Origin of the sequence: Cellulophaga geojensis KL-A (genome assembly GCF_000568425.1) — a bacterium.
Taxonomy (GTDB): domain Bacteria; phylum Bacteroidota; class Bacteroidia; order Flavobacteriales; family Flavobacteriaceae; genus Cellulophaga; species Cellulophaga lytica.
In genome coordinates, this window is sequence record NZ_ARZX01000019.1 from 1 (window position 1) to 57,671 (window position 57,671).

At 31.7% G+C, this 57,671-nt stretch carries 56 protein-coding genes and 1 tRNA gene (1 of these 57 running past the window's edge); 22 read left to right on the forward strand and 35 right to left on the reverse strand.

Translation table 11 applies throughout. The features are described from left to right. The first annotated feature begins 253 nt into the window (after positions 1 to 253). The 17 genes from KLA_RS13325 (at position 254) to KLA_RS17645 (ending at position 19,259) form a co-directional block, all read left to right on the forward strand. Positions 254 to 577: a hypothetical protein gene (locus tag KLA_RS13325; RefSeq protein WP_034646367.1), complete on the forward strand. Its 324-nt coding sequence runs from the start codon at positions 254 to 256 to the stop codon at positions 575 to 577. Between the two features lie 173 nt (positions 578 to 750). Further along, positions 751 to 3,108, forward strand: a complete 2,358-nt coding sequence (locus tag KLA_RS13330; protein ID WP_084470732.1) for a TonB-dependent receptor — start codon at positions 751 to 753, stop codon at positions 3,106 to 3,108. Between the two features lie 28 nt (positions 3,109 to 3,136). Then, on the forward strand, positions 3,137 to 3,925 hold the full coding sequence (locus tag KLA_RS13335) for a DUF4625 domain-containing protein (RefSeq protein WP_084470729.1): 789 nt from the start codon (positions 3,137 to 3,139) through the stop codon (positions 3,923 to 3,925). A gap of 53 nt (positions 3,926 to 3,978) precedes the next feature. Next, positions 3,979 to 4,458: a DUF4625 domain-containing protein gene (locus KLA_RS13340; protein ID WP_013622604.1), complete on the forward strand. Its 480-nt coding sequence runs from the start codon at positions 3,979 to 3,981 to the stop codon at positions 4,456 to 4,458. A gap of 92 nt (positions 4,459 to 4,550) precedes the next feature. Further along, positions 4,551 to 4,931, forward strand: a complete 381-nt coding sequence (locus KLA_RS13345) for a Fur family transcriptional regulator (protein WP_013622605.1) — start codon at positions 4,551 to 4,553, stop codon at positions 4,929 to 4,931. A gap of 600 nt (positions 4,932 to 5,531) precedes the next feature. Then, positions 5,532 to 6,029: a hypothetical protein gene (locus tag KLA_RS13350; protein ID WP_034646369.1), complete on the forward strand. Its 498-nt coding sequence runs from the start codon at positions 5,532 to 5,534 to the stop codon at positions 6,027 to 6,029. A 95-nt stretch (positions 6,030 to 6,124) separates the two neighbouring features. Beyond that, positions 6,125 to 6,889: an RDD family protein gene (locus KLA_RS13355; RefSeq protein WP_034646370.1), complete on the forward strand. Its 765-nt coding sequence runs from the start codon at positions 6,125 to 6,127 to the stop codon at positions 6,887 to 6,889. 605 nt (positions 6,890 to 7,494) lie between these two features. Next, a complete protein-coding gene (locus KLA_RS13360; RefSeq protein ID WP_235183576.1) occupies positions 7,495 to 7,908 on the forward strand; it encodes an HYC_CC_PP family protein in 414 nt (137 codons plus the stop codon). Positions 7,909 to 8,017: 109 nt separating this feature from the next. After that, on the forward strand, positions 8,018 to 11,725 hold the full coding sequence (locus KLA_RS13365) for an efflux RND transporter permease subunit (protein WP_034646371.1): 3,708 nt from the start codon (positions 8,018 to 8,020) through the stop codon (positions 11,723 to 11,725). Beyond that, positions 11,722 to 12,942: a TolC family protein gene (locus tag KLA_RS13370; protein ID WP_034646372.1), complete on the forward strand. Its 1,221-nt coding sequence runs from the start codon at positions 11,722 to 11,724 to the stop codon at positions 12,940 to 12,942. Before KLA_RS13365 ends, KLA_RS13370 begins: the two co-directional genes overlap by 4 nt. Continuing rightward, positions 12,942 to 13,673 carry a heavy-metal-associated domain-containing protein gene (locus tag KLA_RS13375; protein ID WP_034646373.1) on the forward strand — a complete coding sequence of 244 codons (732 nt, stop codon included), beginning with the start codon at positions 12,942 to 12,944 and terminating at the stop codon, positions 13,671 to 13,673. Before KLA_RS13370 ends, KLA_RS13375 begins: the two co-directional genes overlap by 1 nt. Position 13,674: 1 nt before the next feature. Further along, positions 13,675 to 14,466, forward strand: coding sequence for a cation transporter (locus tag KLA_RS13380; RefSeq protein WP_034646374.1), 792 nt, complete (start codon positions 13,675 to 13,677; stop codon positions 14,464 to 14,466). 25 nt (positions 14,467 to 14,491) lie between these two features. Next, on the forward strand, positions 14,492 to 14,974 hold the full coding sequence (locus KLA_RS13385) for a DUF305 domain-containing protein (protein ID WP_034646375.1): 483 nt from the start codon (positions 14,492 to 14,494) through the stop codon (positions 14,972 to 14,974). After that, on the forward strand, positions 14,964 to 16,742 hold the full coding sequence (locus KLA_RS13390; RefSeq protein WP_034646376.1) for an efflux RND transporter periplasmic adaptor subunit: 1,779 nt from the start codon (positions 14,964 to 14,966) through the stop codon (positions 16,740 to 16,742). The genes KLA_RS13385 and KLA_RS13390 overlap by 11 nt, the downstream gene beginning before the upstream one ends. Positions 16,743 to 16,774: 32 nt before the next feature. Then, complete coding sequence (locus KLA_RS13395; protein WP_034646377.1) at positions 16,775 to 17,209, forward strand: heavy-metal-associated domain-containing protein; 435 nt, start codon at positions 16,775 to 16,777, stop codon at positions 17,207 to 17,209. A 983-nt stretch (positions 17,210 to 18,192) separates the two neighbouring features. Then, positions 18,193 to 18,609: a BfmA/BtgA family mobilization protein gene (locus KLA_RS13400; protein WP_034646378.1), complete on the forward strand. Its 417-nt coding sequence runs from the start codon at positions 18,193 to 18,195 to the stop codon at positions 18,607 to 18,609. Then, positions 18,609 to 19,259, forward strand: a complete 651-nt coding sequence (locus tag KLA_RS17645; protein WP_051456109.1) for a hypothetical protein — start codon at positions 18,609 to 18,611, stop codon at positions 19,257 to 19,259. The genes KLA_RS13400 and KLA_RS17645 overlap by 1 nt, the downstream gene beginning before the upstream one ends. Before the next feature lie 25 nt (positions 19,260 to 19,284). On the opposite strand, the gene KLA_RS13410 is transcribed toward KLA_RS17645, so the two are convergent. The 3 genes from KLA_RS13410 to KLA_RS13420 all read right to left on the reverse strand — a co-directional run bounded on the left by KLA_RS13410 (position 19,285) and on the right by KLA_RS13420 (position 21,466). Continuing rightward, positions 19,285 to 20,529, reverse strand: a complete 1,245-nt coding sequence (locus KLA_RS13410) for a site-specific integrase (RefSeq protein WP_034646379.1) — start codon at positions 20,527 to 20,529, stop codon at positions 19,285 to 19,287. 239 nt (positions 20,530 to 20,768) lie between these two features. Continuing rightward, a tRNA-Ser gene (locus KLA_RS13415) sits at positions 20,769 to 20,853 on the reverse strand. Between the two features lie 154 nt (positions 20,854 to 21,007). Further along, positions 21,008 to 21,466 (reverse strand): RNA methyltransferase, encoded by a 459-nt coding sequence (locus KLA_RS13420; protein WP_013622609.1) that lies wholly within the window; start codon positions 21,464 to 21,466, stop codon positions 21,008 to 21,010. Between the two features lie 120 nt (positions 21,467 to 21,586). Between KLA_RS13420 and KLA_RS13425 the strand changes: the two genes are divergently transcribed. After that, complete coding sequence (locus KLA_RS13425) at positions 21,587 to 22,639, forward strand: polysaccharide lyase family 7 protein (protein ID WP_034646380.1); 1,053 nt, start codon at positions 21,587 to 21,589, stop codon at positions 22,637 to 22,639. Between the two features lie 6 nt (positions 22,640 to 22,645). Here the strand turns inward: KLA_RS13425 and KLA_RS13430 are convergent, their stop codons facing one another. The 9 genes from KLA_RS13430 to KLA_RS13470 all read right to left on the reverse strand — a co-directional run bounded on the left by KLA_RS13430 (position 22,646) and on the right by KLA_RS13470 (position 32,395). After that, positions 22,646 to 25,516, reverse strand: a complete 2,871-nt coding sequence (locus KLA_RS13430) for a type I restriction endonuclease subunit R (RefSeq protein ID WP_034646381.1) — start codon at positions 25,514 to 25,516, stop codon at positions 22,646 to 22,648. Beyond that, positions 25,513 to 25,800, reverse strand: a complete 288-nt coding sequence (locus KLA_RS18260; RefSeq protein WP_034646382.1) for a GIY-YIG nuclease family protein — start codon at positions 25,798 to 25,800, stop codon at positions 25,513 to 25,515. The genes KLA_RS13430 and KLA_RS18260 overlap by 4 nt, the downstream gene beginning before the upstream one ends. A gap of 223 nt (positions 25,801 to 26,023) precedes the next feature. Beyond that, positions 26,024 to 27,391: a restriction endonuclease subunit S gene (locus KLA_RS13440; protein ID WP_051456110.1), complete on the reverse strand. Its 1,368-nt coding sequence runs from the start codon at positions 27,389 to 27,391 to the stop codon at positions 26,024 to 26,026. Continuing rightward, positions 27,391 to 29,022 carry a type I restriction-modification system subunit M gene (locus KLA_RS13445; RefSeq protein ID WP_034646383.1) on the reverse strand — a complete coding sequence of 544 codons (1,632 nt, stop codon included), beginning with the start codon at positions 29,020 to 29,022 and terminating at the stop codon, positions 27,391 to 27,393. Before KLA_RS13445 ends, KLA_RS13440 begins: the two co-directional genes overlap by 1 nt. A gap of 377 nt (positions 29,023 to 29,399) precedes the next feature. Beyond that, positions 29,400 to 30,251: a universal stress protein gene (locus KLA_RS13450; protein WP_034646384.1), complete on the reverse strand. Its 852-nt coding sequence runs from the start codon at positions 30,249 to 30,251 to the stop codon at positions 29,400 to 29,402. 141 nt (positions 30,252 to 30,392) lie between these two features. After that, a complete protein-coding gene (locus KLA_RS13455) occupies positions 30,393 to 31,238 on the reverse strand; it encodes a universal stress protein (protein WP_034646385.1) in 846 nt (281 codons plus the stop codon). Between the two features lie 89 nt (positions 31,239 to 31,327). Further along, positions 31,328 to 31,693 (reverse strand): arsenate reductase family protein, encoded by a 366-nt coding sequence (locus tag KLA_RS13460; protein ID WP_034646386.1) that lies wholly within the window; start codon positions 31,691 to 31,693, stop codon positions 31,328 to 31,330. A 31-nt stretch (positions 31,694 to 31,724) separates the two neighbouring features. Beyond that, positions 31,725 to 31,919 carry a hypothetical protein gene (locus KLA_RS13465; protein WP_013622620.1) on the reverse strand — a complete coding sequence of 65 codons (195 nt, stop codon included), beginning with the start codon at positions 31,917 to 31,919 and terminating at the stop codon, positions 31,725 to 31,727. 17 nt (positions 31,920 to 31,936) lie between these two features. Next, complete coding sequence (locus KLA_RS13470) at positions 31,937 to 32,395, reverse strand: hypothetical protein (RefSeq protein ID WP_034646387.1); 459 nt, start codon at positions 32,393 to 32,395, stop codon at positions 31,937 to 31,939. A gap of 203 nt (positions 32,396 to 32,598) precedes the next feature. Here KLA_RS13470 and KLA_RS13475 point away from each other — a divergent pair, with 203 nt between their 5' ends. After that, positions 32,599 to 32,991 (forward strand): hypothetical protein, encoded by a 393-nt coding sequence (locus tag KLA_RS13475; protein ID WP_034646388.1) that lies wholly within the window; start codon positions 32,599 to 32,601, stop codon positions 32,989 to 32,991. A gap of 129 nt (positions 32,992 to 33,120) precedes the next feature. On the opposite strand, the gene KLA_RS13480 is transcribed toward KLA_RS13475, so the two are convergent. From KLA_RS13480 to KLA_RS13490, 3 genes are all read right to left on the reverse strand, one after another. Beyond that, on the reverse strand, positions 33,121 to 33,447 hold the full coding sequence (locus KLA_RS13480; protein WP_034646389.1) for a hypothetical protein: 327 nt from the start codon (positions 33,445 to 33,447) through the stop codon (positions 33,121 to 33,123). 356 nt (positions 33,448 to 33,803) lie between these two features. After that, positions 33,804 to 34,061 (reverse strand): hypothetical protein, encoded by a 258-nt coding sequence (locus tag KLA_RS13485; protein WP_051456111.1) that lies wholly within the window; start codon positions 34,059 to 34,061, stop codon positions 33,804 to 33,806. A gap of 47 nt (positions 34,062 to 34,108) precedes the next feature. Then, positions 34,109 to 34,918, reverse strand: coding sequence for a hypothetical protein (locus tag KLA_RS13490; protein ID WP_034646390.1), 810 nt, complete (start codon positions 34,916 to 34,918; stop codon positions 34,109 to 34,111). Between the two features lie 281 nt (positions 34,919 to 35,199). Here KLA_RS13490 and KLA_RS13495 point away from each other — a divergent pair, with 281 nt between their 5' ends. Beyond that, on the forward strand, positions 35,200 to 36,234 hold the full coding sequence (locus KLA_RS13495) for a flavin-containing monooxygenase (protein WP_034646391.1): 1,035 nt from the start codon (positions 35,200 to 35,202) through the stop codon (positions 36,232 to 36,234). A 562-nt stretch (positions 36,235 to 36,796) separates the two neighbouring features. On the opposite strand, the gene KLA_RS13500 is transcribed toward KLA_RS13495, so the two are convergent. The 11 genes from KLA_RS13500 to KLA_RS13555 form a co-directional block, all read right to left on the reverse strand. After that, positions 36,797 to 38,644, reverse strand: coding sequence for a PLP-dependent transferase (locus KLA_RS13500; protein WP_034646392.1), 1,848 nt, complete (start codon positions 38,642 to 38,644; stop codon positions 36,797 to 36,799). A 137-nt stretch (positions 38,645 to 38,781) separates the two neighbouring features. Beyond that, entirely contained in the window at positions 38,782 to 39,381 is a 600-nt protein-coding gene (locus KLA_RS13505) for a DUF4272 domain-containing protein (protein ID WP_034646393.1), read from the reverse strand. A 524-nt stretch (positions 39,382 to 39,905) separates the two neighbouring features. Beyond that, positions 39,906 to 40,490, reverse strand: coding sequence for a DUF1287 domain-containing protein (locus tag KLA_RS13515; protein ID WP_034646395.1), 585 nt, complete (start codon positions 40,488 to 40,490; stop codon positions 39,906 to 39,908). Position 40,491: 1 nt separating this feature from the next. Further along, positions 40,492 to 40,983: a hypothetical protein gene (locus tag KLA_RS17650; RefSeq protein ID WP_051456112.1), complete on the reverse strand. Its 492-nt coding sequence runs from the start codon at positions 40,981 to 40,983 to the stop codon at positions 40,492 to 40,494. Positions 40,984 to 41,122: 139 nt separating this feature from the next. Next, a complete protein-coding gene (locus KLA_RS13525) occupies positions 41,123 to 42,580 on the reverse strand; it encodes an SH3 domain-containing protein (RefSeq protein WP_034646396.1) in 1,458 nt (485 codons plus the stop codon). Positions 42,581 to 42,867: 287 nt separating this feature from the next. Then, positions 42,868 to 43,578 (reverse strand): DUF6882 domain-containing protein, encoded by a 711-nt coding sequence (locus KLA_RS13530; RefSeq protein ID WP_034646397.1) that lies wholly within the window; start codon positions 43,576 to 43,578, stop codon positions 42,868 to 42,870. A gap of 25 nt (positions 43,579 to 43,603) precedes the next feature. Next, entirely contained in the window at positions 43,604 to 44,158 is a 555-nt protein-coding gene (locus KLA_RS13535; RefSeq protein WP_034646398.1) for a hypothetical protein, read from the reverse strand. 14 nt (positions 44,159 to 44,172) lie between these two features. After that, on the reverse strand, positions 44,173 to 44,634 hold the full coding sequence (locus KLA_RS13540) for a DUF3806 domain-containing protein (protein WP_013622635.1): 462 nt from the start codon (positions 44,632 to 44,634) through the stop codon (positions 44,173 to 44,175). Positions 44,635 to 44,646: 12 nt separating this feature from the next. Next, positions 44,647 to 45,057, reverse strand: coding sequence for a hypothetical protein (locus KLA_RS13545; RefSeq protein WP_034646399.1), 411 nt, complete (start codon positions 45,055 to 45,057; stop codon positions 44,647 to 44,649). A gap of 108 nt (positions 45,058 to 45,165) precedes the next feature. After that, a complete protein-coding gene (locus KLA_RS13550) occupies positions 45,166 to 45,900 on the reverse strand; it encodes a LytR/AlgR family response regulator transcription factor (RefSeq protein ID WP_013622637.1) in 735 nt (244 codons plus the stop codon). After that, complete coding sequence (locus tag KLA_RS13555; RefSeq protein WP_034646400.1) at positions 45,897 to 47,741, reverse strand: tetratricopeptide repeat protein; 1,845 nt, start codon at positions 47,739 to 47,741, stop codon at positions 45,897 to 45,899. The genes KLA_RS13550 and KLA_RS13555 overlap by 4 nt, the downstream gene beginning before the upstream one ends. Positions 47,742 to 47,904: 163 nt before the next feature. Here KLA_RS13555 and KLA_RS13560 point away from each other — a divergent pair, with 163 nt between their 5' ends. Then, entirely contained in the window at positions 47,905 to 48,357 is a 453-nt protein-coding gene (locus KLA_RS13560) for a hypothetical protein (RefSeq protein WP_034646402.1), read from the forward strand. A 47-nt stretch (positions 48,358 to 48,404) separates the two neighbouring features. Next, positions 48,405 to 49,214 (forward strand): hypothetical protein, encoded by an 810-nt coding sequence (locus tag KLA_RS13565; protein WP_034646403.1) that lies wholly within the window; start codon positions 48,405 to 48,407, stop codon positions 49,212 to 49,214. Here KLA_RS13565 and KLA_RS13570 read toward each other — a convergent pair. From KLA_RS13570 to KLA_RS13610, 9 genes are all read right to left on the reverse strand, one after another. Next, positions 49,211 to 49,816, reverse strand: a complete 606-nt coding sequence (locus KLA_RS13570; RefSeq protein WP_013622641.1) for a DUF3592 domain-containing protein — start codon at positions 49,814 to 49,816, stop codon at positions 49,211 to 49,213. The genes KLA_RS13565 and KLA_RS13570 overlap by 4 nt on opposite strands. A gap of 124 nt (positions 49,817 to 49,940) precedes the next feature. After that, on the reverse strand, positions 49,941 to 50,624 hold the full coding sequence (locus KLA_RS13575) for a hypothetical protein (RefSeq protein ID WP_034646404.1): 684 nt from the start codon (positions 50,622 to 50,624) through the stop codon (positions 49,941 to 49,943). Positions 50,625 to 50,645: 21 nt separating this feature from the next. After that, positions 50,646 to 51,029: a hypothetical protein gene (locus KLA_RS13580; RefSeq protein ID WP_051456113.1), complete on the reverse strand. Its 384-nt coding sequence runs from the start codon at positions 51,027 to 51,029 to the stop codon at positions 50,646 to 50,648. A 23-nt stretch (positions 51,030 to 51,052) separates the two neighbouring features. Further along, positions 51,053 to 51,541, reverse strand: coding sequence for an AAA family ATPase (locus KLA_RS13585; protein WP_034646405.1), 489 nt, complete (start codon positions 51,539 to 51,541; stop codon positions 51,053 to 51,055). 40 nt (positions 51,542 to 51,581) lie between these two features. Next, entirely contained in the window at positions 51,582 to 52,199 is a 618-nt protein-coding gene (locus KLA_RS13590) for a hypothetical protein (RefSeq protein ID WP_084470731.1), read from the reverse strand. Positions 52,200 to 52,322: 123 nt separating this feature from the next. Beyond that, complete coding sequence (locus tag KLA_RS13595; RefSeq protein WP_034646406.1) at positions 52,323 to 53,537, reverse strand: DUF4272 domain-containing protein; 1,215 nt, start codon at positions 53,535 to 53,537, stop codon at positions 52,323 to 52,325. Between the two features lie 26 nt (positions 53,538 to 53,563). Further along, a complete protein-coding gene (locus KLA_RS17655; protein WP_051456114.1) occupies positions 53,564 to 54,334 on the reverse strand; it encodes a phospholipase D family protein in 771 nt (256 codons plus the stop codon). Positions 54,335 to 54,483: 149 nt separating this feature from the next. Further along, on the reverse strand, positions 54,484 to 54,678 hold the full coding sequence (locus tag KLA_RS13605) for a hypothetical protein (RefSeq protein WP_034646407.1): 195 nt from the start codon (positions 54,676 to 54,678) through the stop codon (positions 54,484 to 54,486). A gap of 119 nt (positions 54,679 to 54,797) precedes the next feature. Continuing rightward, positions 54,798 to 57,671: the 3' end of a T9SS type B sorting domain-containing protein gene (locus KLA_RS13610; protein ID WP_034646408.1), read on the reverse strand. It continues 9,984 nt past the right edge of the window; only the last 2,874 of its 12,858 coding nucleotides appear in the window; its start codon lies beyond the right edge, outside the window; it ends in the stop codon at positions 54,798 to 54,800.

Sequence of the window (57,671 nt, forward strand, 5' to 3'; positions counted from 1 at the left end):
TACGGTTTTATGGTGTTTTTATATAGATTTTGCATAATTAGTGATTTAAAATTATAAAAATAACCCTACACAACACATTACCGTACAACAATTTTATATGCAATTTTACTATGTAACCAACTAACTATCAATTGTTTTACATTTAAGTACAATTATACTATTGCATCAATGTTGCATTAAAGCAAAATAATAATATATTTGCACTTTAATTAACAAAACTAAGTTGCAATAACAAAAAACTGTAACGGTATTAATGAAAATATATCAGTTTAAAAATAGTATTACATATGTGTTGCTTGCTTTTTTTATTGTCATAAAAATTGCAGGACTACATTCTATATCTCATATTAATGAACATACTATAGATGGTGACCATCATGAATGTACTATTTGTGATTATATAAATACCCATAACACTATACCCGTTGTACCTACACAGGAAGCATATACTAAAACCTGTATTAAAACTTACAATCCTGTAAAAAAAATACAGATAAGCTATAACAACCAGTATTTTAAAACAGAAAGTAACACACTACTATTCTCTAGGCCTCCTCCTCTTTTTAGCCTCACATAAACCTTTATTGTTTGGTATTTAGGTGTAATAAAAATTAAATTACATGCATAATTGATTCTACATTATTTGCCTTAATACCAAACAACTACAAAAAAGTGTATACCGTTATTGTCTACAAGGCTTGTACACTACACATTATTAAAATTATATAACAGCTAATTATGCTTTATAAAATGCTGAGTATATGCTTATTTATTAGCGTATGCTCTATTGCAACTGCACAAAATTCTTTTAAAATTAAAGGAATTGTGCTAGATGCCAACACTTTACAACCTGTAGAAGGTGCTAATATTATTGGAGATCACCTATTTGCAATTTCTTCTTCTAAAGGTGAATTTACCATAGAAGATAATAAAAAACAAGCTAGTTCTTTTACCGTATCTCACGTGGGTTACACCACAAAAGAGTTTACTGTTATCCCTAAAAATACACAGGAACGCATTAAAATTTACTTAAAAGAAACTTCTACTGTCTTAAACGAGGTTAAAGTTGTTGGTACTTACCATAATAAAGACAAAGAAACACCTATGGTTACGCAAACGGTTACCAAAAAGTTTCTTAACAACAACAGAGAAAACAGCTTAATGCAAACATTGAGTAAAATACCTGGCATAAGCACTATAAACATTGGCTCCGGACAAAGCAAACCTGTTATAAGAGGACTTGGTTTTAATAGAGTTGCGGTTGTACAAAACGGAATAAAACACGAAGCACAACAATGGGGCAATGATCACGGATTAGAGATAGACCAACAAGGAATTGAAAATATACAAATTATAAAAGGTCCGGCTTCATTGCTTTTTGGATCAGATGCTATTGCTGGTGTGGTTCATATTCAACCAAATAAAGTCCCATTACAAAATTCTTTTAATGGCGAAGTAAATATTCTTGGAGAAAGTAATAACGACTTATTGGGCATTTCAGCAGGTATATCAGCTAGAAAAGAAAAATGGTTTTACCGTACTAGAGTAACGTACAGAGATTATGGCGACTATAAAGTACCTACAACTAAAATTAACTATGAAAATTACGTTTTTGAGCTTCACAATAATAATTTAAGAAACACTGCCGGCAGAGAAGCTAACGCTAGTGTTAGTATTGGCTACGTAGACAATACCATAAAAACGGAAACACTATTTAGTAATGTAAATGCTAAAAACGGATTTTTTGCAAATGCACATGGCTTAGAAGTTAGAACGTCTAAAATAGATTATGATACCTCTAACAGAGACATAGATCTTCCGTACCATAATGTAAATCATTTTAAAATTAGCAATAATACTACGATAAACACCAGTAATCATGTATTGTATTTTGATCTTGGTTTTCAAAATAATAAAAGAGAAGAACACTCAGAGCCTATTCCGCATGGGTATATGCCCAAGCCGCCAAATACTAAAGAACGTGTTTTTACTAAAAACACCTACTCTTTAAATGCCAGAGATGCATTTAATATTAACAACAAGCATAATGTTGTTGTGGGTGTAAATTTAGAGCACCAAAAAAATACTATTGGTGGTTGGGGATTTTTAATTCCGGAATATAGCCGTTTTACTGCTGGTGCTTTTGGCTACAATCAATATAAAATAAATAAAAACTGGCACATTTTAGCTGGTGCTAGGTATGATTATGGCGTGCTTAAGACTAGCGCTTATAACGATTGGTTTAGATCTACTGTAAAAAATGAAGATAATACCACTTCTCAGGTATACTTGCAAAGAGCAAAAAACAAAACACTAGATTTTAAAAATATAAGCGCTTCATTTGGTGTTAGTCACATTAAAAACAACACCACGTACAAAGTAAACTTAGGCAAAAGTTTTAGAATGCCACTTGCTAACGAGTTGGCTTCAGACGGAGTAAACTACCATATGTATAGGTTTGAGAAAGGTAATCTTGACCTAAAACCAGAGGTTGCTTATCAACTAGACCTAGATATAAATCACACTAAAAAACAGTTTAGTTTAGGCATTAGTCCTTTTCTTAATTTATTTGAGAACTACATCTATTTAAATCCTACCTCTAATTATTTTGAAACCTTACAAATTTACGAATACACACAAAGTAAAGTTTTTAGAATTGGTGGCGAACTTAGTGCTAGCACTACTGTTATTAAAAACCTAGAGTTGACAGCATCTGCAGAATATGTGTACTCCAGACAAACAAGCGGATTAAAAAAAGACTTTACACTTCCGTTTTCGCCTCCTTTATCTGGACTCTTTTCTGCGAGCTATAAAATTAAAGATTTTTCAGTTTTTAAAACACCTGCAATTAACGCGGACTATAGAATTACTGCTGCACAAGAAGATATTGTACCACCAGAGCAATCAACAGACGGTTACAATGTGCTACATATGTCATTTACATCAAAATTAGACATTTTTAAAAATAGTGCACCTATAGATGTACGGCTAAAATTAAACAACGTATTCAATACCACATATTACAATCACACTAGTTTTTATAGGCTGATAGACGTTCCTGAAGCTGGTAGAAACATTTCGGTGTCATTAACAATTCCATTTAAATAAATATAAACAACAATTAAAATTAAAAACAATGAGAACAAACATTAAAATGTCCAACTTTAAACTTTTAGCAATAGTTGCTTTTCTAGGACTCTTTTTACAATCATGTAGTAGTGATGATGACAGTAACTCTTTAAACGCGCCAATTATTACAGATTTTGAATATGGTGAAGGTGGTGATCATTCTACAGAACAATACGTTTATAAAGGATCTGACATTCATTTAGAAGCAAAAATTAATGCTGAAGCTACAGTAAAAAGTATTTCTATTAGCATTCATGCACACGACTTAGAAATAGGTGAAGATGAAGTTGACTGGGATTTTGAAAAAGTATTTACAGATGAAAAATACCTAGCAATAAACCCTACTTTTCATGAACATATAGATGTACCTGCAAACATACCTGCTGGTGAGTACCATATAGAGTTGGTAGTTACAGATGAAGAAGGTAATAGTACAGAAATTGAAGGCCATATAGATGTTAAAGATCCTATTACTTTAGGTGAAATGTCTATTGATGAAAGCGTTGCTAGAGGAACAGATTTTCACGCAGAATTTATGATTAATGCTGTTAATGGCATACATAATATAACTGTAGATATTCATGCTCACGGACTTACTTTAAAAGACGGTGAAGTAGAATGGGATTTTGAAAAAGAATATTTAGAAAAGTACCATGAGAAAACTGAAGCAGAATTTCATGAACATATAGATGTACCTGCAACTGCACCTGCTGGTGAATACCATATGGTTTTTACTGTTGAAGATGAAGACGGTAACACCAAAAAATACGATACACATATTGATGTAACTGAGTAATAAAAAATACCGCATAGAGTAAAACACGCTATGCGGTTTTAAAATTCTTAAAAATGAAAATTACACTTAAATACGTCTTCTTTTTATCGTTGCTTGCTATTATTACTTCTTGTTCTAGTGATGACAGCAATGATAAGGATGAAGAAAAACCAACAATTAGTATTAATTATACTCAAGGTTTTCCACAGCCTTGTACGCTACTAAAAAAAGGAGAAACCTATAACTTTAGAGCGCAGGTTACAGATAATAAAGCTTTAGCTTCTTATAGCTTAGATATGCATCATAATTTTGATCATCACACCCATGATGATCAAGAAGGAGAGTGTAATTTATACCCTGTAAAACAAGCCGTAAACCCGTTTATTTATATGGAGAATTTTACCGTTCCAGAAGGTTCTACCAGTTATGAAATAAACGTAAGTTTAACAATTCCGGATGATATTGATACGGGTGATTATCATTGTGCTTATTCCGTTACAGATAAAACAGGATGGCAATCTAGAACATCTATAGACATAAAAATAGTAGATTAGTTTTGCTATAAATTGCTACTCAACTGCTTGTTAATTAAGTTAAAAATAGACGGTTTCTTTTTTTTGCATTCCAGTTGCATTATTTTTGTGGTATGGGAGTGATTAGAAAAACAAAATCGGTTAAAATTTTACTTGATGAATTTGATAAGAGTTCAGCGGCAATTTCTGTAACTGCTTTAATAGAACGTTTTAGCTCTAAAATGAATAAAACCACTATTTATCGTGTTTTAGACAAGCTTGAAGACGATGGCTACTTGCATTCTTTTTTAGGTAAAAACGGTCACAAATGGTACGCAAAATGCAACGGATGCTCATCTAGCAATCATTCAGATGCCCACCCTCATTTTCAATGTTCTAACTGTGGTAAGGTAGATTGCCTGCCTGCAGATGTTGTAATACCTAAAATTCCTAACAGAATTGTAGATGTTTCACAAGTACTACTACAAGGTAAGTGTGAGCAGTGTTACTCATAAACAACTAATGTACTTAAAGTATATAAAAGAGGTAATTGTGATTATCTCTTTTTTTTGTTTTTATAAGTAGGTAGTAAATAAAACAATATTACTTATCCAAATGGTGTAACTCGTGTTAGTTTTACTTCTGTTTTCTTAAAAGTTGATTATGATACTGCACAAAATGTGATTGAGTACAGAACGTTTTTGAATAATTTTTTTTGTGTTAATTATGTTTAATGAAATAAAAGAACTATTATGAAAAAAGTTTTATTTAAAACCCTTTAGGGCTTAATCTTTATAGCATTTAGCGTTGGCATTATGTGGTTACTTATATTTGCTTTTATATTTTATTCTTATCTATTTAATGAGAGTTATAATTACCTTTATTATTTAAACAAAGGTAATTTTTTGGTATATTTACCCTCGTTAAGACAACGCAAGTAATATTTACCCTTGTTTAAAATGGCGAAATTTTAAAAAAATATACCTTATAACAGTCTACCGCTATTACCACCTAAAACAACTTTAGAAACTACTAAAGTTTACCAATCTATATATTCTATATTTAGTTTGTATGCACTACATTAGTATACTACAATCATTAAAAGCAGAAATAATATGGGATTATTTTCATTCTTTAATAGTAAAAAGAAAGAAGAAAAAAAAGGTTTTGAATTTGTTACAGATTTTAAAAAACACTTGATAGACAACTTACTTCTTGTTAATCTACCAGTGGATTGGATACCTTATGATAGCGATAGGTTTAGAGCAAAAACAGATGATGGAATGTTACAAATGTCTCTTGTAAACTATCAGAATAATGGAAAAAACACTATCGAAATAAATAGTCAATTTTTTAAGGAATTAAAATTGGACTTGTATGATAATTTTGTAACCGAAGGTGAATATGAAGCTTATGATGACTTAAAAGTAACAGATTCATTCATAACCAAAAGTTTTAAGGTTGATGAAGAAACTCAATATTACTATACAACTGCCAAACACGTACACGGAAGGTTAATTATTACAGATATAATTGTTAGAGAAATTGGTGCCTACAACAAAAAAATGCAACCATTACTCCAAGTAATAGATAGTTCTATTGCTATAAAATAACTCTAGATTTACTTGATAACCAGAAAAAAGTTTTTTGTTTTAAATAGTTTTTATATTTACTAACTAAGCCAATCATAAATATTACCCACCAACTAATGAATCAAAATTTAGAAAATACCTATAACTTATCTAGCAGAAAAAGACGAATAGTAGCATTCATTATTGATCACTATATATTTTCATTTCTAATTACAAGTATTACTTTTTTATCTCTTGGATCAGACTTTATAAACGAAACTAATTTTAGTAATATTTTGTCTAAGATGTTACCAGTAATGGGTATTGGTTTATTTCTATATTTTTCAAAAGACGCTATAAAAGGCATTAGTCCAGGTAAATGGATTATGGGAATTATGGTTCGTGATGAAAATAACTCGTCTAATGTTCCTTCTTTTGGCAGATTATTTATTAGAAACTTATATTTAATTATTTGGCCTGTAGAATTTATAGTTCTTGCGACCAATCAACATAAAAAAAGATTAGGAGATAAAACGGCAAAAGCTATTGTAGTTAAAAACCCTAACAAACCAGCAAAACTACCTAGAATACTAGCATTAGTAGTAGCAGGATTTACATTTTTTATAGTTGTATTTTTCTTTGTTGGCTCTGTAATGAAAAATTCTGACGCTTATAAGATTGCTATTATTGAAATTGAAAAAAATGAAAAAATACAATCTGAAACTGGAGGTATTAAAGACTATGGTATAATGCCTACAGGAAGCATTAATATGACTAACGGCAATGGCGAAGCTCTACTATCAATAAAAGTAATTGGTAATGATAAAGATGTTAATGTAGATGTTTACCTAATAAAAGAGGGCAATGGTGAATGGGAACTGATAGAGCTTAGTAAACATTAAGAAAACTAATCTATCCCTATTACTGCATTTTGCAAATGCCTAAATCTTAAATCAATAAGAGGGATTCACTGCGTGCATCCCAGGTAAGTATCCTTGGCAAGCATAAAACCCTAACAAACTACGTTTGTAGATTTTTGTTTTTTAAAACTACTTCTGAAAATAAATTTTCAGCGTAGTTTTAAAAAACAAAAACCCGTAACTTTCGTTACGGGTTTCTTTTGCGGAGAAAGAGGAACTATCCATTTTTTATAATTATACTGATAATCAGTAGTTTAACTTTTTTAAAATTAAAAATACGCACCTAAATACGCACCTAATTTACAACTACTTGAAATACAGATTTTTACGGTTATATTTTAGTGCGATTTTATTTTTGAAGATAAAAATCAAAATTCAAATTTTCAACATTGATTAACCCTAAAAATAATTTTAATTTTTTTTAAATTTTAACATTTTAAAAATAAAAACTCCGAGGGTTCGAATGTTTTATTTAGGTTCAGGAGTAACGTGTTTGAGCTAATATACTATGATTGATATCTGATAGCAGCACAACAATACGTTAAAAAGCACCCAAATACTAAAAAAAAAATGATAATTTTGCTATAATGAAAAGTATTTTCCATAAAATAATGTCTTTAGTAATGACTTTTGTAGTGTTATTCTCTACAATGTCATTTACTGTGAATATGCATTATTGTGGAGATACTTTAGTAGAAACTGCTATTTTCCATAAAGCCAAAGGTTGCGGTATGGAAATGGAAAAACCTTCAACTGATGGTTGTTCAATCACCAAGAAAAATTGTTGTGATGAGGAACAATTAGTTGTCGATGGTCAAGATGAATTACAATTCCAAGTTGACAAAATCTCATTTGAGCAACAGGTATTCATCGCTTCATTTGTTTACACTTACATTAGCCTTTTTGAAGGTTTAGAAAATAACGTTTCTACTTACGAAGAATACAAACCGCCACTCGTCGTCAGGCAACTCTACAAGATTGACGAAACATACTTAATTTGATTTTTAAACAATAGACTTTTTTATCCTATGACTGCAATGTCGTAAGGATAATTTGCTGTATTCGGTGTTTTCCAAACACTAATGTCCAACTGTTTAATAATCAAAGCCAATGCTCAATAAAAGCATCAAATTTTTAATAGAAAACAAACTCGTAGCAGTTCTGCTACTCGTCCTTTTTGTAGGATGGGGAACGGTTAATGCACCTTTCAATTGGGATACTGGTTTCTTACCAAGTAATCCAGTTGCTGTAGATGCCATACCAGATATAGGTGAAAACCAACAAATAGTATTTACTAAATGGGATGGTCGCTCACCACAAGATATAGAAGACCAAATTACCTATCCACTCACAACATCTTTACTCGGTATTCCAGGTGTAAAAACCATTCGTAGTTCCTCTATGTTTGGGTTTTCAAGCATCTATATCATTTTTGAAGAGGATATAGAATTTTACTGGAGCAGAAGTCGTATTCTCGAAAAACTTAATTCCTTACCAAGTGGTTTATTACCTGAAGGTGTGAATCCTGCTTTGGGCCCAGATGCCACAGGATTAGGACAAATATTTTGGTACACACTTGAAGGTCGTGACGAAAACGGAAATGTAACTGGTGGTTGGGATTTGCAAGAGTTACGCAGTATTCAGGATTACTATGTAAAGTATGCGCTGTCCTCTGCAAGTGGTGTTTCAGAGGTTGCTTCTATTGGTGGCTATGTTCAAGAATATCAAGTGGATGTGAATCCAGAATTGATGCGTCAATATAATATTGGATTACATCACGTTGTAAAAGCGGTTAAGGAAAGCAACAAAGATATTGGTGCACAGACTTTGGAAATTAACCAAGCCGAATATTTAGTTCGTGGTTTGGGTTATGTGAAATCCATTTCAGACATCGAAAATGCAGTAGTCACTTCAGAAGATTATACTTCAATTAGGATAAAGGATATTGGTAAAGTTTCATTAGGTCCTGCAACAAGACGTGGTTTATTAGATAAAGAAGGTGCAGAGGTTGTTGGTGCTGTTGTGGTGGCTCGTTATGGCGCAAATCCAATGGAAGTCATTAATAACGTAAAGGAAAAAATTAACGAGTTAAGCGCAGGATTACCTTCGAAAGTATTAGCGGATGGTAGAACCTCACAAGTAACCATAGTGCCTTTTTATGACAGAACAGAACTGATACAAGAAACATTAGGCACACTTAACGAAGCCCTAACTCTTGAAATATTGATTACCATTTTAGTAATAATTATTATGGTGTTTAATCTTCGAGCTTCCGTACTAATTTCTGGACTATTACCTGTTGCAGTTTTAATGGTATTTATTGCAATGAAACTCTTTGGTGTAGATGCCAACATTGTCGCTTTATCAGGTATTGCTATTGCTATCGGAACAATGGTCGATGTTGGTGTCATACTATCAGAAAATATTATTCGGCATTTGGATGAAGATGATGGAACTAAATCCATTAACACGGTAGTTTATAACGCAACAGCTGAAGTGTCTGGTGCAATTGTAACCGCAGTTATGACAACTATTATTAGTTTCATTCCTGTATTTACAATGATTGGAGCGGAAGGAAAACTGTTTAGACCATTAGCCTTCACCAAGACTTTTGCACTAACAGCATCCATTATTGTAGCGTTATTTTTGATTCCACCGTTTGCTGCATTCTTATTCAAAAAGAAAAGTATTAAAAACACTTTTAAATATGTTTTAAATGGTGTTTTAATAGCATTGGGAATTGTAGCCATAGTCTCTGGGTATTGGTTAGGGTTGATATTAATAGCTTTTGGAATTACAGCAGGTCTCAATCTTCAAAATAAGATAACAGACAAGCAAGCGAACCTTATTAATATTATTATTTCAGCATCAGCAATAGTATTTTTATTAGCCGAATATTGGAGACCATTAGGCATTGATAAAAGCATTTTCTGGAATCTTATTTTTGTTAGTGTTATTTGCTTTGGTTTATTAGGTATTTTCTCATTATTCATCAAATACTACACACGCATTTTAAAGTGGTGTTTAGATAATAAGTTGCTCTTTTTGTCTGTCCCAACAGCAATTGTCATTGCAGGTTTTTTCATTATGAAAAATACAGGCAAAGAGTTTATGCCTTCATTGAATGAAGGCTCATTTTTACTAATGCCAACCTCGATGCCTCATTCTGGCGTGGAAGAAAATAAACGGGTTTTACAACAATTGGATATGGCTGTTGCCAGTATTCCAGAGATTGCAACAGTAGTTGGTAAGGCAGGTCGTACAGAATCAGCTTTAGACCCAGCTCCCTTATCAATGTATGAAAATATCATTCAGTACAAACCAGAATATATGCTGAATGAAAGCGGACAACGTCAACGCTACAAAGTTAATGATGATGGTTTATTTGAGTTAAAAGATGGCCGTTTTATTTCAACTCCAAATACTACTGAAAATGTCACCTTGAGCGCAGTCGAAAGGTCTCAACTCATTCCTGACGATGATGGTGAATTCTACCGAAACTGGCGACCAGAGATACAGTCACCTGATGATATTTGGAATGAAATCGTAAGAGTTACCAAATTGCCAGGCGTAACCTCTGCACCAAAACTACAACCTATTGAAACCCGATTAGTGATGCTTCAAACAGGAATGCGAGCACCAATGGGTATAAAAATAAAAGGTCAAGATCTAAAACAAATTGAAGCGTTTGGTGTGCAATTAGAAAACATTATCAAGGAAGCTGAAGGTGTTAAAAAAGAAGCTGTTTTTGCAGACCGTATTGTTGGTAAACCCTATTTGTTAATTGATATTGATAGAGAAAAGATTGCACGTTATGGTATATCAATAGATGATGTACAAAATGTACTGAAAGTAGCAGTTGGTGGTATGGTATTAACCCAAACGGTAGAAGGTCGAGAACGCTATGGTGTTCGAGTACGATACCCAAGAGAATTAAGAGCTAATCCAACAGACTTACAACAGATTTATGTACCAGTAGAAAAAGGCAGTCCTGTACCATTAAGCGAATTGGCAACAATAAAATATGAACAAGGTCCGCAAGTCATTAAAAGTGAAGATACCTTTTTGGTGGGTTATGTCTTGTTTGATAAATTGGATGGCTTTGCAGAAGTAAGCGTTGTTGAAAATGCACAAGCATTGATTCAAGAAAAGATAGATTCTAGTGAGTTAATTGTACCAAAAGGAATCAACTATGCATTCACAGGAACTTACGAAAATCAATTAAGAGCAGAAAAAACCTTGTCGGTTGTTGTACCGTTAGCATTGGCCATCATTTTCTTAATTCTGTATTTCCAATTCCGTTCTGTCGGGACATCACTAATGGTTTTCACAGGTATTGCAGTAGCGTTTGCAGGTGGTTTTGTAATGATATGGCTCTATGGTCAAGGTTGGTTTTTAAACTTCAATTTCTTTGGGGAAAATATGCGAGACTTATTTCAGATGCATCCGATTAATTTAAGTGTCGCGGTTTGGGTTGGTTTTATTGCTCTCTTCGGTATTGCAACAGATGATGGTGTAGTAATGGCAACTTATTTAACCCAAACATTCGATAGAAACACACCAGATAATAAAAAGGAAATTAGAGCATCAGTAGTTGAAGCAGGTGAAAAACGAATCAGACCCTGTTTAATGACTACAGCTACAACCATTTTAGCACTATTACCAATCCTCACATCAACAGGACGAGGAAGTGACATTATGATACCTATGGCCATACCGAGTTTTGGTGGAATGCTTATAGCCTTAATCACTTTGTTTGTTGTACCAGTATTGTATAGCTGGAAAGCAGAAGTTCAACTTAAAAGAACATCAAAATGAAAAATATAATTTTAATAATCAGCATTTTGTTTGTTTCCGCTTTCGCGAAAGCACAAGAGCTTCAATCCTACATTCAAGAAGCAGAATCAAACAATCCAGAAATTCAAAAGTTTGAGTTACAATACAAAAGAGCTTCCGAAAAGGTAAACGAGGTCAACACCATTCCTAATACCGTATTTGGTGTTGGTTATTTTGTGAGTGAGCCAGAAACACGAACAGGTGCACAACGCTTTAAAGTATCTGCTAAACAAATGTTACCGTGGTTCGGAACCATTACATCGAGAGAAAACTATGTAAGTTCATTGGCAGATGCTAAATACGAGGACATTGTTATCGCAAAGCGAAAACTAATGGCTTCGGTATCACAATCCTATTATAATCTATACGCCAACAAAGCAAAGCAAGAGGTGTTAACTGAAAACATTAAACTACTTGAAACTTACGAAACATTGGCATTAACTTCTGTTGAGGTTGGTAAAGCATCCGCAGTAGATGTATTAAGATTGCAAATGCGTCAAAACGAAATGCAACAATTAAAAGATGTATTGCAACAACAATTTTTAGCAGAACAAACTAACTTCAATAATCTATTGAATCGAGAAAATGATGTTGAGGTCAATGTGGTAGATAGTCTAATGATACCTTCAGAAGATTTTGAAATTACTACTGAAAATTTAGCATTACATCCCGAATTGTTGAAGTATGATAAACTCTATCAATCCATAGAGCAATCAGAATTATTGAATCAAAAAGAAAGCAGTCTTATGATTGGTTTTGGATTAGACTATATCAATGTCGCTGAAAGACCAAATATGGATTTCAGTGATAACGGAAAGGATATTGTAATGCCAATGGTTTCGGTTTCTATCCCAATTTTCAATAAGAAATATAAATCCCAAACCAAACAAAATGAGTTGCAACAGCAGGAAATTACTGCTCAAAAACAGGAACGTTTAAATGCATTGGAAACGCTTTTAGACAAAGCGAATAACGAACGCATTTCTGCAAGAATTAGTTATGCTACCCAAACCAAAAACCTACAGCAAGCCAAAGATGCAGAAGATATTTTAATCAAAAGCTATGAAACAGGAACGATTGATTTTAATGATGTTTTGGATATTCAAGAGTTGCAGTTAAAATTTCAAATGAACCAAATAGAATCAATTAGAACTTATTATGTTCAATCAACGATTATTAATTATTTAACACAGCAATAATGAAACACACATATAAGATTGCGGGAATGACTTGCAATAACTGTAAGGCTTCCGTCGAGAAATATTTAAGTGAAATAGCCCACGTATCAGAGGTGTCTGTTAATCTTGAAAAAGGTGAGGCAGAAGTGAAAATGAATAAGCATATTTCAACTGATATACTACAAAAAGCATTACCAGAAAAGTATACTTTATCTGAAAAGAATGAGAAGAATGTATTTGCATCTTCAAGTATGTCGGCAATGCCAATGGAAGAAGAAAAAAGCAAGTTACAACAACTCAAACCACTATTGCTAATCATCTTTTATATAGCAACAGCAAGTATATTATTACATTATAAAGGTTGGAGTTGGAGTGCGTTTATGCTCGACTTTATGGGTTTATTCTACATCGTTTTTAGTTTTTTCAAGATGTTAGATTTAAAAGGTTTTCCTGAATCCTTCCGTATGTACGACCCTTTAGCTAAACGTGTTCCTTTTTATGGGAAAGTTTATCCATTTATTGAAACAGCATTAGGACTGATGTTTTTAATGCGATTTGAAATCAATGTAGCTTTAATAATTACACTAATAGTATTAGGGATAACAACCATTGGAGTAACAAAAACATTATTGGACAAAAAATCAATACGATGTGCGTGTTTGGGTACAGCTTTAAAATTACCGATGACTGAAGCCACATTTATTGAAAACGCTATAATGATAATTATGGCCATAATTATGCTAATTTCTTAAAATGAAAAAATCTATTTTCAAAATATCAAAAATGGATTGTCCTTCTGAAGAAAATCTAATTAAGATGAAGCTATCTGATATAGATGGTATCAAACAACTTGATTTCAATTTAGGAGAAAGAATCTTAACACTATATCATAATTCAAATGTAAATGAAATTGGTAATGCCTTAAAAGAATTAAAATTAAATGAAAGTTTAATCAGTTCAGAAGAAACAGACACAATCATTACTGAATCTACGAGGAGTCAATCTGAACTATTGTGGACAGTTCTTATTATCAATTTTGCATTTTTTATTATTGAAATGAGTACAGGACTTATTTCAAAATCAATGGGATTAGTTGCTGATAGTTTAGATATGTTGGCAGATTCATTTGTTTATGGATTGAGTTTAATAGCGGTTGGTGGAACGGTTTTAAAAAAGAAACGTATTGCAAAATATGCAGGTTACTTTCAGGTAACCCTTGCAATTATTGGAATTGTTGAAGTGATACGTCGGTTTTTAGGTTATGAAGCTTTACCTGTATTTTCAACAATGATTATCGTTTCAATATTTGCTTTAATTGCAAATGGCATTTGCTTGTACCTCTTACAAAAATCAAAAAGTAATGAAGCACATATGCGTGCAAGTATGATTTTCACATCAAACGATATTATAATAAATCTCGGAGTAATTGTAGCAGGCGTGTTGGTCAATTGGCTGCATTCTGGTATTCCAGATTTAATTATAGGAATCATTGTATTTGGATTGGTGATACAAGGTGCATTCAGGATATTAAAATTAAGTAAGTAAAAGTTTAACTATAAAATCAAAAATTATGGAAAATTCAAAAGAACACTCAAACAAAGGAAATTACAAAACCTTCTTTATAATGTTGGCTTGCTCATTTGTAGCAATGTACATCACAATGTATTTAAACACCTATTCCATAGACCACGTATGGTTTAGTTTAACACGATTCTACATGACGTGTTTAGGGATTTCAACAATGGCAGTAATAATGTGGTTTTTTATGCGAAAAATGTATAATAATAAAAAGAAGAATATCGCCATACTTGCAGGTAGTTTCATTCTGTTTGTGGGTGCATTAGGGTTGGTAAGAACTCAAGCACCAATTATTGGTGATGTCCTTTGGATGAAAGCAATGATACCACATCATTCTATCGCTATTTTAACAAGTGAAAGAGCAGATATTCAAGACCCAGAAGTTAAGAAATTAGCAGAAGACATTATAAAGGCACAGCGTAAAGAAATAAAAGAAATGAAAGCAATGATAAAACGATTAGAGAATGAAAAATAATAAAATAGTCATATATATTGGCATACTCGTAATAGGTGTTTTATTGGGTTGGTTACTTTTTGGTGGCTCATCAAATAAAGAAAAAGACCATAATTACAATGCGGTTGAAGAAACCAATCAATTATGGACTTGTTCTATGCATCCACAAATTATGCAACCAGAACCAGGCGATTGTCCTATTTGTGGTATGGATTTAATTCCTGCTGAAAATAGTGCAGATGGCCTGTTAGCAGACCAATTCAAGCTCACAGAAAACGCAATGGCTTTAGCCAATATCCAAACAACCGTCGTGGGTAAAGGCAATGCAGAAGGCAATACCATTAAACTATCTGGTAAAATTGCTGAAAATGAAGAAGCCAATGCAGTACAAGTAAGTTATTTCGCTGGAAGAATTGAACGCTTGAATGTGAGTTTTACAGGGGAAGAAGTTCGTAAAGGTCAATTATTGGCAACCATTTATTCGCCAGAACTCTATGCAGCACAACAAGAATTAATTACAGCAGCATCTTTAAAAGAATCACAACCTGCTTTATACAAAGCAGTCCGTAATAAATTGAAATTATGGAAGCTCTCTGAAAATCAAATCAATCAGATTGAAGAAACTGGAAAAGTGAAAGAAAACTTTCCTGTTTATGCAACCGTTTCGGGTACTGTTACAGAAAAATTGGTAGAGCAAGGCGATTACATCAAACAAGGACAACCCTTATTAAAAATTGCCAATCTCAACACAGTTTGGGGAAACTTTGATGTGTATGAAAATCAGATTGACCGCTTTAAAAAAGGACAGGAAGTGATGATAACAACCAATGCTTATCCTAATAAAGAGTTTAAAGGTAAAGTAGATTTCATTGACCCAGTTTTAAACACGAAAACAAGAACTGTAACCTTGCGTGTTGTTTTAAGCAATAAGGACGATGTATTTAAACCAGGAATGTTTGTAACCGCAAATATTGAAGGCAGTACAGCTAAAAATGACGGAGTATTAACAATTCCTGCATCTTCTGTGTTATGGACAGGTGAACGCTCTGTGGTGTACCTTAAAACAAATCCAGACCAACCTATTTTTGAAATGCGTGAAATTAAATTAGGCAATCAAATTGGTAATGAATATGAAGTTGTAGAAGGTTTATTTGTTGGAAATGAAATAGTGACTAACGGTACATTTACGGTTGATGCAGCAGCTCAATTACAAGGAAAAAAGTCTATGATGAATAAAGATGGTGGTAAAGTAATGACTGGACACGAAGGTCATTTAGGTATGGATAACAATGCATCTAACAAAGAAAATGACCACACTAATATGAATGAGCGTTTGGAAGTATCAGCGAAATTTCAAGAGCAGTTAAAAGCTGTTTTCAATGCGTATATCAATTTAAAAGATGCTTTAGTAAAAGAAGATTCAAAAAGTACTTCAACAAGCGCAACAACATTATTAAATAAATTGAACAAAGTAGATATGAAATTGTTGTCAGATAATAAGGCGCATAACCATTGGATGTCATTAGAAGGCGACATAAAATCTTCTGCAACTTCAATTTCTGAAACGTCAGATATAAAATCACAAAGAGACCATTTTAAACATTTATCATCACATCTAATCAATGCTGTTCAATTGTTTGGTGTCAATGAAAAGGTCTATGTGGAGTTTTGCCCAATGGCAGATAACAACAATGGTGCATATTGGTTGAGTAAAGAAGAAAAAGTAATCAATCCATACTTTGGCAGCGCCATGCTAACCTGTGGTGAAGTAAAACAAGTAATAGAATAATAAATCAAGTAATAACAATTAAATTTTAAACAATGAAGAAAGTAATTTTAAGTGTAGCTGTAATAGCAGCATTAGGTTTAACAAGTTGTAAAAACGAAACCAAAAAAGAAACAGAAACCACAACTACTGAAATGTCAAAAGATATGGCAATGACAGACCTGTCTTTTGGTGTAAGAGGAAATTGCGGAATGTGTAAAAACACTATCGAAAAAGCAGCTAACGGTGTTGAAGGTGTTGAAAGTGCTAATTGGGATGTCGATAAAAAGAAGATTGATGTGTCTTTTGATGATACAAAAACCGATGCAATGGCAATCCATAAAGCAATCGCAGCTTCAGGTTATGATACTGAAAAAATTGCAGGTGATGAAGAAGCATATGATAGTTTGCCAGGGTGTTGTAAATACGACCACGAAATGGCAATGAATCAATCTGGTGAAACAAAAAGTGATGACCATTCAAACAACTAACATTAAGCCAATAATGAAAGAGTCTTTTTCGGAAGGCTCTTTTTAATTTATTGCTGATTCATAAAGTTTATAACTTTAAATTATGTTTTGATTTTTTGTTACAAATAATCATTTCAATCCCACTTAGCACATTCCCTTTCATTCCGTTGCTCTCCACTTCAGGGAAAGAGCTTCTTTCATAAAAGTCTTGGACACAATTTCAAAGTATAATCATTATTTCTACACCAGCTGTTAAGCTGAATACGCTCATTATATCTGAACAACACCTGATCAACTTTGAAATAGAGTCCGCTAATTCATTTCAATTACACCTTTCACTTCACAAAGTTTAAAATTCTGTCCGAAACGAACTGCATAACCGTTCGCGCACTCACTTTTATAAGTTCTTATTCGCACAAAATTTTAGTGTCGGTTACCGAAAAGGTAACAGCGATGGCGCTATGGGAAGTAAGTGGATATCAAAATTCTGCTCATCTCTATCCAGAATAGTCAAAAGACAGCAATTTATATCAAATTCATTCTTTGTAAGCCAAATGAAAAGGAAAACGCTCAGGATATAATAAGTATGTGAATTAATGCCATTGTGGCAACTAATTGACACCAATCAACAACATATATTATTGGCTTAGATATTGACGTATTATGTTCATAATCATAATACAAAAATGTCAATGTTTTGCAATATTAATAAGATAACTATAAAAAAGGAGTAGTAGTTTCTTAAAAAATGAAAGTACTATTAATCAACCATAAAAGCTTTTTAGCTTTAGATAAAAAGTACTGCAAACCCGAAATTAAATGGAGGGATTGTATAGCAAGAGGGTAACACGCTGGTGCGATGTTACGATATTCAGTTTTTTTCGAAACACCAGTAAAATCAGTGCTTTACGCGATTAACTGTTTTGTGTTTTAAAAATTGAAGTATTGTTTTTCACGGAAAAACGCCCTCAACCCAATAAAAACAATAAATTTTTTACGGAAAAATGGAAAAAGGATATGAAAAAGAACAATTTAAGAGCCTAAGCATCAAAGCTTCAGTAGCGGAAAAATTCAATGGGTTTTGTAAAGAAATGTCACTTTCAAAATCAATGACCGTATTAGTGATGATTGAATTTTTTCAAGAAAATAATATTTCCCCAGTAGAATCAATAGAACCAAATATAGAAACCTTAGAAAAGCGAATTTCATTACTCATCAAGAAACGAATGAATGGAATGATTGCCATAATGAAAGACATCGAAAAGAACCAGACCAAACCGACGGTATCAATTTTACAGTCTCTTTTTGAACAGACTGGATCAAAAAAGAGAGCACGAATGGTGGAGAAAAATGACCCTTATCTGGAGAAAGACATTCACTTTCGCGAAAAGAAATATTTGAACAACAATGATGATGCATAATGAAAAGTGTAAACTACATTATTCAACTCAATACGATATTGGAAATATTCAATAACGATGAACGTATTAAACAAGGTCATATCACATTATACCTTGCCTTCTTCTATTTATGGAACAAAAAGTTTTTCAAACAGACCTTAACCATAAATCGGGAGCTCATAATGGAGCGAGCAAAGATTAAATCAAAAACAACGTATCATAATCATTTGCGAGATTTAGATGCCTGGGGATACCTTACCTACTATCCATCATATCATCCATCAAGAGGTTCTAAGATTAAGATGACCAGAGCTTGTCCCAAAAGTGGTACAACCAATAATACACTAAAGGTCCAAATTTTGGACAACTTCGTTCCAGAACCTAGCCAAAATTTAGTATCTTATTATAAACATAAAACAAAAGAAAACTTAAATAAACAGCCTGCCCTAATTTTTAATGAAAGTGAAGTTATTTCATTTTTCAAACAAAATAATTGGCCGGAGATAGAAGCACGAAAATTTCATGCTTTTATTAAATCGAAAAAATGGAAAACAGATAATTGGCAAACTATAGCGAGGATTTTTGCTAAAAACGATTTTGAATTAAAAGCACCTAAAATGAGGAGTCCAATTTCTGGCTATGTGGAAAAACTAAGAAATGAAGGTGGTTAAGGCCATTGACACCCTTTTGAGAAGGCTATTTTATCTTTCTTTCTACTACTTGGTTAGAAGCTTGTATTTTCGCCTTAAGTATCTTCATATCGTCACTCACCTTTCTATCTAAAATTTTGGCGTAGTGCTGCATAGTTCTTAAAGATTTGTGACCAAGCATTTTGCTTACAGATTCAATAGGTACACCGTTTGACAATGTTACTGTAGTGGCAAAAGTGTGTCTCGCCAAATGAAAAGTTAGATTCTTTGTTATTTTGCATAGTATAGCTATTTCCTTAATGTAGGCATTCATTTTTTGATTACTTAATACCGGAAGTAGTCTACCTTTATTCGAAACATCGGGATGGTCGTCATAATTATTCAAAATATCAATAGCTGTGGGTAATAATGGAATACTGCTTCGCGTATCGGTTTTAGAACGTTTTATTATAATCCATTTGTCTCCATCTATGCCAATTACAATGTCGTTACGCGAAAGTTTCTTTACATCAGCATATGCAAGTCCGGTAAAACAAGAAAAGAGAAAGATATCTTTAACTTGGTCTAAACGTTCTGTATGTAATTCCTTTTCCGCTATCTTTTGAATTTCTTCTTCTGTTAAGAATTCGCGCTCTACAACTTTGAGCTTAGCTTTCCAATTTAAAAAAGGGTCTTTTTGAATCCAATCGTTTGCAAAAGCAATACGAATGATTTTTTTAAAATTAGTAACGTATTTAACAGCTGTATTGTGTGCACACTTCCGCTCTGTCTTTAAATAATATTCTAATCCTGAAATAAATTTATGGTCAACATCTTTTACCGGAATATCCTTGGTCTTGTATTCTAGATTGATGTAGTCCGAGACGTGTTTCTTTGCGGTCTTGTATCGCTCAATGGTTCCTGGGGCAAATTCCTTACCCACCAAACGTTCTATCTTATCATTGTGAGTCTGAAAGATTTCTAACAGCATTTTATATTTTTTTCCTTTCCCCAGATAGATATTCTTAATAATATCAGCAGTAACTAACTCTTGATTTTCGGATAGCATATCGTGTATCTTATAAATCTTAAATTTAATAGTGTCTATATATCTATTGAGTTCCCTTACATCAGCAGTTGTACCACGGACTTTTCCACCTTCAGAATTCCATCTAGTCAAAAGTACCTTACGCTTAATGCTCAGTTCGCTACGTTTTCCATCTACCGTAATTCTTAAATAAATAGGAGCGTTACCATTCTTATCAATATCGTTTCCTCTAGGATAAAATAGGACTGAGAATCTAGTTTGCATTGGTGCGTGGTTTTTATTCCACTTAAAGATACAAAAATTAAAAACATAAATTACACGCAAGTACCTTTATATCAACGAATAACAGTCTATTCGGTGCGTATTTTAGATTGAAAATTTACGCACCGAATTACGCACCTAATCATTTATTTTTATATGGTTTTAGATGATATTAAAGAAAATTAAAAAAGCCCGAAAACATAGTGTTTACGGGCTTTTATCGGAATTTGGTGATCCCTAAGCGGAGAAAGAGGGATTCGAACCCCCGGAGGTGTGACCCTCAACAGTTTTCAAGACTGCCGCATTCGACCACTCTGCCATTTCTCCAAGTGTCTCATAAGGTATTCCCTTAATGCGGGTGCAAATATAAGAACCTTTTTTTATTCTATAAAACTATTTTATGCTTTTTTCTGTAATTTTTATTGCTGTATTAGATAACTCTTTGTTTCTTAAAAAATTAGACCCTAAAAAAAATTACAAATTAACTTCTTGGTTTGCCAAGTTGCCTATCATATAAAACAATACTGCCCGCAACTGCTACATTTAAGCTTAAGGTAGATTTAAATTTTACTAAAAAGTGCGACTCCTCTATAGCTTCTTTGCTTAACCCGTGATCCTCTGCTCCTAACAGGTACACACAGCGTCTAGGATGCTCAAAGGTTTCTAAATCTACCGCAGTATCATCTAGCTCCACTCCTACTATTCTAGTGCCAACTGGTATGTTATTTTTAAAATCATTAAACGTATTGTAGTGGTAATATGGTATAGATTTTACCGCATTGTGTGTATCACAAGCTTGTTTTGCATACCTGTTGCCTATGGTAAAAATAAAACTAGCCCCTAAGTTTTGCGCTGTACGCCATAAAACACCTAAATTTTCTGGTGTTTTGCCGTTTTGTATGCCTATACCAAAGTATTCATTTACAAAATTATCATTCATACCGCAAAAATATTAAACTTTTGCTATTTTAAACAGCCATTTGGCTAGTTCTACAACTATTACATAGTCAAATTACTTTTTTATGGTATATTACCACTTTAACATATTATTATATTGTTTATGCACGGAAACAATTCTTTTACAAAACACCTAATTTTTAGGTGTATAGCAACACGCCTATGCGTTATTTTTAGTTCTTTATTTTTTGTTATTTCTTGTAGTTCTGGTGATGGTTCGTCCTCGGAGAAAAAAGACCCTACAGAAGACACACAGGCTGATGAACAAGATGTTAACCAAGATAACAACACTAACAATAATGAAAATAGCAATGATTTAAACGCCAATATGCCGCCTTCTACAAATTTTAATTTAGCTACCTGGAATATTAGTATTCCTATAGATGAAGATAACAATAACAAAGCCGATACCGTTAAGGAAAACGAACTTAACAATGGGTTTACTAATGACAATTACTTTTATACCGCAGCAGATGGTGGTATGGTATTTAAATGTCCTATAGATGGCTTTAAAACTTCTGAAAACACCAAGTATACCAGAACAGAATTGCGAGAAATGCTACGCGCTGGCAATACTAATATAGACACACAAGGTGTTACTAAAAACAATTGGGTTTTTGGTAGCGCACCACAACAAGATATAACCAATGCTGGCGGTTATGATGGCGAATTACACGCTACATTAGCCGTAAACCACGTTACCACAACTGGTGATGATGACCAAGTAGGAAGAGTTATTATTGGCCAAATACACGCTAATGATGATGAGCCACTGCGTATTTACTACCGTAAACTACCTAATAACACTTTAGGGAGTATTTATATAGCACATGAAGAAAATGCTGCCAATGAAACGTTTTATGACCTTATTGGTAGCCGTTCTAAAAGTGCAGCCAACCCAAAAGATGGTATTGCTCTAGATGAAAAATTTAGCTACAGTGTAAAAGTTACAGGCAATAATATGTGGGTTACCATTAACAGAGACGGCAAAGATGCTATTGAACAATTTGTAGATATGACCAACAGTGGTTACGATGTTGGCGGACAGTATATGTATTTTAAAGCTGGCGTGTACAACCAAAACAATACCGGTACTGCTACAGATTATGTACAGGCTACTTTTTATAGCTTAGAGAGTGGGCATAGTAAGTTATAAAAGTCATTATGCTGTCATTCCATTAACAAATATCTGTACAAATTCTTTCATTTTGTCTAAAATACGCTCTCCTATAGAACGAGCCTGTAATATACTTGGTCTATTATCTAAACATTTAAAAATATCATCTCGTAATGGTTCTCTACCGTTATAAGTATAACTTTCTATTAATGCTTTAAACTGAGCTTTGTCTAACTTTTCATCCTCGCATATTTTAGACAACGCTAATACTTTTTCATCGTGCCAATAACGTTCAAATTCATCTTGTATGCTATCTACATCACTAATATGTGGTAAGTTTTCTTCAATAAACTTTTCTATTAACTCTCGTTTACTACGTAATTGTACATCTCCAGAAAGCATATCAATAATTGCTTTCTTCTGTGCTTTTGCATCTGCAGATTTAGCGTCTTTTAATTTTGCTAATAATTGTAAAATGTAGGCTACGTTTATTTGATCTCTATGAATAAGCTCTAACTCAAAATCGATATCATCAAGAATAGATGTTTTTTGCTTTTGGCTATCATTTTTAACCTTGTCGTGTAAATCTAAATATTTACTCTTAAAGTCTTCAAAAGTTTGCTCATCAATACCTAAATCTTCCCAATTAAAATCTGTGTATGATTCTAAAACGTTTTTAGCACGTAATAAACGTCTAAAAGCCTGTATAAAAGCCAACTCTTCTGTTTCGCTTGGTAAGGTATCTACCTCTTGAAACGTTGGCACAATGTCTAACAAGTTTTTTAGTGCGTCATCAAATTTTTCTGCAATCGCTTCATAAGGTGGTAAAATGATGTCTTCAATAGCCTCTTTGTTTGAAAACAATGTAATTGCTTCATCTGTTGCTTTTTTTAGGTTTCTAAAGCATAAAATATTTCCTTGCGATTTTTGCTCTCCTAAAATCCTGTTGGTTCTAGAATATGCCTGTATTAAACCATGATACTTTAAATTTTTATCTACGTATAATGTGTTTACTTTTTTAGCATCAAAACCTGTAAGCATCATATTTACTACAATAACAATATCTAAACGGTCTTTATCTAAGAAGGTTGTTTTTTCGCGTTCTTTTAAACGCTTACTTATGTCTTTAAAATAGTTTTCAAACTGCTGACTATCTTTAGTTGAAAAACTAGTGTTATACATTTGGTTATAATCCGAAATATATTCGTCTAGCTTTTCTCTGGTATGACTTGTTTTGTATTGAGTTTGTGGTTCTGCTGCTTGCGGTAATACATCGCCTGGAATATAATCTTGAGCGTCTTCATCATCCTCATTGGTTCCGTAAGTAAAGATTGTTGCAATACGTAAATTGTGTTCGCCTGCCTCTTTTTTACGTTTAAAAATATCATAATACTTAATTAACGTCTCAATATTACTCACTGCAAACAAAGCCGAATACTCTTTACTAAAGGTTTTCTGATTGTGATACGCAATCATATAATCAGCAATTTTCTCTAGGCGTTTTTCATCTGCAAAAACTTCAGCTGTATCAATGGCTTCCACTTCAATATCTATTAAAGTATTTCCTTTTTGTTTGTATTTACCAACATATTCAATACCAAAACGTAAAACATTTTGATCCTTAATAGCATCTGTAATCACGTATTTATGTAAACATTTACCAAACAAATCTTTAGTTGTACGTTTTCCTAAATCGTTTTTAGAAGCATTGTCTTTAAAAATTGGTGTCCCTGTAAAACCAAATAATTGGCTACTTTTAAAGTATTCGGTAATTTTTTTATGCGTTTCTCCAAACTGACTTCTGTGACACTCATCAAAAATAAAAACTACTTTTTTATCTTGTAAGTGCGTTAAGCTTTTTTCGTAATTGGCTTTTGAAATGGCATTGTTTAGTTTTTGTATTGTGGTTAATACCAATTTAGAATCGTCTGTTAGTTGTTTTACCAAAGACTGTGTATTATCTGTAACATCTACACTATCTTTTTTAAAGCTATTAAACTCTAACATAGTTTGGTAGTCTAAATCTTTTCGGTCTACCACAAAAACCACTTTGTGTACGTTAGGCAAATCCATAAGTAACTGACTTGCCTTAAAAGACGTTAATGTTTTACCAGAACCAGTTGTGTGCCAAATATAACCGTTCTCATTACTAGTTGCAACTTGATTTACAATCTGCTCTGTAGCATAAAATTGATATGGGCGAAGCACCATTAATATTTTGTGCGTTTGATTGTGCACTATATATTTTGCAATCATTTTACCCAAATGGTTTGGTTTTAAAAACGAACTAGCAAAGGCTGTTAAATTGGTAATGTTTTTATTGTTTACATCTGCCCAAAAGAAAGTTTGCTTTACTGACTGTAACTTATTATTAGCTAAATATTTAGTATTTACGCCATTACTAATAACAAACAATTGCACGTATTGAAACAAGCCATGATTAGACCAAAACGTATGACGTTGATAACGATTAATCTGGTTAAAAGCTTCCTTAATTTCTAAACCTCTACGTTTTAACTCTATTTGTACTAATGGTAAACCGTTTACTAACAACGTAACATCATAACGGTTTTTGTAAGTGCCTTCTTGGGTTATTTGGTTAGTGACTTGAAACAAATTACTTGCATAATCCTCACTATTAAAAAAGCGTACATAAAAACTATCTCCATTGTCTCTGGTAATATTAAACCTATCACGCAAGGTTTTTGCTTTTTCAAACACATTGCCTTTTGCTAAATGGTTAAGTATGGCATCAAACTCTTTATTAGAAAACGTGGTGTTATTAAAGGCTTCTAGTTGCGTTTTTAAATTAGATACTAAAGCGTCTCCATCTGGTATGGATACGTTTTGGTAACCTAAGCCTACTAATTGTTTAATTAGGTTGTTTTCTAGTTGTGCTTCAGATTGTTTACTCATAACTCTTTAAATAAATCTAGCCACTCTGGGTTTAAACCTTCTATTAATACTATTTTTTTTGCTCTGCTGCCTGCTTTTAATTGTTTTTCTCTTGCTATGGCATCTCCTATTTCTTGAAACGCTTCATAATACACCAACTTGTTTAAATTGTAACGTGCAGAAAAAGACTTTTTATCGTGCTTTTCTTTATGTTGTGTAATACGCTGCACCAAATTAGCTGTTACACCAATGTACAATGTGGTGTTGTTTTTATTGGTTATTATGTAAACGTATCCTGGTTTCATAGGTCATTGCGAGCGCAGCGCGGCAATCTGTTAATTATTAATTCTACTCTTTACGCCATTGTGCCTCTTTTCGTCATTGCGAACGCAGTGAAGCAATCTGGTTATCGTTTCCGTCATTGCGAGGAACGAAGCAATCTGTTTGTTGTTCACGTTTCTTTTCATAAGATTGCCACGTCGTTCGTACCTCACTCCTCGCAATGACGTACGCGAGGTAGTGACATTTTTAAACAAACATTTGCTGCAACAACCCTTTTTTAAACGCTTGCGTTTGCGTTATTTGCGTTTGTACGGCTTCTATTTTTTTATCTATAGCACTTAAATAATTGGCTATTTTTTGTTGTTCTTCGAAACAAGGAAATGGTAATTTTATTTCTGAAAAATATTTAAAACTTATCATTTTACCATCTCTAATTCCTTCAAGTTTACTTTGTAATTGTCTTATATATTTATCTGTTTTTAAATAACGTTTATAAAATTCTTTATTTACTTTTTCTGAAGTAGGTCGAAGAATATTATAAGCAGGACTACAAATTCCTTTATAGTTTGAATATTCTATTCCCCCTTGAAATGACCTTAAACTAATTATAAAATCTCCAACTTGTACCACCTTATAACTTGCAACACTTTTATCTGAAACTATCATATTATAATCAATCAATTCTCTAGGAATTGCACCTTGGTCTTGTGTTATAGCAAGAATTGGTAAATCTGAATTATGTTTTTTATCTGAAACACTTTTAAATAAAACATTGGCATGCGGAAATTCCCAATCTGGGAATTGCGTTTCATTTGGTGAGATTGCTTCGTGAGATTGCTTCACTGCGTTCGCAATGACGTCTGGTTTAAAACGCAATTGTTGGCTAAACAGTTGTTGCATTACGCCTTTTTTGTATAAGGCTAGTTTTTCCTTTTTTGTGGTTAGTTGCTGTAGTTTGGTATCTACTGCTGTTAAAAAATTGGCTATTTTTTGTTGTTCTTCATCTTGAGGTAAATTCAAGTTTAAAGTTTTCAATTGACTACTATAAAGATGAACTACAGATATTCCTTGAGATAATCTTGCTATGTCAATTTTCTTTTTACTGTTTAAATAGTATGAAAGAAAAACTCCATTTGTTTTCGATTTTATAATATTTAAATCTCCTCCAAGTGCTATTCCATCTTTTAAAACACAAGAGGCTGTAGCAATATCTATTTGAGTTTCTCCAGAAGCAGGTATAATTACATCATTACTTTCACTTAATACCAAATCATCAGCATTTAAATTTGTCTTAGATTTAATATCGAAAATAACTTCATCGTAAACTGTATATAATTCACCATATCTAATACATTCCAAAATCCCATTTTCATCAATATCCGATTTTGAAATACTTTTTCCTTTACTGAAAGCTGAAATATCTCCCAATTTCCTCTCTTCCCATTGCCCTTCAAATTCTTTAAAGCGTAGTTTGGGTACTCTTGCGTGTGTCATTTCGAGGGACGAAGCAATCTGTTTGTTGTTATCGTTGATATCATGAGATTGCTTCGTCGTTCCTCCTCGCAATGACGGTTGCGAAATAATGACGTTTCCTTTGTTGTTTTGTGTTGCCATTAAAAAGGAGTGTCTATGTTTAACTGTTTACAAAAGTCAGCAATAGTGGCATCGGTTTCTGCTATGTCTTGTTCTAAAGCTTTTAGGTCTTTGGCTACTGTGGTTAAATCTACAGGTGCTTCTTCTTCAAAGGTATCTACATAACGTGGTATGTTTAGGTTGTAGTCGTTTTCTTTTACTTCGGCTAAAGTGGCAACGTATGAATACTTATCAATAGTTGCACTTTGAATGCGCTCTGAATGACAGTACGCTCTGTAGGTGTCTACTATTTTATCAATATGTTTGTCTTGTAATACGTTTTGGGTTTTTACTTTCTCAAAATGTTGGCTGGCATCTATGAAGAGGATAGATTCGTTTCTTTTAGGATGAGATTCTTCGCTACGCTCTGAATGACAGGTTCTATTTTTCTTCAATACTAAAATACAAGTTGGTATGCTTGTTCCATAAAAAATGTTGGCAGGCAAACCTATCACAGCATCCAGGTAGTTTTTATCTTCTATTAAAAATTTACGTATGTGTCCTTCGGCTGCACCTCTAAACAACACACCATGTGGTAATACACAAGCCATAGTACCATTATCGTCTAATTGGTGCACCATGTGTTGCACAAATGCAAAATCTGCTTTACTTTTTGGTGCTAGTTTACCATATGCAGAAAACCTATCGTCAGACATAAATAAAGGACTTGCACTCCATTTTGCCGAAAATGGTGGATTGGCAACTATGGCTTCAAAACGTTTGTCTATATGGTTTGGGCTTGGGTTTACTAAGGTATCTTCGTTATAAATATCAAAACGTTTGTAGTGTACATCGTGCATAATCATGTTCATTCTGCACAAGTTATAGGTGGTTGGGTTACTTTCTTGTCCAAAAAACTCGCCTACCTCCTTTACTTCTTTGGCTACACGTAATAGTAAAGAGCCAGAACCACAGGTTGGGTCGTACACGCTTTTTAGTTTCTCTTTTCCTGTTGTTACTAATTGTGCTAGTATTTTACTAACTTGTTGTGGTGTGTAAAACTCGCCTGCTTTTTTACCTGCTCCACTAGCAAATTGACCAATTAAATACTCGTAAGCATCCCCAAGGATATCGCTATCTGAGTTTTCTAGGTCAAAATCTATAGTTTCTAAATGGGTAAGTACTTTTACAATCAGTTCGTTTTTTGCGTCTTCGGTCTTACCTAGTTTACTACTAGTTAAATCTAAGTCTTCAAATAGGTTGCCAAAATCATCTTCGCTTTCGCTACCCATAGTACTTTGCTCTATGCTGGTTAGCACGTTTGCTAAATCGCCTAGAATAAAGTTGTTTTTACCTGCAGAGTTTCCGCGTTTTGCTAGCTCACTAAACAGTTCACTAGGTTTAAGGAAATAGCCTAGTTTGTCTAAAGCTTCAAATTTAATGGCTTCTAATAATGCTTCTGCTTCTTCGTGAGTTTCTACGGTTTCGTAATCTAAACCGTCTGGTTTTAAAATAACATTAGCGTAGAGTTCCATTTTTCGGCTTAAATATTTGTAAAAAATAAAGCCTAATATATAATCTCTAAAATCGTCTGCATCCATATTACCGCGTAAATCGTTGGCAATATTCCACAAGGTTTGTTTTAGTTGTTGTTGTTTTTGGTCTTCGGGCATTTGGTAAAACTTAATTTGTTTTAATTTTTAAAGGTATCTAATTCAGCTAAAATTTTAAAACTAAACAGTATCAAATATTAGATTTTTATATAATACTTTATTACGCCTTTCCGTATTCCCGTAAAACAATACTACTAAAAAAAATCACAATTAACTGCTGTTATTTACTACACTAACAACTGTAATTGTAAAACTACTGTTGCTTAGTTTTAACCTAGTAATGTAAATTTATTTTACGTAATAACACCCCATTATTGTATAAATGGTATTGTTTTATTTATGGTTGGCACCTAAATACATAAAACCTTAGAAAAAAAAGGTTACAAAACAAAAAAGCCCAAAAAGGGCTTTTACAACTAAATTTATGTAGGGTTGCTTTAGTGTTCTAAATTATGCAATGCTAGTATGGGCACATTTGTATTGTTACCTAGGTCTTTTACCATTGGGTTAGAGAATATACTGCCAAAAAAACTGTGTTTTTTGTTTACAAAGGCTATCATACCGCTATCTCTACTCTGCACAAAAGAACGTACACCATTATGCAGGTTTTGGTTGTATAGTTTATGGTGTGTATATGTAGTGGGCTCTAACAGTGTGTTTAGTAGTGCTTTGTTTTCTAGTTGCTTAGAGCTAAAATCTAAGTTTTTTTGGATGTACAATACGCGTATTGGTGCCTTAGTTATGCTTGCAATTTCTACTAAAACAGCCAATTCGGCCTTAGTATAGGTTGTTTTAAAACTGGTAGGAAAAACAATTTCTGATGGTGCTTTGTATGTAATATGCCCCGGAATAGCTAGTACTGGGCAACCTCTAACTTTTTCCATAGTTACTACTGCATTACTGCCTAAAATTAGATGCTTGCTGTCTGTTTCTCCTCTTGTACCCATTACCACCAATGCAATAGTATTGTTTTTAATAGTGTTTTTTAGGTTGTCTGTAAGGTCGCCAATTTCTACAAGATATTTAAATGTATGGTTGGTGTTTGTAACAGTAAACGGAGGCTGATTTTTTAATTCTTCAATCTTTTTTTCTGCTGCTTCTTTTGCTGCCGTTAGAGTTTGGTCTACATTATCTACGCTTATAAGATTGCTTTTAGCATAACCTGGTACATAGCAAGAATGTAGTATAAAAAACTCACATTGCTCTTCTTTATACAGCTGAATGGCATAGTGTATTGCATTAGTAGAGTTTTTAGAAAAATCTGTGGGTAATAGTATCTTTTTTTTCATAACAACTGGTTTTTAACTGATTAAAATTTTAAATGCGTGGTACTAAAAATGCTTTGTAAACGTGCTTATTGTTTTAAAAACTAAAACACATCAACCTATAAAAAAACAAACTTAACTTTTGCTATTATTGGTTATAAACTACTACCGACTAAGGTTTTGCAGTACTAAAAATGGTATTTTAATTTGCAACCCTATTTCTTCTATAGTAGAGCTGTAAAGTATGTTTTCTAGGTAGGAGTGCCTGCGGTTTACCATTACTAGCATATCTATTTTTTGTGCTGCTATAGTATTATTTATACTTGCTGTTATGTCTGTACCAGAGCTATTTAAATGACTAAAGCTATTGTCTTTAAATGTGGCATCTAAAAACATTTTATTGTCTAGTTGCCTGTGTGATGATGGTTTAAAGTCTGACACATACAAGAAGTTTACCGTTGCACTATAGTTTTTTGCCAACGTACTTAGCAACTTTAACTCTCTGCGTTTATAGGTCAGCATATAGTCCGTAGGAAAAAGTATGTTTTTAGGATACTCTCTGTGGTAACCTGCTGGTACTGCTAAAACCGGACACTCTACATATTTTATAACTTGTAGTGTGTTGCTGCCAAAGGTTATATTACGGTTGTTTGTTTTGCCTTTAGTGCCCATAACAACCAAATCTGCATTTTGTTGTTCTACAATTTGGTTTACCTCGTCTACCAAGCTACCAAAGCAAGATACATAGCTGTATTTGTGTTTTGGATTAGGAGATGCTTCTAGTATTTCTGCAACTTCTTTTTGTAATGCTGTTTCTATTTTTTGTTGATAAGCATTTTTGTATTCCTCAAAACCTTCCCTATCTAAAGTGGTTGTGTTTTTATACACTTCATCTGCAAAGGCGTGTATTATTGTTATTTCGCTAATATCATGTTTAAATAAATGTATGGCATACATTATGGCATTCATAGCGGTTTCTGAAAAATCTGTGGGAATAACTATTTTTTTCATTACATAGTGGTTTTTAATTACACACTAATATAACCGCTAAACACCAGGTATAAAATGACTTATATCATACAAATTCATTTAAAAATGCACTAAATTTTAAGGGTGTCTGTTGGTGTTTCTATTAAAATGGTAATATCACCTCTTACCGCAATGGGTTGCTTCATTATAGTAGGGTTGTGTTGTATCATTTTAATCCAATCGTTGGTAGAAAAGTTATGAGGCTCAAAATTTTTCTTGTATTCCGGGTGCTGCTGGTTTACCAAGTCTGCAACCGAGATCTGCAACCTATCTGCAAGCTCTATAATTTGTGTGCCTGTAAGTTTTTCTTTTAAAATGTCTACTTCTTGCACTATAAAACCTTCTGTTTTTGCATACGCTATGGTTTGCTTTGCCCTAACAGAATCTGAACTATAATACAACGTAATTTGCCTATAAGACGTAGCTATTTCTCCCATATTTTTGTATTTATATATTGCAGCTTACTTTTTAAGTATGGTGCTTTAATAGTTGTTTTAAACGCTCTAAATAGTCTTGCAGTGCCTTTTTGTTTAAATGCGAACTATGACTTTCTTTAAGTGTAGTTGGGTTTTCATTTAAATTACGATAAAGCTCTGGGTAATTGGTCTCTATCTCTGTAGTTAGGTCTGTAATTTCTTTTAAAATATGGTCTGCACTTTCCATAACTTATGTGTTACTATTTAATCTGCTAGGTTGGTAAATTGCTTTACCAATTGCTCACCATCTATAATATACTCTGTTATACTAAAAATTTCTTTTCGGTTTTTTCTAAAGTCTTTTACAAAATGTGCCAAACTGTCTTCTAAAGCTGCGTGTTCTGATCTAAACTTATGAGAATCGTACGCAAAAGGGTTTTCTATAAGCTCTGTTAAGTGGTGTAAATGACTAGTGGTTTTTTCTAACAAACCGGTACATTGTTTATCTACAATTAATAAACTTATTTCTATTTCTTTTACCAAGTCTACGTTTTCCTTTTTAGAAATCCACAACAAGTACTTTTTTATTAGTCGGTGTAAAAACCGTAAATCGTCTTTATAAAACAACAAATCAGATTTCCAATGCTTTGTTAAAAGGTACAGTTGTTGCCAATTGGCTTCGTTAATATAATTGTCTGCTGGTCTGTTTCTAAAATTACTCATACTAAATTATTTTCTAGTAAAAGTAAAAGCATAAAATTGTTTTAGGTATGATATTTATCATACCCAGAACTAAAAAATTTACATAAGTTTTTGCAAAAATGTATTGTTTTAACACCTTATAAATATGGGTAGATGCGCTACAGATAAAAATATATGTAGTACTTTTATGGCCTAAAAATAACTTGTAATTATAGGAGCTTTTTATGCAGTATACAGACGTTTTTATTGAATTTTGGGAACAAGTAAAACAAAGTGTTGAAGAAGAACGTTTTGCTAAGCTTACAATGGCTAAAACCATTGGTAAACCTAATTTGAAAAACATTTTTGTACGTCCTGTATATTCTAATGACGGTTTTATGGTTTTACTTAAATTACGTTACAGATCTAGAGAAACCGAAGATATAGAGCAAAAATTGACTTTAGATGAAGCTTTCCCAATACTACAAAAGCACTTAAAAACTTCATTTTTTTCGGTATTACTTTTTACAACTACCAAAGACGTTACTTTTAAAATAAACAAAAAAGGCGCAGGTAGTATTACCGAGGGGTTACCAACTTTTACAAATATTACACAAGCAGAAATAGGCGATAATTAAATCCTTTACAATTTTATTAAAAAATCACCACAATTTAACACTGATTTTCTTACTTATTACATTAAATACCTAAAAAACCTGGAAAGCTAGAGCTGCAAGGTCTTTACTATATTGCTGTATTGGTAAAAACTACCACTTACGATTTTTAGTTGCTTTTTTGCTTTTAGTTGCTAAGTGTTTTTGCTTACGGTATTCTGGTGAAGCAATATGCGCTTCTATACTGGCAATAATGTTGTTTTTTACGCCAGTTATCAGCTTTGTTTTGTAGTTTTTTCTCTCGTACCACCAAGCCCATAAAAATAGTAAAACAACCAATATAATTTCCCAAGGATTATTACCAACTACAGGAACTTTATAGTAAACACTTACTCCTATAACTGGTTTTAAATATTTAATTCCAAAATATAACAGTACCATAGCAGCAAAGGCAAAAGATAAAAAAAATTCGCTGTTCATATTTCAATTCTTTTTTAACCTTATTATTAATTTTTAAGATAGATGCGTCACTTAATAGCGTGTGCTTATTGGTGTACATTTTGGTTATTGTGTCTAACCTAGATGCTATATTGCTTTCTGAAACCTTGTCACTAGTATGCTTAACAACATAGGTATTGTAGTCCAGATAATCTTGTTTGGTTATTTTTAGTTTTGGGTATAGAGCGTATAAACTCATTTGTAATAATTGATGCTTTTGTGGTTGTTTAGCTCATAAATATAGAAAAACTGTCTACTACTTACTACTAGTTCTAGAATAAAAAAACCTCAAAAACAGGTTGTTTTGAGGTTTATAATATCAATGAGGTACTGTTATTCTATTTCTCTAACACTTCTTCTTTTGTAGCTGCACCTTCTTCTTCTTTAGGTTTTTTCCATAAAGCATAAGAAACACCTGCCCAAGATAGGTTTAAAATAATCATACCTATAAAAAATGGGTTACGCCCACGGTCCATACTGTAATCTGCTATTCCAAAAAGGTAAACTGCCAACAAGGCAAATAATACCACAACACCTACAAAATACCCTATTTTTCCTTTTTTAGTTAAATGCTTTAATAGTAATCTTTCTAACATAATTTTATTTATATGGTTATTTAACTTTTAATTAATCTAACAATTGGTTACTTACCAAATAATCGTTTAAAAAAACTCTTTTTTACTTTTTCTTCTTTTGGCTTAGTCGTATCATTTGGGTCTATATTGGTAACCTTATACTCTGCCTTAGATGCTATATGACCTTCTGGTAAACCTTCCTTTTTTTCTATTTGTGCAAGTTGTTCCATTGCTGCTTGTTGGTAGAGCAATGCACCTTCTGGATCGCAGTTAAACAAATTAGAATAACAAACAGATTTATTTAAATCCATAGGGTTAGGCTCTACTACTTCAGTTGCCTCTAAAAGTCCTAAATTGTGTTCTTTAGCATAATTTAGAGCCTTTAAAAAAACAGTAATTCTATTGTAAGAAAATAAATTATCGAGCTCACTTTTAACGTCCACATTAGTATCATAATCCTGTAACAACTGAACAACCATATTAGCTGGTATATAAACACCAGAACTATAATTAGTACTTATACTATTGCTTATACTGTTGGGGTATTTACCAGGATCTATTATTTGATTCCATTTTTTATAGTATTTTTTAAAAAATGGTTGTTCTATAAAAGATAGAGCTGAACCTCTAGTGTAAAAAAACTTACTAAAGAAACCTTGTATTACAGCTACATAAAAGCCGTGTGTGGTATCAAAACTATCTTCTTTATTGGTCTCTAAGGCAACTTTTATAGTATCTATATATTTTTCTTTGTAAAAATCATCTAGACTGTGCTCTTCTGCAAGTGTGTTTATTAAATTTTGATTATCCATTACATCAAAATACCAGCTCTTTATTTGCTTTTCATTAATTGGATGATAACTTATATCCCAACCCATATGTTTACTATTTAAATCTTTAAAAATATTATAAGCTAAAATTACATTTAATGTCTACTGTTTAAAATATCTAACCTATAAGCGTAAGTACACAAACTATATTCGTGCAACTTTTTAATTAACGCAGTATTTTTATACATATTTTAATTTTTAGGTTGTTGTAATTTAATTTTTTAATATCCTTAGTGGTTCGCAAGCAATTGTTTAAAGCTTTACTGCTTACTTCCTTGTTGGTCTAAGTAATGTTTCTACTTTTGCACAAATTAAAACAACGCAGTTTAATGTTAGATTATGTGGTTATTGGTGGTGCACAAGCAGGATTAGCTATGGCGTATCATTTAAAAAAAATGAATAAGAACTTCTTAGTTGTAGATGGCGAAGACCAAATTGGGGCTTCTTGGCTAAACAGGTGGGACTCTTTAAAACTATTTACCTCTACCACTTATAATAACTTACCTGGTTTAAAATTTGACGCTCCTAAAAACCACTACCCCTCTAAATTTGAAGTTGCAGACTACTTTAAAACCTACGTGCAAAAATTTGATATTCCTGTACAATTAAACACACTGGTTACTGCTGTACGCAAAACCAATAAAGGTTTTTTTATTACCCATAAAGACGGAGAAATTAGCGCTAAAAATGTTATTGTTGCTACAGGCCCTTTTCATATACCATACACTCCGCCTTGCCATACAAAACTTGCTAGTAGCATATTACAAATGCATAGCAACTATTACAAAACACCAGAACAATTACAAAGCGGAGATGCTTTGGTTGTTGGCGCAGGAGACTCTGGTTACCAAATTTTAAATGAACTCTCTAAAGATGGTTCTAGAACTGTTTATTTTTCTGGTGATACCACTGTAAAGTCTATTCCACAACAATTTTTAGGTAAAACCATTTGGTGGTGGTTTACAGTTACTGGTTTTTTAAGCTTTACCAAATATAGTTGGCTTGGTAAGCGTATTAATGCTGCTAAACAACCTGTTATTGGCACTAATATAAAAGAAATTTTAGCTAGAAAAAATGTTATTGCTGTTGGTAGAACTAATGATGCTTTAAATGAAAAGCTATTTTTTGAGAAAAAGAAGGTATCTACCATTAAAAATATCATTTGGGCAACGGGTTACCGTCCTAATTTTAACTGGATTGAAGGTTTGGAGCTAGATGCTGATAATTACCCTAAAAACAAACGTGGTGTTAGTAATATTAAAGGTTTGTACTTTATTGGCTTACCGTGGATGTATACGCGTGGTTCTGCTACTTTAGGTGGTGTGCAAAAAGATGCTAGTTATTTGGCTAGTGTTATTAGGTAAGGTTTTTTGTTTTGAAGAAATTCTTTTATGTTCCTTTTTTTAGGTCGGACTTAAAATTAAACTGCTCGTTTTTAATTAGAAGCATTGTGAAATTTACCTTTAATTAATACTATTATTTATTCAAGTACTAATACTTAAGGATTTATTACAAAGTAACATTTGCCTTTTTAATAAGCTTGTTCATTTTTTTCATTGATAAAAAAACGAAATCGTAGATTGAGATTTCCGTTAGGCAAATCACAATATAGATTCACGAACTCCTTTAAAACAATAAAAATCTTGTGAGCTATCCCAAAAAATCTAGACTCACGAACACATTGCTAAACTATACGTCTCAATTTCTAAATAATCGCTAACTTCTTCAAACGCTGTTTGAATTCATAACAAACGGATTATTTGCACGAAATCTCAACTTTAGTTTTACGCAATACTTTCGTAGGTCGGACTAAAAATTAGAATCCTATCTAAAAAGAGTGTTATCTGTACAAAACAGAAATCGTAAACTGAGAAAGTCCTAAAACAAATCTCAATTTACGATTTATAAATTACGTTTTAAATGGGTTTATATTGATGCTACAAACTCTAAAAACACTTGTTTGTGTAGATCTAAATCTAAATTAGGAGATAAAGAGGCGCGTACAATATAATCTTTATCACCTTCTTTAGTTGTTCCTTGTGTAGAGGTAGCTGGTATGGTCCAATAACACCCTTTTAATTGTCCGTAACTCACACAAAACTTACTCTCGTTTGGTATTTTGGTAATCATTAAATTAATTAACTTTAAGTTTAATGCACGTTTATACGTTTCCCTTTCTTCTTCTGTGTCTCCTTTTGTTGGTAGATCTAATGAAAAAACAGATGGTGTAAAGCCTTCTGCTGCTAACTCTTGAGATACAAAGTTAATTTTTGCTCCTGGTAAGTTAGCGTGTATAAAGTTTACAAAATCTCGTGTGTTTGTATACGCATCTGCAATCCTTTGGTTCATACTTGGCAATTGTTCTGCCAATATGCTGTACTGTAAGGCTGTTGCTTCGTTATCACAAAGTGTTAAGTGTGCTTCAATATTAACCATTAAATCTGCCGCTTTACTATTACCAACACAGTAACCAGCTGTACATTTTCCTCCACTAGGAAATTTAGAGCCACTAGCAAAAGAAATAGTTCTAACCGAAGCCAATATATCATCTTCGCCTAAAAAGTGCACATTTGGACAAAATGTCTGATCTAAAATAAAAACAGGATCTATAGCCATTGCCCCTGACGGTGTTTTACGTTCCTTACTTAATGCATCTTTTAGTGCTACTAAATCTGGCACTTCTACTCTTGGGTTTGTTGGTATTTCTGCAATAATTAATGGCACTGCATCCTCTGTAGCAATAGCATCTAAAACAGTGTGTATGCTTTGTACCATATCATTATCACCATCTACAGGCAAGTCTACAATAGCTACATTTGATAAACAAGCTGCTACTCTCCTAGCCTGGTCATTTGTACCGCCGTAACAATTTGGTGGCACAACAATTTTTATAGCTTTTCCTTTATAATTTTCTAATGCATCATTAATTAAGCCCATTAAAATTGCGTATTGTATAGACAATCCGCTAGAGGCAACCAATGGTTTTGTACTTGCACGTGTAATATCTTTTATAGAAGCTAAAACACTTGCTTTATCTGCCTTTACGTCTTCTTCATTATATGTATACTCCGCTTCTGTAGTAAGTGAATTTAATGCTAAAAGCGAGTTTGCAGGTGTCATTGCAATGGTTTCTCTTCTGCGTACGTGCTGTATGTCTTTTACATATGCTGTAGCATTATCTGTAGTGTTTACAACTAAAATACTACCCAATTTACCGTGTAGGTTTATGTAAAAATCTATGTTAGAATTTAATGTAACTGCACCAATGGTTTTCTGCTCTTCAATAAAAACAGTGCTACCATTAGTAGCTTCAATTTCATCTGTACTACTTATTTTTTTAAGATTGAAGTTGTATCCGTAAACACTTTTTATAACTTCTTCATTAAAATTACTAGGTAAACTGCCTTTGTAGTAGATATTAGTGTCTTTTTTATCAAATAAATTTTTACGTAATATTGATAAAACAGGAACAGTATTAGAGTCAAAACTTATAACATTTTGTGTATCTAAACCTTGTAATTTTGCTATTCCCCACTCCAACACACAAGATAAAGGATGACCTAACCTAATATAGTCATAAGCAGTGTGTAGCTCACTTAAAGCAGCTGTAGTGCTGTTATTTGCTACATATAAAGCTTCTAGCTCGTTTAAAAACTGAACTTTAGCCAATTCTTCATTGTAAATATCTAGACGGTGTGTAGTTAAATTTAACCAATCTGTTGGCATATTAGCTACTACGTCTTTTATATAACTTAGTGTTTTATTGTCTTGCATAAGATTCATCTTTAAAAGAAGCCTGCAAGATACGTTAATTAGATTTTTTTATGAAGTGAAACAAGGCGCATTGTTCTATTTTACAATAGATTTAACGCCTTGTACTTTTTACTGTCTTGGTATTTTTTTAATACTGTTTATGTATCTGTTGGCACACTGTCCCAATCATCTCCATAACCAATTATCCAACTAAGTCCGTATCTTCTTTCATACACAACACTAGGATTTAATTCTTCTGGCATTTCTTTACCAAATAATTGTGCATCTCTTACGCGCCAATGCTGATTGTATAACTCTGTTTCCATAGCTGTTAAATCTTCATCTGGTCTTAATGTAATAGTTGTTATAAATTCTTTTGGATTGCCTATTATTTCTGCGAGTTGTTTAATACTGTACACATCAAACTGTGCATTTAAGGCTGGCATTTCTTCAATTAAATTTGCTGCCCAAAATAACGATGTTAAAGCTTCTGCACGCCAACTAAAATTAATAATAGCATTTTGTTCTGGTTCATTAGAATTTATAAATTCTGTTTCCTTAAAAGACAAATAGTTTTTTATATCATTAGTAGCAATCCAAGCTTTAAAATTTGGATCTTCTCCTTGGTGGGCTTTACCAATAACTGCTAGTAAACCTAAAATACGTTCTGCTACTGCTTTTGGTGTTCTTACTTGCATATCATCTTCTAACTCTTCGTTATCCATATCTGTATATTTATTATCAAAATTGTCTTTCATTACTATTCTTATATCTTTTTTTTATGATTTTTGTGTTTTTTTATTTTTAATTTTAGTTGCGCTAACCCAACTAAAATAAGGCACGGAATTATTATCATTATAAAAAACAAAACACTAAAAACCCACCAAGAAATGTCTATACCGTGACTATAGGCTGTACCTATTAAAAGGCCCAGAATTAGACTCACAACCAAACCTATAGCAGAAACTGTAATTAAATATTTTTTTGGATGTAGCGTAGCGTATTTTTTAAACATACCAAGCGCTATTACAATTATTATAGTGAGTATGGTTGTTATAATGTAAAACATCTTACAGTATTATTTTTTTAGCATTTGTAACTACTATTAATAGCTTAATAGGTCATAAATATCATTATCATTAGTTGTCGCTGTAAGCTTAGTGATAGTGATTTTTTTCTGATCATTTCATAGTTAATAACGCAACAAAGTTGAAGATATTTACTTTTAGAAGATAACCTACTTGTAGTAAAAATAAAGTAGCAGTTTACAGGGTAGTGAAATTTATATTTTATACCTATAATGACCAATAATTTTAAAAGAAAATAGGCAATCTTGCAAAACTTGTCCGCCTCCAATATTGTGCACTATTAAATTTCTTTTGCCATCTTTAGATTTTTTATCTACCACAATCCCAATATGTGTAATTGCTCCTCCTAAATTCCAACAAACAATGTCACCAGCAACATAATCCTTAGCCTTTGTAGATATTAATTTTTCTTCTCCTTTTCGTTTAAAATACGTCATTAAATTGGGCACTCTACGATGGTCTATGTTTCTGTCTGTTGTTTTTAAACCCCACAATTTGGGGTATTTATTAAAGTTAGCTTTCATATCTAAATGCACATTTTTTTGAAGATCTACACCTATTTTGCGATATGCGCGAATAACAACATCTGTACAAACACCTTTATTACTTGGCACATCACCATTGGGGTAATCTATAGAAAAGTAACTAGGATCATAAGTAACCTTATCTTTTGTTAACTCTAAAGCAGCTTTAACTAAATTAGTTTTATTGCTACTTACTTGTGAAAAGCCAAAGTAGCAACTTAAAAAGAGTACTAAGGCTAGGTTTTTTATATACATATTATTTACAATTTTCTTCTACAATTTGATGTATTTTTAACACATTTACAACCTCATAAGTACCGTCATAATCAGCTGCAAAACCATATTTTTCTTTACCTTTATCTATAATTTCAACCTTTGCATTTATTGGTGTATAGGGTTCTTTTCCGTTAACCAAGGCATAATACAGTTTCTCTAATCTGCCCGATTTTGTTTTATCATTAATCCAATACACCTTATCACTATTACAGGGTTTAAAAGTTGCAACTTCTACGCCAAAAGTTAATTTACCACTTAGCGTTTCTTTTTTATATGTGGTTAAAGAGTCTACTTCTTCTTTTAAACCCTTAATGGTATCTTCTAGCAGCATTATTTTATTATTCATATAACTATCACTAGTACTTATAGAAGTAGTTTCTATGTCTAAACTAGAAGCATATTGCTTGTTATTACAAGAAGCAAAAATTAAACCTATTAGAGCTATAAAGGGTAAAGTGTGTTTTAGTCTCATACTATCTTTTTAAATTTTGTTTCACTACCGTGACAAACAGTAGTTATACACACCAAAGATGAAACTATTATAGCTGTATTATAAGCCTATTTCTAGTGAAAACAACACCCGTTTTACAGGGTATTAGTGTAACTAATAGTTATTTTGTAATTTGAATAATTTTTCCGTTTGATGCTATTTTAAAATACGTTATTTCTTCTTGTTTGTCATCAGTCCAAAGAATATCTGTAATTGTAAGTTTGTCTTTGTCAATTTTAGATTCTATTCTAGCCCAACCTTCAGCTATTTCGTCATAAGAAATTGTTTTATAATCTATTAATTTACCATTTAAACTGTAGTTAATTAACGTAGATTCCATTTCATGATCTCCTTTGTAAGTAACTATTACTAGCGAATAAAAATCTTTAGAAAATTCTAGTTTGTATGATGCAATAGATTTGTTGTTATACCCTTCTTTAAAATAATTAGGGTATATTTTTTGTAACTGTAATACTTTAACTGCTTCTTTTTTATAGAAATTGGTTTTGCTAAAATTGTCAAAATTAGTAGTATCTATAGTTGGTAATGTTCTTGTTTTTATTAAACTAGCTATAGCTTTAAAATTTTTTGTTTGCTGTGTTATTGGTGTTTTATCCTCTATTTCTCCTGAATAATATGTTAGTCTAGGGGTCTTTTCTGCATAATCTTCAGGTAATATTAATGTGTATACAAACTGAGTATCACTAACCCAAGTAAAACTATGAAACACACAAATATCATAATCTGGGTTAACCTTACCCAAATAACTATATTTACCATCTATTTTTTTTTGAAGAGAATATGTAACGCATTCCTGACCACCATAGTAACCGTTTAGGCGATACTTACCTGTAGGAGAAGTAATTAAATACTCTGGGTTACCAACAGTATTATTAGACTCGCCTGTTTTTATATGTATTACCATATCTGAAGAATGTCCGCCCTCTAGCATTAAAATACCTAGATCTGGATAATAACCAGACCACCCTTTAGAAAAACCATAATCATTAGATTCTTGATTTAGCAAAAGTTTTTGTCCGTTAGCTAATGTAATGCTCTCTAGAGCATCATCTCTTAAATATTTTTCATCATAAAAAATCGTTTTCCAAGTAACCTTATCTTTTAATAAGGTTTTTACTGAGTCAAGATCTCCTATTTTTTTATAGGTGTGTGAAACTTTAGGTAGTTTAGAAACTATTTTAGTATACGCTAATTCGTTTATTTTTTTTGTAGAAATTTTTAAATTAGGGTTATTATATTGTTTTAAATAGCCATCAAAAACATAACCTTCTTTTTGTATTTGTTGCTCTTCTTTAGAAACCAAATACAAATAATTATCATATCTAATTTTAACCCATTTGCCCATTACAGGTGTGCCATTATCGTAAACTGTTAATGGTATAGCAGTATCTTCAATTTTTTTTACTAAAACTCCGTAAGGTATTTTTGCCACTTTTTTTCCACTTACATTAGCACTTTTCCTAACATTTAGTCCGCTTTCTGCATTTATAATATAATACTCTTGCGCTTTAGTAGTAAAACATACAAAAAGGAAAATTAATATATAATATAATTTCATTAGACAGTTCTTTAGGTTTCTAATTTACAAATTAAGCATATCTAATTTATGAATACATCACTGCATAAAGGGATTCTAAACTAATTATAAAATACGCTAACCTCCTCTAAATTAGTTTTATTGTTAATAATATAAAAATACTTTAATTGCTACTGTTGGGTTTTTAAAGCCTGTTTACTTGTTGTAATATCCCAACATTTATACTATATAGTTGGCTACAACATAAAAAGCTCTGTAACAATTATGCTACAGAGCCTTACTTATTTGGTTTAGTTGGATTCTAAATTTTAGAGTTTTCCCTTTAAAGATTCTAACCTATCTAAATCATCAAACTTAGCAGTTACTATTTTACCGTCTTTTAGTCCTTCTATTTCACTGTCTGAAATATAAAGTTTAAAATCACGATCTATTAAGTAATTTTTAAAAGCTTGTTTGTGGTTTAGTACAACAGAACTAATTAATTGCGGAAAAGAAGTTAGTACTTTCTCTAACTGACTTTTATCTATAGCTGGTATTTTTTCATCATCTATAGTTACAACTAATGTTCCTTGTCCGTAATTAGCGCAGTAATAACTTTTAGAGTTAAATAAACCACAAGCTACCATTCCTATTTTGTGTTCAAAACCTTCATCTGAGTTAAAATGTGGCTCTACTAGCTCATTTATACCGTGCTCCTCTCCAAATTCTTTTAATTTGTTAGACTGTAACAATAAATTTTCTGGAATTCCGCTTTGGGTATTTGCCCATCCCCACATCCAAGAGTTGTTATTAAATGAGAAAGAACCTATTACTTGTATTGGAAAAGATACATCTCCAAAAACAATACTTGCAGTGTTCATATTTAGCTGCCAACCATTGTCTCCTATTACATCTGCAAAAACAAATTGTTTCTCAAAAGACAAGCCGGCAAAAGCCTCTAACAAATCATTAAACGATTGTGGTTTTTGCTTAGCTATATTTGTAAATTTACTAGTATCTAAAGTATTATCGTTTTCCATTTTTAATTTTAAGTAATTGTTTTTATTAATTTTTAGTTTCTAAAGACAAAAAAAGCTCGCCATCATCTGTCATACCTATTGGGTGTTTGGTTCTTTCTAACCACTCTTCTTCATATAAAAACTTATTACATTCACTAACAATATTACGGCTAAACCTGTCTTTTGCTAACTTAATAATTTGCTCATCTATAGCTGTGGTATTGTATTTAAAGAAAGGTACATACTCCATACTTAAATGTAGTAAAATAATATGTGTTTTGTTTTCTTCCTTATAAATATCTAACACTTTATAATACGCTGGTGCTCTTAAAACAAAAAAGCCAAACTTTGCTACATCCGGATTAATTTTAGCCATATTAATGGCCTTATTTGTTGCTATGGTAAAGCGTACATTTTTAGATAATCCTTCAGAAAACACAGATACATCTGTAAAACCTTCTTCTTTTAGTATTTGATTTTTTTTATAGTTTAATAGTATTGATTCATCTAAATCACAATCTCTATAAAACAATAGCAAACCAGTATAAGTATCCTTTTTTATTTGAGTATACTGGTCTGTACTTTTATCTCCATCAGTCATTAAAACAGTAATTCTTAATTTTTAGTAATATTATACCTCATTGTTTCCATAATTGGCGCAAAAAAGTTTGTTTCTTTAGAGTCTATTCTTTTGCTAACAATAGTATAAGGAAATGTGGTATACACAGGGTTTTTATGACGAATGCAAATCTCCTGCCCATACTCATCTGTAATATGTTTCCAATGCGTAGCAAACTCTTCATTTAATACTTCACCGTAAGCTGCTCCCAAACCAAATTGCACCATTTTTGGTGTTGGTTTAGTAGCACATTTAGAATTAAAATCTGCTATGTCTTCATTTGCAATAATATCTGTATTGTCTGCTAACCAAAGCTCAAAAACCTTGGTTAACAAACTAACAGTAAATTCGCCTTTAAATTCTGGCTCATATTTTTTACAAATAGAATATGCTAAATCTAAGTCTAACTCTAAAGTACTTAATTCCTCTTCTGTTAAATCTCTTAGTGTAGTTTGCATATTACTTAAAATTTAAAGGTTGTTTTCTAACAAATCTGTAAGTACTTTTACTCTGCTATTAACATCTGGAGCATTACTTACTGGGCAATGGTTTACTTCTAAAGTACCATCTGTAAAAGTATAGGCTCTTTCTGGATTGTGGTGATTATCTCTGTTTACAATTACAACTTTTTTAAGTCCTTCTTGTAATGCTTCTTTACCCATATCATCTGCAGTAATTGCTGTAAAAGCTTGCACTAATGGCTCAAAATAAATTTGAGAATATGTATCCATATACAAATGCGTAAAACGGTCTTCAAATAATGTTTCCCATTCTATTTCTAAAGGTACATCAAAGCCAGCTGCAGCAACAATTTGGTCTTTTAACGCAGGAAATTTTTCGTCTTGAAATGCTTTTGTAATTTTCTTTTCTTTAAGTCCCATAATAGTATGTTTTAGTGTTTATTTTAATAATCTAAGATTCTAAAATAGCACTAAAACACACCTTATTATAAACGGTTTTACAAGCGTTGTTTTTTGTTTTAAATCCGTTTATAAATTGGCTAAAAACTGTTTTAAATAACTTTTTTTTCTTGATGCCAATGGTATTTTCTCTCCGTCTTTTAGTAATATATTACTTAATATTATAGACTCTATATAATTAATGTTTACTAGGTGCGACTGGTGTACCCTAACAAAAATTTGATCACTTAAAATGTTCTCATAATATTTTAAATTACGTGCACTCATTATTTTTTTATCTGCAGTATAAAAAATGGTATAACTACCGTCTGACTGGCACCTAATTATATCATTTAAAGGCAAAATATGCTGCTCTTGAGTTGTTTTAATAAGTAAGTTTTTTTGCTCTTCTTTGGCCTCAAAAGCTTCAACTTTTTTTTCTAAGTTTTTTAATTTTTTATCTTGCTTATATGCAACTCTAAACCTATCTACACAAGCTGTAAGCTCATCAGAATCTATAGGTTTAAGCAAATAGTCTACAGCATCTACACGTATTGCTTGTATGGCAAAATCATCATAAGCAGTTGTAAAAATTATTTTAAAAGAAATATTTTTTAAAGCATCTAGTATAGAAAATGCATTACCACCAATTAGCTCTATGTCCATAAAAACTAAATCTGGTGTATGCGTTTTTAAAAATTGTATGGCTTTATCAACAGAGTCTATTTTTGCAATAATTTCTATGTCTTTTTGTGTGTATTCTAGTAATTTAGACAAGGTGTTTTGGGCATTAAACTCGTCCTCTATTATAACAACTTGTATCATACAATATTAATTTTAAATGTAATTTTGGTTCCTATAGCTTCATTATTTTCGCTATACAAATCTTGTATCTTAAAACTTTTTTCTTCTCCTTTTTTACGCAATTTTAATCGTTCTTTAAAAACATCTGTTGCGTGTAACTCTTTACTTTTTTTTGTTTTAGATTGATGTGATCTTCCCACGCCATTATCTTTTATCACAAAACAAAGTTTAGTATTTTCTTTGGTTATATTTAGTTCTAAAATACCACCATCTTTTTTCTCTTTTAACCCGTATTCTATAGCATTTTCTAAAAAGGGTTGTAATAGCATTGGCGGTACTTTTAAGCTTTTAACATCACAATTTTCGGCTACATTTAAAATGTATTTAAAAGCATAATCAAAACGTAATTGTTGTGTTTCTATGTAGTTAGATATCATATTAATTTCTCGTTCCAAACTAATTTCTTCTTTACGTACATAATCAAAATTTTGGCGTATAAGCTTAGCAAATTTGGCAATATAATTTGATGATTTTACAGGGTCTTTTTCTAGAGTAATATTTTGTATTGCAGCTAGTGTATTAAAAATAAAATGTGGATTCATTTGCATTCTTAGCAAGCTTTGCTCTAGTTCTGATGCCTTATTGGCCGCTTTAAGCTTAGTAATGTATAAATAAGCACCCAATAGCACTAAAAGTAATAACAAAGCAGCAACCAAACTACCATAAAGCAACCTGTTTTTTGCGCTAATTTGTTTTAAAAACAAAAGTTCTGCTTCTTTTTCTTTTGCCTTATATTTTACAGTAGAAAAGTGCAGTAAGCGTTCTGTTTCTTTAGTATGCTGTTTTATTTGTAAAGCATCCCTTTTTTCTTGATACGCCAAAGCTTCCTCTGGCTTATTAGTGCGTATTGCAATAGTTATAAGTTTATCTAAAATTTGTATTTGTTGAGGCGTATCTTTATTCTGTTCAAAAATTTCTATTGCCTTTTTATAATATGCTTTAGCTGTAACAAAATCGTTATTTAAAAAATAGGTAAAACCAAGTCCCTTATACGGAGCTCCATTAATTACGCTAATATTTTTATTTACGCTAATTGCTGCCTGTAAAAATTTAGCTGCAGAAGCATATTGTTCTGTTTCTATATAAGTGTAACCTATATTGTTAAGCAATTTTACAATAGTTTGCGGAGATTTTATGTTTTTACCAAGTTCTAAAGCCTCCTGGTAAGCTAGTAATGCTTTGTTGTACTCTTTTTGTTTTAAATAAATACCAGCAATATTAGACTTTATAGCAATTACAGAAGTGGTATCGTTTTGGTTTGTAAAAATATTATCGGCCTTTTTTATATACTCTAAAGCCTTAGGATAATCTTTTAATGTAAAGTGTAACTGAAACAGTAAGTTATTTGCCTTAGCAAGTAGCCTTTTGTCTTTTAATGAACTAGCATTTTTTAATGCTTCTAAAGCAAATTCTTGTGCTTTTTCTAAATTATTAAAGCGTAAATTTGCGGCACTTAGCGTTATTAAACTTCTGGTTGTATTGTAGTTATCATTTAAATTTATAAATAAATCTTTTGCTTTTTTATGTGTATTAATAGCCTCTAAAAACAAATCGTTTACATAATAAATTTCTCCTTTTTTAAATAAAATTAAAGCGTTTTGCTGCGGTGTAAGTCCTTTTAGGTTGCTTTGTAAGCTATCTAAAATATTAATAGATTTTTCATAATTAAACTGTGAGAGACTGTCTGTAATTTTAAGAGTTTCATCAAAATCTATTTGGTTGTTTTCTGTGTTGGTACAACTAAATAAAACAAGCAATAAAACACTATAAACCAACCTATTAACAAAAAAGCAATATTTCATGTATGCAAGTACTATTCTTTAACAAACGAAACTAACATTTTTAAAGTGAAACAGAAATTTTTTTAACAACTATATGGCAAATATAAAACCGTTAGCGTCGGTTATAAAAAGCATCTATAACTTTATAAAAATGAATGTTATTTTGGCTTTATAAAAAATGAATATGGACTATACAGAAACTATTGAAAACATCACAAAAGGTGGTGGTTTTGAAATAACACACAAAAAAGAAGTTACTAAAAAAATTACACCAAAAATTAGTATAGATGATGCTATGTTTTTAATTTATGATTGGCCAGACGATAAGGAAGGTGCTAACACTAGTATTATAATTAACTTAAACTATTTTTTTATTTTTAATGATAAAAAGTATGAGATAAGCACTAAAAATACTTTTTATGATTTTGGTAATAAGTTTTATGACAACTTACAAGATTGGTTTTATAAAGATATGTATCCATTATTTGTAAAAAAAGCGTTAGAAGTTTCTAAAGAAAATATAGAAAAAGATCTTGGAGTTTCACTTTCCAATATTGCACCTTTTGACACACAAGAAACTAAAGCAAAAAGATTAGCAAACAAAGCAGCTAAGGGTACACTAGTAGATTATGTTTAAAAAATACAATTAAACAATAGGTGTAACTAGTTATTAAAATGAAATAAATGAGCAATAGTTTATTAGAAAAGCAAAATGAATTATATGGTAATTTAAATTTTGCAGCAGCAATTAAAAAAGACAATGTTGGTATTATAAAACATTTTATTGCGAGTGAAAAAGAGGCGTATGAAAATAATTTTCAAGGACAATTTTATCCTTCATACCACTATGAAATAAGCAGAGTAATGAGTACCAAAATGTCTAAAATTGATGATGAAGATATTTATTTGGCATTTTATTACCAACTTAAACTAGGTAACATATACAAGCCTTTAGAGAAACATTACCCTTTATTTTTAAAAGCTTTAGCGCACAATATAGATGACAATGATTTAGATAATACGTTTTTAGACGCAGATATACTGTATTTATTATTTGGTATAAAAAACAATGAAAACTCTGACTCTGTTTACGATATATTATATAATGACTATGCTAATTTTTTACAATTTACAAAACTCTGTAATAGCTATACCACATTTCCTAATCTTAGAAAAAAACACGCTAAGTTTGCCCCTTTTTTAAATAACAAAGCATTGGTTAACCGTATAAAAAAAGGACTTCATTATTATTTTAAGAGTAGTTTTTTAACAGCTGGCTCATTAGTTTTACTGCTATTAGATACTAGTGATAGTGCTAAGGAAGTATTATACAACTTGCATAAAACAAATTTAAAAAATACAGATGTTTGGCTTTTAGGTAGCTTTTATATGGACTTTAAAAAAACAGATGCTAACAAAAAACTTTTAAAAGATTTATATGCTACTTACCCAAAAGAATGGATAGATGAATACCAAAAAACTGATTGGAATTAAACTGCTTTTTTATAAAATTTTTGCGAATTAATTTTAATGCCTTTATTTTTTTTATTGTAGATAAATGTATTGACAATATTAATAAGCAAAGACCATAAAACAAAGCCTATAAAGACCAATAAAATAACTTTTAAAAAGTTTTCCTTAGTAACATCAGGTATTCCTAATACATTAAAATAATTACTATAAAAATTATACCCTTTAGAAATTCCTATACTAAAAAATATAAAGCCAATAAGTAAATACATATACTTAACAAAAAAATCTTTTTTGGGTAAAAAGTAATCTTTAGATGGGTTTTTAGGGTGATAGTAAACAGGTGTGATATCTCCTATTTTTACTTTAGAATTGCTTCTTCCTTTAATTCTACAACTTTTTATTTTTTCGTTTTTAAAATACTCAAAACTATAAACAGGAACCTTTATAATACCAGAGAATCCTTCTTCATTCTCTGAACCTTTCTCAAAAGATATAGATACAACTTTTGCATTAGTTAATATACCGTTTCTTTTAATTCTTCCGTTTCTAAATAAGATGTACAGAAAACCTAAAATTAACAGCAACCCAATTACCAAAAAAATTGTACTTGCAATTATAGCCATATAAAGCTCAAAAGTTATAGTAGATAATAAATTTGATACTTAATATATGTAAAATATATCATAAAAAAAAGTGTTTTTATAGTAAATTCTCATCTAATACACCATTTAACTGAAATTTAAACAGTTAATTAACAAAAAACCATTCTATTTGTAAGTTTATCTTACTTTTTAATATTTTTTTTATTACATCTTCTAATTCAGTATAACTTACCACTTCTATTTGGCACTTTTCAGTATCTATACATAGTGTTTTATTATACTTAAATTTTTGTTTAAATTTTTGTGATTTGGATAGTAAAACAAACTCGTTAAGCGTATTAGAATTTATATGCTTATTAGCCTTTTTATCCTTACTATTTTTAAGTTGTTTTAATTTATTACTAGCCTCAACTAGAGCATAAAAATCTTTATTAATAACTTTTGCTATATACTGTAGTCGTTTTTCATTTATACTTTTACCATATAAATTGTAATTATCTATATTGGCACTTATATAAGCAACATCTTTAGTTTTTAAATACTTTTTAAAGTTTTTATCATACAAACTGTGTAGCTCTTGATTGTATGCATTTACTACATCACTAGATATTATATCTTCAATATAAGCACCATTAAAGTTTACCCAAATTGGTGTAGAGGCTATTAACTCTATATGAATATTTATAAAATTATTAGCTTTATCCTTGGCTTTAAAATGATATTCATACGCCAAGGGAACTTGCTCAAAAGAAGTAAAATTGTAATTGTCTTGCAGAAATTTAAAATATGTTTCTACAGCATATTTAACCTCATAAAGCAAGTTGTTCATACCTTATATTTACTAAATAAACTAGTTTGCTTGTGCCTTAAACTCGTTCATTTTTTTTAATACTAATGGAACAAATAGGGCAAATTTTGCATTAAAGTCTTCTTGAGATGTTGCTTTGTTCATAGTTGCAACCATTGTAGACCAAGCTTTATGCAACTCATCTTCTTTAGTTCCGTTGTTTTCTAAAAACTCTATATTTAAAGCCTTTAAAAGGCTCATAGTATCATTTTCTTCATAAAAGCCGGTGTCTTTTACCATAAAAAAAACGTTTTCTAATGTTGGTTCTCCTTTTAATAAGTCTGCAATAGATAAGTTTCCTTTGTTTGCTCCAACAATCTCAAAAGTATCAATCATTAGGTTTTGTACTTTTGAATTTATATTTTCTTTTAACTGTAATGTACTCATTTTTTGTTTTTATAGTTTAACCGTTATTCTTTAATAACAATTCCGTTTTTCATTTCATCATTGCTTGGCTTCTCAAACCAAGTTTCCATAAAGTCAAAATTTTCTTTGCTTACTTCAAATTCAAACGTATCTCCTTTTTGTGTGTTTCTTTGCATTATTCTTTTAAACCTAGTTTCTTTAGAAATATCTAAAAAATGAGTTTTTACTTTAAACCCATTTTCTTCTGCAAATTTTCTAAACTTCTCCCTATGACTATATTTAGAGAGTCCTAAATCTAAAATTGCAGCAACATTAGACTCCTGCAGTTGCTGCACTACATTTAAAATAATATCCTCTGCCCTATTTATGCGTTCTAAAAACCACTCTAAACCATCTTCTGGTTTTTTATCTACAAGAAACAATGTCTTGTTCCATTTATCTATAGAAAATACAACCCCGTTTGTTTCTTTTTTTAATTTAGTTGCATAAGTAGTTTTACCAGATCCAGTATTACCAACAATTAAATGTATCATAACTTTATACTTTATTTAAAAAAATAAAGAACGTAAATAATTACTTATCTATAGGAATTGTACCAACAATTTGCCCTTCTTTAAGCACAAAAAGTAAATTTGATATTGGTGCATTTCCATAACTATCATCTTCCCAAGTAGCAACATGTAGATTTACAAAAGTGCCTAATAGCGTAGCATCTGCGTGTCTAGATACTGCCATCATACAGGTACGCCTAGGAATACTTACTAAAATTTCTTCAGCATCTAGCATTTCATGTGCTTTGCGCATATGCTTAGGTGATAATATGCGCTCACTAGAAAAATCTAAACCACTAGAAGTTAAAACTTTATTATCTAATTTTTCTAAAGCTGTAAATTCAGTTTCAAATTCTTCTAAATTTTTAAATGCTTCTTTTAATACGGCATCCGGATCTAGTTTTTCTAAATGTTTGTGAGTTAAAAATATAAAATCATTTGGAGTATCATAACCAAAACCAATAACCACTTTTAAATCATCATCTGTACCTATAAAATTAGACTTTACAGCGCCTGCTTTAATACCTACCCAATCTCCTGGTTTAAGTATTGGGTAAATTTTATGTTCACCATTTTTTGCTTGCTCAGCTAATTTTTCTATTTCTTTAGATCTTTCATCTTCATTTAAAAAATCACTCATTCTACTAATTTTATATTTAAACTAAGTATTAAAATAAGAAAACTATCAGCTAAAAAAGAAAGCCTTTTATATGCGTTGCATTTTGTTTTGTATTTGAATATAAAATCAATTACTCTATAAATTTTAAGTGTCACACGTAACATTATCCCACTGCGCGTTATTGTAATTTATAAGCCAGTTTAACGCGTAATGACGCTCATAAACCACGCCTGGGTGTACTTCTTCTAATTGTACACCATTAATTCTTGCGTCTACACAAGCCCAATCTAAACGGTAATATAAATCGTTTGCATTAAGTATTTCTGTAGTACTCCTAACTGTTGTTTGACCGTTTATAAAGTCCCAAGGATTTTTATTTTTACCAACCGGGTACTCCTCTGATGGTATATTATTTAGGTCTGCTAAAGTATTAGGAAAACCTATGTTATTTACCTTGTTTAAAGCCCAAAAAAGCACCCAAATACACTCACATTTCCAAGTTTCTTGACTTTTTTTGTCTTCAGTAGGGTCTTGTAAAAAATCCATTTCTGCTGGAGTAACCAAACTTAATAAATTGTGTTCATTAATATATGCCAAAGCATCTGCCCCAGACATAGAATTGAATGCAACAAAGTTTGTAATAGCCAATATAGTTACACGCTCTGCTATTTCTTTTGCCGAACGAATTTCTACACTTTCTTCACTCTCTACAAATGGTAAATTCTTATTTACTTTTATATTTTTTGATGCTATAAAAGCATCATTTTGTTCTTTTCTTAATTTTTGATCCTCTGTAACATTATGTATTGGTTTATCATAATACTTAGTGTCTATATTCACTACCAGATCTTCTATTTCACAATTACCTTCACCATCTATAATTAAATCTAAATTTTTATCTAAAAAATGCTGACCATTAGATTTAGATATTGGTGCATCTGGCTGTACAAAAAGTACCGCGTCTAACTCTTGTGCTAACTCTAAAATTATTTCTTTTAAGTTTTTAATACTACCCTCTTGCTGAATAGAAAACTCTGCATTTAAGGTTTGTACTTTGGCTAAAAACAATCCTTTTACTTTGTCATTATTAGTAGGTAAAGAGTTTATATAACCATATAAACCTTTTAAATTCTCGTTTAAGGGGCAATCTTCTGTTGCGTGAATTTGATAATCTGGTTGTAAACGTTCTCTGTAATTAATAAGTAATTTACTGTCTTTACCAAACAAACCACCTTTGGTTTCTGCTACTATTATACTAGAATTTTCTGTAGTATTTACACTTACATTAGAAATGCTTTTTTTTAACACTTCTACAATTTTATCTACACCAACTTTATGCGTGTATACGGTACAAATCATATGTATTATTTATCTATTTACTCTTTTTAATTAATAGGTTCTCTGTATAATTGTTTACCCCACATTTGAATATCTATTTCTGGCAAATGAGAATGATTTAGTAAATGTGATATTTCTTCTTTTATCTCATGTATTGCTTTTGGGTCTTCCGTTCTTATTCTTGTTTCATAATTATGTTTTGTTCCACTTGCTGTAAAGTTTAACGACCCTAAATAAGCAATCTTATCATCTATTAGATATATTTTACTATGTATAAAAGTGTCACTTAAATAGTTTTTCCTTGGTGATAAATAAACTTTAAAAGGAAACAGCTGAGAATACCAATATGAATATATTCGTTTTAATTTAATTTTTCTCTTATAAATTTTAGCAATTAGAAAAATAAAAAAAACGGGAAGTAAACCAAAAAAAACATTGATGTTCCTAAGGTAATATCCTGAAAGAAATAGACTGGTAAATAAACCCCATCCAATTGAATTAAGTACTTTTTTTAACACCAACCATTCTTCTCTTTTTTTAACAGCTTCATCATCTACAACTCTGTTTTGAATAATTAACTTATGTATATTTTTACTACGACCATTTTTATTTATTTGAAAATCTTCAATATCATCAGTAGTAACCAATTCAATATCAATATTTTTTTCGTGAAAATCAATTAATTCTTTAATCAAAGAAGGTGATAAATATGGCGATACAATTTTAATAGAATTTTTAGCTCTGTTAATTTCTTTCATCAGTTTTGTACCAGCACCTTTACCTATATAAATATCACATATTGCTCCGTTATAATACATTAAGTGTAATTGTTTTATAATTTACTTTTTTAAAGAACTACTTTTAATAGATATAACTGAAATACAAAAAAAAAAGAATTAACTCTCAATTACTAAAGATAGTTCTTACAGTTAGTAATTTAGAGATTGTTTTTTAATACAGCAAAAAATTATTCTATATATGTGTTTATAGAGCAGTCTAACTTACAGTTTTTAGCAAGCATTTTTCTAAAACCTACTGCTAGGTCATATTCTTCAAAAATTAAGGCTTCTGTAATACTATCGCTAAGTATAAGTTGTTGCAACAAATACTCTACTACGTATTTATTGTCTGCGGTAAATAGTACAAATTTGGTAGTTCCCAACCTTAAAAGTTTGTTTGTATAAGATTTTTCAAATGTAATAAATACAATTTTAATTATAAGTGTAAATAAAAAACCCTTCTAAAAATTAGAAGGGTTTAGTAAAATTATAACAAAAATTGTTATCTGTATAATGTAAAGTGACCCATAAATTCTCTGTCATCACTTTCACCATTAAGCTTAATAACATACCAGTAATCTCCGGTTGGTAAATTTGTATTTTGGTATAAACCGTCCCAACCTTGTTCGTTATCCTCTAATTTATATACTTCTCTACCATAACGGTCAAAAATAGTAATGTAAATATCTGGGAACTGATCTATGTTTTTAGGTATCCAAAAATCGTTTTGACCATCACCATCTGGTGTAAAGAAATTAGGAATTTCAATATCTATAAACTCCATAAATATGGTTTGTATAGACTCACATCCGTTTTCATCTACAACACGTACTGTATACGTATCTGTTTTAGTAATATAGAACGTATTATCTTCTCCGTTATCTACATCATTAAAGTAATATGTATAACCTGGCTTACCACCTGTTGCTAATGCAGTAATTTCATTAATACTTTGTTGCTCTACAATTAGTTGTAAAGGTGTAAAGTCTTCTATTTCAAAATCTACTGTATTAATACATCCGTTAGCGTGTGCAATAGTTATATAATGCATACCTGGTGCTAAGTTTGTAAAGTCTGGATCTAATACCATTAACGCTGGGTCTGTAGTATCTAAACCATACAATACATCTGTTGCTACTGTAGGATCTTCAAAAATTATAGCAACACTATTGTTTGGTGTATCACCTGTACACTCATAAACAACCTCTGTACTTGCTGTTAAGTTTGCACCACCTTCAATTTCTACAACTTCGTTTGTTATACAACCCATAGCGTCTTTTACAAATATTACATAAGTACCAGCTGCTAAATCTGCAAATGACATTCTTCCTTCTACAAAATCTGCATCATCATTACTATTTATACTTGTACTGTAAGGAGCTGTACCACCAGTTGCTGTAACTGTAATTGTACCATCTTCTTCACCAGCACAAATTTCTGCTGTAGAAGTTAAACTCATTTCTAGTTCTAAAGGCTCTGTAATTGTAAACTCTATAAGCTCAAAACAACCGTTAGCATCTTGTACAATTACACTATAATCACCAGCTACAAGTTCATCAAACGTATTTTCATCATCAAACCTGTTAAGGTCTGGAGATATTGCGTACTGGTAGTTACCCGTACCGCCTGTTACATTTAATACAATGCTACCATCATCATCACCATTACAACTAACATTAGTAATATCTGGTGTTACACTTAAGGCAGTTGGTTCTGTTATATTAATTGCACTAGACAATGTTTCACAATCTTCACTCTGCACGTTTACATAATACGTACCCATTGGTAAATCTGCAAATGTTTCTGATGTTTGGTATGCTCTAACTTGGTTTGTTAATGCGGCATCAGCAAACAATCCGTATTCATAATTACCTAAACCACCATCTGCTCTTGCAGTAATTACAGCTGTACTTTCTCCGTTACAATTAATAACCGCTGCACTTTCATCTACAACCAATGTTAATGGCGCTATAGGATCTATAACTACTACATTAGAAACCGTAGAAATACAATTAAAGTTATCTCTAACGTAGTATTGGTACGTACCATCTGCAACACCACTAAATACGTGCGTATTAGCACCGTTTGCATTGTTCATAGGTGTAAACGTTACACCATCTGCACTCCAAGTATACGGAGCAGTACCGCCAACGGCAGACAACTCTAATTCTGCACCAATTGTACAACCAAGTGCTGCTGTAGTTATTAGTCTAGCATTAGGCTCTAAAGGATCTACAATTTCTACAATTGAAGACTCCACTGCACAGTTCATAGCATCTGTTACACTAATACTGTAAAAACCTGCACTTAAATTTGTAAATGTATCTGCAGACTGACTAACACTACTAGACTCTAAAGTACTACCACTAGCATCAGTATATTTATTTAAAACATACTTATACGTAGTAGTTACGTTTCTTGCATTTACTGTATACGTAGCAGTTGCATCTGAATCTCCATAACAAACTAATGCTGTAGTAGAAATATTTCCTGTTATTGGATCTGGAACTACTAAGTTAAACGCATTAGAGAATGAGTTAGAACAACCTAAAGCATCATCTACAGTAACTGTATATTGCCCAGCAGCTAAGTTTTGGAACAAGTAAGAGTTAACTCCGTTTACTGTTTCTGTAGCCATTGTAACATTATTTACAATGGTAATTGTATAAGGAGCCAAACCGCCAGTTGGTTTAATATTAGCTGTACCCATATCATTTGTACAACCAACATCTTCTGTAGCTATAGGATCTAAAGCTAAAACTGCGCTAGGCGATTTAATATTAAATAATCTATTTTGAGTACAGTCTGGGAAACCATCCTGTATAACCTCTACTCTATAATTACCAGCTGGTACATTTATTGGAGCAGTTGGTCCAAAATCTACAGAAGTACCACTTCTAATAGCTATACCATCATCCGATGGATCTGCTGGTGTATTATTTGTTTGGTAAACTCTATAAGTAAATCCTCCTGTATAAGTAGCATCACTCATAGTAAGACTAATTTGCCCTTCATCTCCAAAACATATTACGTCAGACAGTACATTAACCTCTACATCAAAAGTATTTGGTTCAGACACAATGTGTTCTGCTGTAATTTGGCAACCTGTAGCTGTGTTTTCTATTAAAATAGTATGCGTACCTGGTTGTAAATCTGCAAATACATTTGATGCCTGTGGTGTACCACTTGGCAATACTGTAAATTGATAATCTCCTGGGTTAGCACCTGTAGTGTAACTAGTAATACTACCTGTAACTTCTACTCTAATGTCTTCTCCTGCATTAGAACAAGCTATAGCATCTGTTACAACTACATCTGCAGATAATAATTGATTGTAAGCAGGTACGTTAACCGTTTGTTCTGCACTACAACCTCT

Coding starts and splice junctions, on each gene's coding strand:
- KLA_RS13325 (WP_034646367.1), top strand. CDS start 254: ATGAAAATATATCAGTTTAAAAATAGTATTACATATGTGTTGCTTGCT.
- KLA_RS13330 (WP_084470732.1), top strand. CDS start 751: ATGCTGAGTATATGCTTATTTATTAGCGTATGCTCTATTGCAACTGCA.
- KLA_RS13335 (WP_084470729.1), top strand. CDS start 3,137: ATGAGAACAAACATTAAAATGTCCAACTTTAAACTTTTAGCAATAGTT.
- KLA_RS13340 (WP_013622604.1), top strand. CDS start 3,979: ATGAAAATTACACTTAAATACGTCTTCTTTTTATCGTTGCTTGCTATT.
- KLA_RS13345 (WP_013622605.1), top strand. CDS start 4,551: ATGGGAGTGATTAGAAAAACAAAATCGGTTAAAATTTTACTTGATGAA.
- KLA_RS13350 (WP_034646369.1), top strand. CDS start 5,532: ATGGGATTATTTTCATTCTTTAATAGTAAAAAGAAAGAAGAAAAAAAA.
- KLA_RS13355 (WP_034646370.1), top strand. CDS start 6,125: ATGAATCAAAATTTAGAAAATACCTATAACTTATCTAGCAGAAAAAGA.
- KLA_RS13360 (WP_235183576.1), top strand. CDS start 7,495: ATGAAAAGTATTTTCCATAAAATAATGTCTTTAGTAATGACTTTTGTA.
- KLA_RS13365 (WP_034646371.1), top strand. CDS start 8,018: ATGCTCAATAAAAGCATCAAATTTTTAATAGAAAACAAACTCGTAGCA.
- KLA_RS13370 (WP_034646372.1), top strand. CDS start 11,722: ATGAAAAATATAATTTTAATAATCAGCATTTTGTTTGTTTCCGCTTTC.
- KLA_RS13375 (WP_034646373.1), top strand. CDS start 12,942: ATGAAACACACATATAAGATTGCGGGAATGACTTGCAATAACTGTAAG.
- KLA_RS13380 (WP_034646374.1), top strand. CDS start 13,675: ATGAAAAAATCTATTTTCAAAATATCAAAAATGGATTGTCCTTCTGAA.
- KLA_RS13385 (WP_034646375.1), top strand. CDS start 14,492: ATGGAAAATTCAAAAGAACACTCAAACAAAGGAAATTACAAAACCTTC.
- KLA_RS13390 (WP_034646376.1), top strand. CDS start 14,964: ATGAAAAATAATAAAATAGTCATATATATTGGCATACTCGTAATAGGT.
- KLA_RS13395 (WP_034646377.1), top strand. CDS start 16,775: ATGAAGAAAGTAATTTTAAGTGTAGCTGTAATAGCAGCATTAGGTTTA.
- KLA_RS13400 (WP_034646378.1), top strand. CDS start 18,193: ATGGAAAAAGGATATGAAAAAGAACAATTTAAGAGCCTAAGCATCAAA.
- KLA_RS17645 (WP_051456109.1), top strand. CDS start 18,609: ATGAAAAGTGTAAACTACATTATTCAACTCAATACGATATTGGAAATA.
- KLA_RS13410 (WP_034646379.1), bottom strand. CDS start 20,529: ATGCAAACTAGATTCTCAGTCCTATTTTATCCTAGAGGAAACGATATT.
- KLA_RS13420 (WP_013622609.1), bottom strand. CDS start 21,466: ATGAATGATAATTTTGTAAATGAATACTTTGGTATAGGCATACAAAAC.
- KLA_RS13425 (WP_034646380.1), top strand. CDS start 21,587: ATGCACGGAAACAATTCTTTTACAAAACACCTAATTTTTAGGTGTATA.
- KLA_RS13430 (WP_034646381.1), bottom strand. CDS start 25,516: ATGAGTAAACAATCTGAAGCACAACTAGAAAACAACCTAATTAAACAA.
- KLA_RS18260 (WP_034646382.1), bottom strand. CDS start 25,800: ATGAAACCAGGATACGTTTACATAATAACCAATAAAAACAACACCACA.
- KLA_RS13440 (WP_051456110.1), bottom strand. CDS start 27,391: ATGGCAACACAAAACAACAAAGGAAACGTCATTATTTCGCAACCGTCA.
- KLA_RS13445 (WP_034646383.1), bottom strand. CDS start 29,022: ATGCCCGAAGACCAAAAACAACAACAACTAAAACAAACCTTGTGGAAT.
- KLA_RS13450 (WP_034646384.1), bottom strand. CDS start 30,251: ATGAAAAAAAAGATACTATTACCCACAGATTTTTCTAAAAACTCTACT.
- KLA_RS13455 (WP_034646385.1), bottom strand. CDS start 31,238: ATGAAAAAAATAGTTATTCCCACAGATTTTTCAGAAACCGCTATGAAT.
- KLA_RS13460 (WP_034646386.1), bottom strand. CDS start 31,693: ATGGGAGAAATAGCTACGTCTTATAGGCAAATTACGTTGTATTATAGT.
- KLA_RS13465 (WP_013622620.1), bottom strand. CDS start 31,919: ATGGAAAGTGCAGACCATATTTTAAAAGAAATTACAGACCTAACTACA.
- KLA_RS13470 (WP_034646387.1), bottom strand. CDS start 32,395: ATGAGTAATTTTAGAAACAGACCAGCAGACAATTATATTAACGAAGCC.
- KLA_RS13475 (WP_034646388.1), top strand. CDS start 32,599: ATGCAGTATACAGACGTTTTTATTGAATTTTGGGAACAAGTAAAACAA.
- KLA_RS13480 (WP_034646389.1), bottom strand. CDS start 33,447: ATGAACAGCGAATTTTTTTTATCTTTTGCCTTTGCTGCTATGGTACTG.
- KLA_RS13485 (WP_051456111.1), bottom strand. CDS start 34,061: ATGTTAGAAAGATTACTATTAAAGCATTTAACTAAAAAAGGAAAAATA.
- KLA_RS13490 (WP_034646390.1), bottom strand. CDS start 34,918: ATGGGTTGGGATATAAGTTATCATCCAATTAATGAAAAGCAAATAAAG.
- KLA_RS13495 (WP_034646391.1), top strand. CDS start 35,200: ATGTTAGATTATGTGGTTATTGGTGGTGCACAAGCAGGATTAGCTATG.
- KLA_RS13500 (WP_034646392.1), bottom strand. CDS start 38,644: ATGCAAGACAATAAAACACTAAGTTATATAAAAGACGTAGTAGCTAAT.
- KLA_RS13505 (WP_034646393.1), bottom strand. CDS start 39,381: ATGAAAGACAATTTTGATAATAAATATACAGATATGGATAACGAAGAG.
- KLA_RS13515 (WP_034646395.1), bottom strand. CDS start 40,490: ATGTATATAAAAAACCTAGCCTTAGTACTCTTTTTAAGTTGCTACTTT.
- KLA_RS17650 (WP_051456112.1), bottom strand. CDS start 40,983: ATGAGACTAAAACACACTTTACCCTTTATAGCTCTAATAGGTTTAATT.
- KLA_RS13525 (WP_034646396.1), bottom strand. CDS start 42,580: ATGAAATTATATTATATATTAATTTTCCTTTTTGTATGTTTTACTACT.
- KLA_RS13530 (WP_034646397.1), bottom strand. CDS start 43,578: ATGGAAAACGATAATACTTTAGATACTAGTAAATTTACAAATATAGCT.
- KLA_RS13535 (WP_034646398.1), bottom strand. CDS start 44,158: ATGACTGATGGAGATAAAAGTACAGACCAGTATACTCAAATAAAAAAG.
- KLA_RS13540 (WP_013622635.1), bottom strand. CDS start 44,634: ATGCAAACTACACTAAGAGATTTAACAGAAGAGGAATTAAGTACTTTA.
- KLA_RS13545 (WP_034646399.1), bottom strand. CDS start 45,057: ATGGGACTTAAAGAAAAGAAAATTACAAAAGCATTTCAAGACGAAAAA.
- KLA_RS13550 (WP_013622637.1), bottom strand. CDS start 45,900: ATGATACAAGTTGTTATAATAGAGGACGAGTTTAATGCCCAAAACACC.
- KLA_RS13555 (WP_034646400.1), bottom strand. CDS start 47,741: ATGAAATATTGCTTTTTTGTTAATAGGTTGGTTTATAGTGTTTTATTG.
- KLA_RS13560 (WP_034646402.1), top strand. CDS start 47,905: ATGGACTATACAGAAACTATTGAAAACATCACAAAAGGTGGTGGTTTT.
- KLA_RS13565 (WP_034646403.1), top strand. CDS start 48,405: ATGAGCAATAGTTTATTAGAAAAGCAAAATGAATTATATGGTAATTTA.
- KLA_RS13570 (WP_013622641.1), bottom strand. CDS start 49,816: ATGGCTATAATTGCAAGTACAATTTTTTTGGTAATTGGGTTGCTGTTA.
- KLA_RS13575 (WP_034646404.1), bottom strand. CDS start 50,624: ATGAACAACTTGCTTTATGAGGTTAAATATGCTGTAGAAACATATTTT.
- KLA_RS13580 (WP_051456113.1), bottom strand. CDS start 51,029: ATGAGTACATTACAGTTAAAAGAAAATATAAATTCAAAAGTACAAAAC.
- KLA_RS13585 (WP_034646405.1), bottom strand. CDS start 51,541: ATGATACATTTAATTGTTGGTAATACTGGATCTGGTAAAACTACTTAT.
- KLA_RS13590 (WP_084470731.1), bottom strand. CDS start 52,199: ATGAGTGATTTTTTAAATGAAGATGAAAGATCTAAAGAAATAGAAAAA.
- KLA_RS13595 (WP_034646406.1), bottom strand. CDS start 53,537: ATGATTTGTACCGTATACACGCATAAAGTTGGTGTAGATAAAATTGTA.
- KLA_RS17655 (WP_051456114.1), bottom strand. CDS start 54,334: ATGTATTATAACGGAGCAATATGTGATATTTATATAGGTAAAGGTGCT.